Below are 56,593 nucleotides of genomic sequence, written 5' to 3' on the forward strand. Positions count from 1 at the left end.
ATTACCGTAGCCTTCCAGCACGCGGCGGATAAAGCGGCGGAAAATGGCAACCTGACGGCGATTTCGTGGCTCCACGTTTCTTCGTTGTTCCTGCAGGCTATGCGTATCGCTATCCCGGCGGTCATCGTGGCTATCTCCGTCGGAACCAGCGAAGTTCAGGGCATGCTGAATGCGATTCCTGAAGTGGTCACCAGCGGTCTGAACATCGCCGGTGGCATGATCGTGGTCGTTGGTTATGCGATGGTCATCAATATGATGCGCGCAGGCTACCTGATGCCGTTCTTCTACCTTGGCTTCGTCACCGCCGCATTCACTAACTTCAACCTGGTTGCGCTGGGGGTGATTGGCGCGGTAATGGCTATCCTCTACATCCAGCTGAGCCCGAAATACAACCGCGTAGCGGGTGCGCCAGCGCAGGCTGCTGGTAATAACGATCTCGATAACGAACTGGACTAACAGGTGAGCGAAATGGTTGATATGACTAAAAATACCACCGAGAAAAAACTCACTCCGAGTGACATTCGTGGCGTGTTCATTCGTTCTAACCTGTTCCAGGGGTCATGGAACTTCGAACGTATGCAGGCGCTGGGCTTCTGCTTCTCTATGGTACCGGCTATTCGTCGCCTGTACCCGGAGAACAACGATGCGCGTAAGCAGGCAATTAAGCGTCACCTGGAGTTCTTTAACACTCACCCGTACGTCGCAGCGCCTGTTCTGGGCGTAACGCTGGCGATGGAAGAGCAGCGTGCAAACGGCGCCGAGATCGATGATGGTGCCATCAACGGTATCAAAGTCGGTCTGATGGGGCCGCTGGCTGGCGTCGGCGACCCGATCTTCTGGGGTACCGTGCGTCCGGTATTTGCGGCATTGGGTGCCGGTATCGCGATGAGCGGCAGCCTGTTAGGCCCGCTGTTGTTCTTTATTCTGTTCAACGCCGTCCGTCTGCTGACCCGTTACTACGGGGTGGCATACGGTTACAGCAAAGGTGTCGATATCGTTAAGGATATGGGCGGCGGCTTCCTGCAGAAACTGACCGAGGGGGCGTCAATTCTCGGCCTGTTTGTCATGGGGGCGTTGGTTAACAAGTGGACGCATGTGAACATTCCGCTGGTGGTGTCAAAAATCACCGGTTCAGATGGTCAGGTTCACGTCACGACCGTACAGACTATCCTTGACCAGCTGATGCCGGGCCTGGTGCCTCTGCTGCTGACCTTCGCCTGTATGTGGCTGCTGCGTAAGAAAGTTAACGCCCTGTGGATTATCGTCGGCTTCTTCGTCATCGGTATCGTCGGCTACGCTATCGGCCTGCTGGGCCTGTAATAATCCTGTTGTCCGCCGGGGGCTTGCCCCCGGCTTTTTTTTTCACTGGAGGATAGATGACAATCACGGATCTGGTGCTGATTCTGTTTATTGTTGTTCTGCTGGCGTTTGCCATTTATGACCAGTTTATTATGCCCCGTCGCAACGGCCCGTTACTCCTGGCCATCCCCCTGCTCCGCCGCAGCCGCGTTGACGGGATCATCTTCGTCGGCCTGACCGCCATTCTGATTTATAACAATATCATCAGCCACGGCGCGCTAATCACCACCTGGTTATTATCTGCGCTGGCGTTAATGGGTTTGTTTCTGTTCTGGATCCGGACGCCGAAAATCATCTTCAAACCGACTGGTTTTTTCTTCGCCAATATCTGGATTGAATATAAGCGAATTAAAGCGATGAATTTATCGGAAGATGGCGTACTGGTGATGCAATTAGAGCAACGGCGCCTGCTTATTCGTGTACGAAACATCGACGATCTGGAAAAGATTTACAAACTTCTCGTTTCCACTCAGTAAGTTATAAATATAGCCAACGCTATATTTCAGCAATTTCTGGCAGATGGATATATAGCCATGGCTATATTCCTTCTGCGCACTTCACTTATATTTATTAACGAATTATTTACGCATAAATTCAAATGAAAATCGTTATCATTTGGTTATTGAAATAAATAAATCCTGTTATTGTTTTATATTCTAAAAATATGTTAAGGTTGCGCCCGTCGTTGGGGAGTAGCCGGTTTCCTGCCAGCCAGGAAATGTGCGTGTCAACATACTCGTTGCAAAACGTGGCACGTACGGGTTGAAGAAGGTGTTCAATCAGGCGAGACCATAGACACATCACCGCTGTACGCATACCTGAGTCGCGGGCTGCGTATATCTACTGGGGGCTGTGATGTGTCATATGGATTTTCCCCGGTCAGGACGCAATGATGAACATCTCCGCTACGATTCTTCTTGCCTTTGGCATGTCCATGGACGCCTTCGCAGCCTCTATCGGTAAAGGCGCTACCTTACACAAACCTAAGTTCTCCGAAGCGCTGCGCACCGGGTTAATTTTCGGCGCCATCGAAACGCTCACCCCGCTTGTCGGCTGGGGGATGGGGATGCTCGCCAGCCAGTTCGTGCTGGAGTGGAATCACTGGATCGCGTTCGTGCTGCTGGTCTTTCTCGGCGGACGGATGGTCATCGAAGGTTTTCGCACAACCGAAGATGAGGCATGTGAAGCGCCTCGCCGCCACGGTTTCTGGCTGCTGGTCACCACCGCCTTCGCCACCAGTCTCGATGCGATGGCCGTCGGGGTTGGCCTGGCATTCCTGCAGGTAAATATTATCGCCACCGCGCTGGCTATCGGCTGCGCAACGCTGGTGATGTCGACGCTGGGAATAATGGTCGGTCGGTTTATCGGCCCGCTGCTGGGCAAGCGAGCCGAAATTCTTGGTGGTATTGTCCTGATTGGTATCGGCGCCCAGATTCTCTGGAGCCATTTCGCCGGCTAGTTCTCAGGCCTCACGCTGCCAGCAGTGAATCATAAAATCGGTCTGGCAGCGGAAAGTCGCCTGCGCGCGCAGCGTTTCACGCACCGGCGGCTTCGCCCGCCACGCGAATGGGGTCATCTGCAGCAGCGCTTCAGCCTCGGCCCCGGTCAGCTGCATCGGATAGGCCAGCTGCTGCTGCTGGCTTAATGTAAAGCCAGCCATCTGTTCATGATGTTGCTCATGCAGACGCACCTCGTCGTAAATCAACCCTTTCAGCTCCAGCAAATGCCGCGGCCCCGGCGTGGCGGTAATCACCCAGCCGCCGGGTCTGACCACCCGCGCCAGCTCCTGCGCATTACAAGGGGCATAGATCCGGACCACCGCATCCAGGCTGGCGTCGTCGAACGGCAGACGCTGGCTCGATGCGACGCAAAAATTGACCTGCGGATAGCGTCTGGCCGCCGCGCGAATGGCCGACTTTGAGACGTCCAGCCCCCAACAATGAGCGGCGATAGCGGCAAACGCATGGGTGTAGTACCCTTCCCCGCAGCCGATATCAAGCAGGCGCTCAGGGGCGGCGACGGACAGAAAGTCACTGATGGCATCACGCAGAGGTTGATAGTGGCCCGCGTCGAGAAACGCCCGCCGCGCCTGCATCATCTCCGCGCTATCGCCCGGATCGCGAGACCGCTTAAACTGCACCGGCAGTAAATTGACATACCCCTCTTTCGCCAGGTCGAACTGGTGCCGCTGCGGGCAGATATAGCTATTATCGCGGCGGGAAAGCGGCGCGTGGCAAAGTGGGCAACTGTATGACATGACAACTCCGGTGTCGCTGAAAGGGCGAAAGTGTAGCGCTATTCGCCCTTTCAGACCACTGTTACAACGCCGGCGGCGCGGCATCCCCGCTATGCATCACAATCAGATTTTCCGAACCTTGCGGCATACCGTCCGGCATCACATTTTCCAGCCGCAGCACATCTCCCATGATCTGGCTAAAGACCGGTGCGGAAACCGCCCCGCCATAATAGGCGCCATTGCTGGGATCGTTAATCACCACCACCAGCGCAAACTGCGGACGACTGGCGGGCGCCACGCCTGCGGTATACGCCACATATTTATCGATATATTTACCGTCAGGACCGATTTTTTTCGCAGTCCCGGTTTTCACCGCAATGCGATAATCGCGCACCGCCGCTTTGGTTCCCCCGCCGCCCGGCAACGCCACGCTCTCCATCATATGCTCCACTTCATGCACTATCGGTTCTGGCATGACTCGCGTGCCGATGACCGGCGGGTCGATACGGGTAATCGAGAGCGGTCGTTCAATACCGAAGCCGCCGATAGTGGCATAAACATGTGCCAGCTGCAGCGGAGTCACCATCAGACCATATCCGAAGGCAAAGGTCGCGCGGTCCAGCTGGCCCCAATAGCGCCGTTGAGGCATCAGCCCGGCGCTTTCGCCGGTCAGCCCCAGTCCGGTCGGGTCGCCAAAGCCGAACGCTTTATAAGTATCGATCAGGTGTTGGACTGGCATGGCCAGCGACAGATGCGAAACGCCGGTATCGCTGGATTTTTGCAAAATGCCGGTTAATGACAGTTCGGGATAATAGCCAACGTCGCGAATGCGGTGACCATCAAGCACAAAGGGATGGGTATCCACTACGCTGTCCGGCTGCACAATCCCCTGCTGTAGCGCCGTCATCACCACCAGCGGTTTTACCGTCGAGCCCGGCTCAAAGGTGTCACTGATGGCGCGGTTGCGAAAATCATCCAGCCTGGCGTTATCACGGTTATTGGGATTGAAGTCCGGATAGCTGGCCATCGCCAGTATCTCGCCGGTATCTATCTTAATCAGTACCGCCGCCCCGGATTCCGCCTTATTCCAGTTCACGGCGTTATCCAGAGCATCTTCGGTGACCGTCTGCAGACGTTCGTCGATACTCAGCTGAATATTATGCGCAGGCACCGCCGGCATCTCGGTGATATTTTCGATCACGTGTCCATGACGATCTTTACGCACCAGCCGGCGCCCCGGCTTTCCGGTAAGCTGAGCATTAAAGCTTTTCTCAATCCCCTCAATGCCCTGGTTATCGATATTAGTAAACCCCAGCAGGTTAGCCGCCACGTGCCCCGCGGGATAGAATCGGCGCGACTCATCACGCAGGTTGATCCCTGGCAGGTGCAGTTTGTCGATCCATTCGGCCTGTTCCGGGTTAACCTGACGGGCCAGATAGATGAAGCGCATATGCGGATGGCTCTCAACGCGTTTGGCCAGATCGCTCAGATTAAGGTGCAGCGCCTCCGCCATCGCCTGCCAGCGCGGGCCATAGCCAACGCCGCCCTTTTGCATAATGGTTTGCGGGTCAGCCCAGATGGCGCTCACCGGCACGCTGACCGCCAGCGGGCGATTCTCGCGGTCGCTGATGGTTCCACGCTGCACGTCGATGGGTTCTTCGCGCAACGAACGCATATCTTCTTGTTTCACAAGGTTATCTGGAGAAACTATTTGCAGCCAGGCCACCCGCCCCAGCAGTATTCCGAGACACCCGAGAATCGCCACGCACAACAGCCCAAAACGAAGAGGGGTGAAATGAGCAACTGACTTATTTTTGTACTTTAGCACCATAGCTCCAGCCTTATATTGCAACCCTCTGATTTAACAGAAAATCGGCACAACAGGATGCGAAACTATGCGAATAAGGATGTTGTTTTGCAACAAAGCGCGACGGAGGGGGAAAAATGGAAATGTTTTGCAATAAAGACTAAAAAGCCCCGCAGAGGCGAGGCTTTTCTTACAAGATGAGTGGTCTTGAATCAGATAGCAGTAACGTTAACTGCTGCCGGACCTTTCTGGCCGTCCTGAATTTCGAACTCAACGTTCTGGCCTTCAGCCAGAGTTTTGAAGCCATTACCCTGGATAGCGGAGAAGTGTACGAACACATCTTTGCTGCCATCAGCCGGAGTAATGAAACCAAAACCTTTAGACTCGTTGAACCACTTAACTTGACCTTTAATCTTTGCCATTTGCAAAATTCCTTAGACTGTTTTCTTCGCCCACAGGCGCTTACATAGATAAAACTGACACATTACTGCATGAGGCACTAATATAAGGTTCGGCAGAGAAGCGGTATTCAACGACAACGTGTTTACTCAGGACTTCTTTACTGAAAATGCCACACATAAACAGAACTGTACCTCGTTTAACCCGAAAGGTGTTATCACATACAACGTAAATAATGGCAAGCCATTTTTAAACGTGTCTCGATCCTCCGCACAAATTATAAGGTAATCATTTGATCACCTGCACATTTATGCGTCTTTGCCGCCCAGGGTTGCCCTCGCTGCTACCGCAGGATTCGCAATTATAGCAAACCCGATGGTTGCAACTTTTTTACCATAGCTCAACAACTTCGGTTCGTCCAGGTACCCGGCTATTCTAACACCACATTTTCAGCACACAGGGTCAGGGCCGGTGCATAATGATGCGTATAAAAGGTCATATCGATAGTTGAAATTTCGCTTAAATTCTGCGGAGGTAAAGATATAAAATCGTCATCCGCTTCCGTTATAAATATTATTTATAATACAATTTAAACGTGAAGCATTAATGACGATATTTTTTCATCAGACAATTAAAACAGATTGTTATTATTTTATTTGATTAACTAAAAAATCAATGACGTCAATAGCCAGAATTGGGAGCAGGAACACACTCAGGGGGCGAGGAAGTGTAACAAAACGATCGGAAAGGATAAGAAAAAGTTATAGCGACTCCTTAGATCCAGGTGCACACCGACGCGGTGCACACCTGTCAGTCAGCTACCGTTCGGCGACGAGACGGATAAAGTCGTCATCGTCTTTCTCTCCCGCCGAAGTCTTAGTAACCTCTTGTTTCTCAGGCTCATTGGCTTCACAGAGACGGCGCAGCAGCGCATTTTGCCGCTTTTGCTGGTCCAGTAACGCCTGCAGCAGTTCAATCTGCTGATTGGTGCGCGAACTTGCGCGATTAACAAAAAACCATAACAACAAACCGACAAGCAGCAGCACAACGGACAGTGCCAACGATGCCAGATTTAAGATCCCAGGATTCAGTAACTCACTCATTTCACCACCTCAAAGAGAAGGCGTCCATTCTACCACTCGCGCAGCAGAAGGAAATCGGTCGTCATAAAAATGTCTTACCAGGGGATAAACTTATTGATTGTGCAGATGCCGCTGAAAAACTGTACATCTTGATCGCACATTACGTTAAGCATCTGAGTCCACAGCAACAAACAGCCCGCTATGATGACTATCAGCAAAACCCAGCGTACTTTTTTCACTCCATTCTCCGCATCAGTATCAGATGTTTCCAGGATAACATGAGCATCTTAAACCGTGGCTAACTGTAATACGAAAGACAAGTTTAGGAATCATAGACTTGTTTCAATACGTGTAGCTGTCAAAATAAGCGCAGGGATAATGCAAACCATGAGGCAACAATGCGATTAATCATTCGTTCCATTGTAGTACTGGCTATCGTATGGATTGGTATATTATTGAGCGGCTATGGCATTCTTATTGGCAGCAATCAGAATGCTGCGGGACTGGGGCTTCAGTGTAAATATCTGACCGCTCGCGGCACCAGTACCGCACAATACGTTCATTCTGATAGCGGTATTATCGGTGTTACCGACTGCCCGATTTTACGCAAAAGCGAAACCGTTATCGACAAAGGTTGATGCGTAAAAGCGACAGCGGGAAGCGCATTCCCGCTGTCGTTTAACTGACCACAGCGCCATTCGGATCAGAATGGATAGTCGTTATAGCCCATCTGTTCAGAAATCTTACGCGCCGCCGTGTGCAACATCGCCACGTATTCACTCAGACGCTCTTCTGAGAAACGCAGCGTCGGGAAAGAGATACTCAGGCCGGCAATCACCACGCCAAAGCGGTCGAAAACCGGTACGCCGATGCAGCGCAGCCCCTCTTCCTGCTCTTCATTATCTTCACCGTACCCCTGCTGACGCACCTGATCCAGGACGTCAAGCAGCGCTTGCGTACTGGTGATGGTCCGCTCGGTGCTGCGTTTATATTCGACGCCTTCAAGAATCTGCTCAACTTCAGCGCGATCGCGCCACGCCAGCAGCACTTTACCGATAGCGGTACTGTACAACGGGTTGCGGCGACCGATACGCGAGTACATCCGCAGGTTGTACATGGAGTCGATTTTGTGGATATAGACGATGCTGTCTTCATCCAGCGCGCCCAGGTGGATCGTCTCTTTCGTCAGCCGCGAAAGTTCACGCATCTGGATGTCGGCACTGCGGACCAGGTCGACATTCTGTAGCGCACGCGCGCCCAGTTCGAACAGCTTGAGCGTCAGGGAGTATTTCTCAGATTCGCCTTCCTGCGCCACATAGCCCAGCGATTTCATGGTTTGCAAAAAGCGATAAACGGTGCTTTTTGACATCATGACGCGCTGGGACAGTTCGGTAATGCCAATTTCACGCTCTTCACCAAGCGCCTGCAGAATGCCAAAAACCTTCAATACCGAAGAGACAGAATCTGGCTGCTTATCCAAATCTGCAACTGCCATTTATCACCTCATCGTAACTGTTTTATAAAAATCAGAACCGGTTTTTATTATAAATTCGCATCGCGGCCCCCGCAATCGTTCTTCTGCTCATTCGTTACAAATCTGCGACATACAGCCGAATAATCAATGCTAAAATCATTACTCAGAGAATAATTACCATAAAGACATACATTCACCATGGATAAAAACATTGCCGATGGCCTGCCTTTGCCGCAGCGCTACGGCGCAATTCTGACCATCGTTTTAGGGTTGGCCATGGCGGTGCTCGACGGCGCAATTGCCAACGTGGCTCTGCCGACTATCGCCACCGATTTAAACGCCTCGCCGGCGGCGTCAATCTGGATTGTCAACGCCTACCAGATAGCTATCGTGATTGCCCTTCTGCCGCTCTCTTTTCTCGGCGATATGTTTGGCTATCGGCGTATCTATAAAATCGGTCTTGCGCTATTTACTCTGACCTCGCTCGCCTGCGCGCTCTCCCATAGTCTGCAGATGCTGACGCTTGCCCGCGTCGCGCAGGGCCTTGGCGGCGCCGCCCTGATGAGCGTCAACACAGCGCTGATCCGACTTATTTTCCCGCAGCGTTTTCTCGGGCGCGGAATGGGGATTAACTCCTTCGTGGTGGCGGTTTCATCGGCCGCCGGCCCCACCATTGCAGCCGCTATTCTCTCGGTTGCCTCCTGGCAATGGCTCTTTTTTATTAATATTCCGCTCGGGATTGTTTCGCTTATCCTCGCCATGCGTTACCTGCCAGCAAACGTTGGCCGGAGCAAAATCACCCGCTTCGATCTTCCCAGCGCCATAATGAATGCGCTGACGTTTGGCCTGTTGATCACCGCTCTCGGCGGTTTTGCCCAGGGTCAGTCGGGACGATTCGTACTTGCGGAAGTGGCCGCGATGCTGGTTATCGGTTTCTTTTTTGTGCGCCGCCAGCTGCAGATGCCAGTCCCGCTGCTGCCGATTGACCTGCTGCGCATCCCGCTGTTTTCCCTGTCTATCTGCACCTCCATTTGCTCGTTCTGCGCGCAAATGCTGGCGCTGGTTTCCCTGCCCTTCTTCCTGCAGTCGATGATGGGCCGCAGCGAAGTAGAAACCGGCTTGCTGCTGACGCCATGGCCTCTGGCTACCATGGTGATGGCGCCGCTGGCAGGTTATATGATTGAGAAAGTGCACGCGGGATTACTGGGGGCAATCGGCCTGCTGGTGATGGCCTGCGGCCTGTTTGGCCTTGCGCTGTTGCCCTCCACGCCTTCCGATCTGGATATTATCTGGCGCATGGCGCTGTGCGGCGCCGGTTTTGGCCTGTTCCAGTCGCCAAACAACCATACCATTGTCTCTTCCGCACCGGCCCATCGCAGCGGCGGCGCCAGCGGAATGCTCGGGACCGCGCGTCTGCTCGGTCAAAGTACCGGTGCGGCGCTGGTTGCCCTGCTGCTTAACCTGCAGGGCAACAGCGGCACCCACAGCGCACTGCTGTTGGCCGGTGGACTGGCGGTGATTGCCGCAACCGTCAGCGGGCTTCGCGTAACTCAGCCCCGGCCTGGGCAATAGCCGCCCTCCTCAGGCTTCAGCCATAAAAAAATCCGCCGCCCGAGGGCCGCGGATTTTTTTTACCTACTCTGCAACAACGTTACTTCAGGTATTCGCCACTGCGCAGCGCTTCAATACGCTTATCCAGCGGCGGGTGAGTCATGAACAGTTCGCTCATTGACTTCGCCTTACCGTTAATGCAGAACGCCATCATGCTGCTGGCTTCCTGTGGTTCGTAGCTGGTTTTCAGGCGCTGCAGCGCGGCAATCATTTTCTCACGACCAACCAGTCTGGCAGACCCGGCATCGGCGTGGAATTCGCGGTAGCGCGAGAACCACATGGTAATGATGCTGGCCAGGATACCGAACACCAGTTCCAGCACGGTCGCTACGGCAAAGTAAATCAGCGGGTTACCGTTGCTGCTTTCACTATCATCCCGGTTTCCGCCCAGGAAGCCGGCGGCAATCTGCGCGATAACACGCGAGATAAAGATAACGAAGGTGTTCACCACCCCCTGAATCAGCGTCATCGTGACCATGTCACCGTTAGCGATGTGGCTGATTTCGTGGGCGATGACCGCTTCAGCTTCATCGCGGCTCATGTTTTGCAGCAGCCCGGTGCTTACAGCGACCAGAGAAGCATCGCGGCGGGCGCCGGTGGCAAACGCGTTGATATCCGGCGCGTGGTAGATGGCGACCTGCGGCATGCCAATACCCGCCTGCTGCGCCTGCTGCGCGACGGTGTTCATCAGCCAGCGTTCCGTTTCATTGCGCGGCTGCTCAATCACTTCCCCACCCACGGATTTCAGCGCCATCCATTTCGACATCATCAGCGAAACGATCGATCCACCAAAACCAAAAAGCAGCGCCATGATCAGTAACCCGGTCATGCTGCTTGACTGAATTCCCGTCAGGCTTAACACCAGCCCGAAGACCACCATCACTGCCAGGTTGGTCAACAGGAAAAGCGCGATTCGCATCATAATTTTCTTTTAACCTCGATTTAACAAAACGCACTATGCGATTACCCATATCGTATGGGTAGAACGCTAATTTTCAACGATCAGGCCCCGCTAAGTCACGAGAAAAACACAACTTTACATTTTGTCACGACGAACTGACATCCGCGTAAGTTGTTGACATTTTGTATGTATAAGAGAGGACGGCCTGGAGGATGATGGAAAGAAAAACGGGCACAATCATTGTGCCCGTTGGGTGCTTATTTGCTGACCGGCGGTTCTACCGCGGGCATCTCTTTCTCAAGATGCGCAAGGTCTACCGCAATGTGGACCGTCTCATCAAGATACGGATCCGGCTCCTGATAGTCCTTCGGCAGATCGTCCAGTTTCTTCAGCGGCGGTTTACCTTCGCGCTTCAGACGGTCGTTAATCCGCGCCAGGCGCGTCGCGTCGTCTTCTTCGTTCTCTTTCTCACGCTGGGCGTAGTTGAGAGAAACGATATAACGCTTATCTTTCATTGCGTTATAGCGAGCGATGTCCTTCATGATGTACTGGAACTCAGGATCTTTGGCAATCCGCTCATTATGCAGCTTCAGCAGCTGCGGATCGAACGGCTTCAAATCACCGGATTTCACGTAGGTCGCCGCATTGACGCTATCCCACGGCAGCGCGTTATCTTCATACTGCTCGCCGGTTTCGCGATCTTCGCTCCCGGTCGGCATCATGATATCCGGCGTGACACCTTTACGTTGGGTACTGCCGCCGTTAATGCGGTAGAACTTCTGAATGGTGTACTGTACGGAGCCCAGCGCCGGCCAGTCAGGGCGCAGCATCTGATCGTAAATCCGGTTCAGCGAGCGATACTGCTGAACGGTGCCTTTACCAAAGGTCGGCTCGCCAACAATTAAGCCGCGACCGTAGTCCTGCATAGCGGCAGCGAAGATTTCAGAGGCCGAAGCACTGAAACGATCGACCAACACCACCAGCGGGCCTTTATAGTACACCACGCCATCGGTATCGCTGTCTTCACGCACTTTGCCATTGTTGTCACGGACCTGAACCACCGGGCCAGACGGAATAAACAGGCCAGATAGCGAAACGGCTTCGGTCAGCGCCCCACCGCCATTGCTGCGCAGGTCGATAACAATGCTGCTGACGTTCTGTTTCTCCAGCTTCTGCAGCTGCACCTTAACGTCATCCGTCAGGCCAACGTAGAAGCCCGGGATATCCAGCACGCCGACTTTCTCTTTGCCGACGGTTTTCACCGACATCTTCACCGCGCGGTCTTCGAGACGAATGCGCTCTCGGGTCAGCGTGACGATGCGGGTTTTGGCCCCCTTACCGGCAGGCAGAACTTCGAGACGCACCTTGCTGCCCTTCGGCCCTTTGATCAGCGCGACAACGTCATCCAGACGCCAGCCGATGACGTCAACCATGCCTTTACCCGACTGGCCGACGCCGACGATACGATCGCCGACGGCGATCGATTTACTCTTCGCCGCCGGACCACCGGCTACCAGCGAATTGATGACCGTATAGTCGTCATCCATCTGCAGTACCGCGCCGATGCCCTCTAATGACAGGCTCATTTCCGTATTGAACTGTTCGGTATTGCGCGGAGAAAGATAGTTGGTGTGCGGGTCAATCTCGCGAGCGAAAGCGGTCATCACCATTGAGAACACATCTTCGCTGTTGGTCTGCGCCAGACGGCGAATGGCGAATTTGTAGCGACGCGTTAAGGTATCGCGAATTTCTTTGTCATCTTTGCCAGTGAGCTTGAGGCTCAGCTGGTCAAACTTAACCTTGGCATCCCACAGCGCGTTGAGCTCGGCTTCGTCTTTCGGCCAGGGGGCTTTGCTGCGGTCAAGGTTGAAATTGTCGTTGCCGGTAAAGTCCATCGGACGTTCCAGCACCTTCAATGCATACTGATAGCGCTCAAAACGACGCTTCTGCGCCAGGTTATACAGGTCGTAAAAAACGTCCAGCTTTCCGGTGCGCAGCTCATCGCCGATTTGATTCTTCTTCGCCGAGAACTGAGCAATATCACTGGCCAACAGCACGTTGTGGCTGTAGTCCAGCAGATTCAGATAGCGGTCGTAAATTTTTGCCGAGAAGGCGTTGTCGAGATCAAATTGCCGATAGTGAGAACGGGTAAAGCGCGAGGTAACGCGCTCACTCACCGTCGCGTGCTGCGGCTCTTCTTTCAGCACGGGAATTTGATCGACTCGAGTGATATCGTCCACGGCGAACGCATGGCCTGCTATTGCTAGCAGGCCCGCAAGCGCGGTGAGCTTAAAGAATGTGTTCATGCCTGGCCCGGCCTCCGTTTCAGAACACCAGGTGTTCTGCGCGTACAATCATTGACATACCAGAAGTCAGCTGTACACGAACGCCATCTTTGGTGATTTCCAGAACGGTGGCGTCCATTGCGTTGTTGCCTGCTTTCACCTTCAGAGCCTGGCCAACGCTTAACGCGGTCAGATCTGATACAGGGGTATGACGCTCTTCACGCGGTGCTTTTGCAACTGCTGGACGCGGCTTACGCTGTTCGGTGCCTTCTTTGCGACGAACCTGAGGACGTGGCTTACGCTCACGACGAGCACCGTCTTCCTGCTGACCCGCAGCGGCGGCGGCTTCGCGCTTTTTAGCCTGCTGGCTTGCGCGCTGCGCCTGAACGCGAGCTTTTGCTTCTTCGAGCTGCTGACGAGCGTGAGCAACATGCTGCTCTTCCAGTTCGCCGCACGGGTTGCCGTCAAGGTCAACGCGGACTGCGCCTGGCTTAACGCCGTACAGATAGCGCCAGCTCGAAGTATAAAGACGTAAAGCGGCACGAAGTTGGGTTTTGCTGAGATTCATCTCTCCCCCAACACGCTCCACGAGATCCTGAAAAATACCGACTTTCAGGGGGCGAGCTTCACCTTCAGCGCTGAAGCACTGAGGGAAACGTTCGGCCAGAAACGCGATAACTTCTTTACTGCTATTCAACTTAGGTTGATTTTCCATGAAATTTCCTGATTACAACGGACGTAGCCAACAAGCCGCAGGCATGAACAGGCGTCATTATAATGACGCCATCGCTAAATGCTACGTTATCCGTTGATTATCCTGCGACGTGGGCGAATATTTTTTGGTAGTCAGTCGCAGAAATGAGTTTTTCCAGATGTGCGACCAGTTCAGCCAGCCCCTGCTCATCCTCAGCGGTGAAGCGGGAAAAGGCGGTGCTGTCGATATCCAGAACGCCAATAATCTGATTGTTCACCTGCAGCGGAAAGACGATTTCCGAATTGCTGGCGGCATCACATGCGATATGTCCATCGAAGGCATGGACATCTTCCACCCGCTGAACGCGATTTTGCGCAACGGCCGCACCGCAAACGCCTCGCCCAACCGGAATCCGTACGCAGGCCAGTTTGCCCTGGAATGGTCCTAAAACCAGCGTCTCCCCTTCGAGCAAATAGAAACCTGCCCAGTTAACCTCGGTCAGGCGCTCAAACAGCAGCGCGCTGGTATTAGAGATCATCGCCAAAAAACTGGTTTCACCTGCCATTAAAGCCTGAAAATCACGGTTCAAATCCGCGTAAAATTCTGTTTTGTTCATTATCTGGTCACTTAGTTGTCTTACTGCGAAACACGCATTGCCTAATAAAATAAGCATTAAATGCGTTCAGGCTCAAGATGAATTCAATCCTGGGTTAAGATAGTGAGATACATTCATTCCTGTACGTAATAAATGCCACTAAAAACACAACCGATAACACCGGCAAAAAAGATGGTCGTGCATGCGGTCAGCCGTCCGCTACCCCAGGCACATTATCACCGCTGCCCGCAGTGTGACGTTCTTTTTCGTTTGCCGGTGCTTAAGCGTTATCAAAGCGCCTGGTGCCCGCGCTGCAATGCGAAAGTGCGTGATGGCCGCGACTGGTCTCTTTCGCGGCTGGGTAGTATGGCCATCACCATGATGCTCCTGATGCCCTTTGCGTGGACCGAACCCTTACTGCGTCTGCATCTGCTCGGCGTACGTATCGATGCGAACGTGATCCAGGGGATCTGGCAAATGACCGGCCAGGGCGATCCGCTCACTGCCGCGATGGTGCTGTTTTGTGCGATTGGCGCACCGGCGCTGCTGGTCATCTCTATCGCCTATCTCTGGCTGGGGAACGTTCTGGGCATGAATTTACGCCCGGTGCTGCTGATGCTGGAAAAACTGAAAGAGTGGGTGATGCTGGATATCTATCTGGTCGGTATCGGCGTGGCCTCCATCAAGGTACAGGATTACGCCTTCCTGCAGCCGGGCGTCGGGCTTGTGGCCTTTATCTCCCTCACCCTGCTCAGCATTCTGACGATCATTCATATGAACGTGGAAGAGTTGTGGGAGCGATTTTATCCCCAGCGGCCTGCGTTTCGGGCCGACCCGGCGCTACAGGTTTGCACCGGCTGCCATTACACCGGCTTTCGCGACGCTCGCGGGCGCTGCCGACGCTGCCATACGCCGCTCCACCATCGACGACCGCAGAGCCTGCAGCGAAGCTGGGCCGGGCTGATTGCTTCGGTGGTGTTCCTGCTTCCCGCTAACCTGCTGCCGATCTCAATTATTTACGTCAACGGCGCACGTCAGGATGATACGATTCTTTCGGGGATTATGTCGTTGGCCAATAGCAATGTGGCGATTGCCGGCGTCGTGTTTATCGCCAGTATTCTGGTGCCATTTACCAAAGTTATTGTGTTGTTTACGCTGTTAGTGAGCATACAATTCAAGTGCGAACAGGGGTTGCGTACCCGCATCATCCTGCTGCGGCTGATTACCTGGATCGGCCGTTGGTCAATGTTGGATCTTTTTGTTATCTCATTAACCATGTCACTGATTAATCGCGACCAACTCCTCGCTTTCACGATGGGGCCTGCTGCGGTATATTTCGGCGCCGCGGTAATATTAACTATCCTTGCTGTTGAATGGCTGGACAGCCGCTTACTTTGGGACGCACATGAGTCAGGAAACGCCCGCTTCACCGACTGAAGCCAGAATCAAAACCAAACGTCGCATCTCGCCATTCTGGCTGCTGCCGGTAATAGCCCTGTTGATCGCCAGCTGGCTGATCTGGACCAGCTATAACGATCGCGGGACGACCATCACCATCGACTTCCAGTCGGCCAACGGGATTGTCCCGGGGCGCACGCCTATCCGCTATCAAGGGGTCGAGGTGGGCACCGTCGAGAATATCTCGCTGAGCAAAGACCTGAGTAAAATCGAGGTATCCGCCAGCGTCAAAGGCGACATGAAAGACGCTCTGCGCAAAGATACCCAATTCTGGCTGGTGACTCCGAAAGCCTCGCTGGCCGGCGTATCCGGTCTTGATGCGCTAGTTGGCGGTAACTATATCGGTATGATGCCGGGCAAAGGCGAACCGCAGGACCATTTCGTCGCCCTCGATACCCAGCCGAAATACCATATCAACAACGGCGAGCTGATGATTCATCTGCAGGCGCCGGACCTCGGTTCGCTCACCAGCGGATCGCTGGTCTACTTCCGCAAAATTCCGGTGGGCCGGGTTTACGATTTTGCGCTCAATGATAACAATCAGGGCGTCACTATCGATGTGCTGATCGAACGCCGCTTTACGAACCTGGTGAAAAAAGGCAGCCGCTTCTGGAATGTCTCAGGGGTTAAGGCCGATGTCGGCCTCGGCGGCGCGAAGGTCCAGCTGGAAAGCCTCTCCGCGCTGGTTAACGGCGCGATTGCCTTTGACTCCCCTGCGGATTCCCAACCGGCTCAGCAAAACGATGAATACGGGCTGTATGAAGATTTGGCCCACAGCCAGCGCGGGGTCCTGGTCACGCTGGAACTGCCTGACGGCGAAGGCCTGAAAGCCGGCTCCACCCCGCTCATGTATCAGGGGCTGGAAGTCGGGCAGCTGACCAAACTCAATCTCAATCCCGGCAGTAAAGTGACCGGTGAGATGACGGTGGACCCAAGCGTTGTCACCCTGCTCAGAGATAAGACGCTTATTCAGATGAAAAAGCCGAAAATCTCGCTGGATAACCCCAGCCTCAGCGCCCTGCTGACCGGGAATACGTTCGAACTGGTGCCCGGAGAGGGGGAGACGCGGAATCACTTTGTGGTGCTTCCGGCTGACAAATCCCTGCTCGATGAACCGGATGTGGCTACGGTTACGCTCACGGCAGCGGAGAGTTACGGTATTGATGCCGGGCAGCCGCTGGTGCTGCACGGCGTGAAAGTGGGTCAGGTTCTGGAGCGCAAGCTGACCGCGAAAGGCGTCACGTTCCAGGTGGCCATTACCCCTGAATATCGCGACCTGGTGCGCGGCGACAGCAAATTTGTCGTTAACAGCCGCCTTGACGTGAAAGTGGGTTTTGATGGCATCAAAGTGCTTGGCGCCAGCGCCAGCGAGTGGGTCGAAGGCGGTATTCGCATTATCCCTGGCGAGAAAGGGACAATACAAGCCAGCTATCCGCTGTATGCCAATATGGAGAAGGCGGAAGAAAACAGCCTCAGCGAAGTGCCCACCACCACTCTGAGCCTGACGGCAGAGACCCTGCCGGATGTTCAGGAAGGTTCGGTGGTGCTGTACCGTAAGTTTGCCGTCGGCGAGATCATTTCGGTTAAACCCCGGCGCAACGCATTTGATATCGATCTGCATATTAAGCCGGAATATCGCTATCTGTTGACCAACAATAGCGTCTTCTGGGCCGAGGGAGGCGCCAAGGTCCAGCTCGATGGCAATGGTCTGACCGTGCAGGCGTCACCGCTGTCACGGGCCTTGAGGGGCGCTGTCAGCTTTGACGATCTCAGCGGCAGCAGCGCCGGCGCGCGAATTGGCAACAAACGCATTCTCTATGCTTCTGAAACCGCTGCGCGGGCAGTCGGTGGCCAGATTACGCTGCATGCCTTTGATGCCGGTAAAATTTCCGAAGGGATGCCGATTCGCTACCTGGGCATTAATATCGGCCAGATCCAGTCCCTGAATCTGATTACCGCGAAAAACGAAGTCCAGGCGAAAGCCGTGCTCTACCCAGAGTACGTCGACACCTTCGCCCGCAGCGGGACCCGCTTCTCGGTGATCACCCCGCAGATTTCGGCCGCGGGTGTCGAACACCTGGATACCATTTTCCAGCCCTATATCAACGTTGAACCGGGTCGCGGCACGGCACGCCGTGATTTCGAAATTCAGGAAACGACGATTAGCGACTCCCGCTACATTGACGGTCTGAGCATCGTTGTCGAAGTGCCGGAAGCCGGTTCGCTGGATATCGGAACGCCGGTACTGTTCCGCGGACTGGAAGTCGGTACGGTCACCGGGCTGACTCTGGGTTCAATGTCGGATCGCGTAATGGTCAAATTGCGTATCAGCAAACGCTATCAGTATCTGGTGCGTAACAATTCGGTCTTCTGGCTCTCTTCCGGCTATAACCTCGACTTTGGCCTGATTGGCGGCGTGGTGAAAACCGGGACCTTTAACCAGTTCATTCGCGGCGGCATCTCCTTTGCCACGCCGCCAGGCACGCCGCTGGCGCCGAAGGCACAGGATGGTAAACACTTCCTGCTGCTGGAAAGCGAACCGAAAGAGTGGCGTGAATGGGGCACGGCCCTGCCACAGTAAGCAAAACGCTCCGGTGTCCCCCGCCGGAGCGTTTATGATAAACTGCGCACCCTTTTTTCTTGTGGTGCGCACCAGTGGCTCAAAACGCAGTCTATTTTCCTGACCAATTCCTCGCTCAAATGCGTGACGCGATGCCCACGCATCTCTCTTTCGATGCGTTTATCGCTGCCTGCCAGCGCCCGTTACGCCGCAGCCTGCGCGTGAATACGCTGAAAATTTCCGTTGCCGGCTTTCTGCAGCGGGTAGCGCCCTATGGCTGGCAGCTGACGCCGATCCCCTGGTGCGAAGAGGGCTTTTGGATCGAACGCGATGATGAGGACGCCCTGCCGCTGGGCAGCACCGCCGAACATCTCAGCGGCCTGTTTTATATCCAGGAAGCCAGTTCTATGCTGCCGGTTGCGGCGCTGTTTGCCGATGGCGACATGCCACAGCGGGTCATGGATGTCGCCGCTGCACCTGGTTCCAAAACCACGCAGATCGCCGCGCGCATGGGAAATGCGGGCGGGATCCTCGCCAATGAGTTTTCCGCCAGCCGGGTTAAAGTCCTGCATGCCAATATCAGCCGCTGCGGCATCAGCAATGTTGCCTTGACCCACTTCGATGGCCGGGTGTTTGGCGCCGCGCTGCCGGAACGCTTTGACGCTATCCTGCTGGATGCTCCCTGCTCCGGCGAGGGGGTGGTGCGCAAAGATCCCGATGCGTTGAAAAACTGGTCGCCAGAGAGTAACCAGCAGATCGCCGAAACCCAACGGGAGCTCATCGACAGCGCATTTCACGCGCTGCGCCCTGGCGGCACGCTGGTGTACTCAACCTGCACCCTGAACCGGGAAGAGAACCAGGAGGTCGTGCAGTGGCTGTTAGCCCGCTATCCGCAGGCGGTCGAGGTATTACCGCTTGGCGCGCTGTTCCCACAGGCTACGGAGGCCTTAACCGCAGAAGGATTTCTCCACGTCTTTCCGCAGATTTTTGACTGCGAGGGCTTTTTTGTTGCCCGCCTCAAGAAAACCGCGGCGATCGAAGCGCTACCGGCGCCGGGTTACAAAGTCGGTAAATTTCCTTTTGCACCGCTTAAAAGCCGCGAAGCCGCAGCGATTACCGCCGCCGCTGCCGCCGTCGGGCTGCACTGGGATGACAGTCATACGCTCTGGCAGCGTGATAAAGAGATTTGGCTGTTTCCGCAAGCGCTGGAATCATTTATCGGCCAGGTCCGTTTTTCGCGGATTGGCATTCGCCTGGCGGAAACCCATAACAAAGGCTTTCGCTGGCAGCATGAAGCGGTCATTGCCCTCGCCGCACCGGATGCCCCGTTTGAACTGACGCAGGATGAAGCGCAAGAGTGGTATCGTGGCCGCGATGTCTATCCTGCAACGCCGCCGCGGCAGGATGAAGTCATCGTCACGTTCCAGGGAGCAACGCTGGGGCTGGCGAAAAAAGTCGGCTCCCGTTTGAAAAACAGCTACCCGCGTGAGCTGGTGCGCGACGGTAAACTTTTTGCTGGCAAGGCGTGATCGCGCGCAAAAAAAGCGCATTTTTTTACTGGCGGTTTGTCCCCCGTTGTCTACGCTGAAAAATGACGGCCTAACTGGTCGTACCACAATTCAGCAGACCAACGGGGTGAATTTATGAGTAAAACCAGCATTCGAATCGGCGCGTTTGAGATAGACGATGCCGAGCTGCACGGTGAACAGCAGGGAGAGCGAACGTTAAGCATTCCTTGCAAATCCGATCCGGACTTATGCATGCAGCTGGATGGCTGGGATGCGGAAACCAGCGTCCCTGCCATTCTTGATGGCCAACATTCCGTCCTCTACCGTAAGCACTACGATCAACAATCCGATGCCTGGATCATGCGCGTTGCCTGATTCAAAAAGAACCCGTCGCCTGAGACGGGTTATTTATTCCCCCCGTTTATGAGCTACCCTATACTGATTAACAAACCCAAACATGAGGCCAGGATGTTCGCCTTAGTTTTGTTTATTTGTTACCTGGACGGTGGTTGCGAAGATATTGTCGTCGACGTCTACGATAACGAACGACGGTGCCTTGTCGCGATGGACGATCAGCGGATACGCCAGGGCGGCTGTTTTCCGGTTGAGGATTTTATTGATGGTTTCTGGCAGCCCGCCAGCGAATACAGCGATTTTTAAGCCGCTTACTGCAGCTGTACCAGGGTCAGTTCACCGCCGAATACCGCCCCCGTATCAATGTAATGTTGATTATCGCTATCATAACGTTGCTTCAACGGCGTGTGGCCAAACCAAAAGTGGTCCGCTCCACCTATTGCGCCATGCCGACCAGCCAGATGGTCCATCAGGCGCTGTCTGCTCCACAGCACCTGTTGCGCATCTACCGGCTGCTGCCAACGATAGGTCGCCGCCGGGTAGTCGGCGTGGGCCACAATATGGCGCAGCGACCCGGCGCTGAGTTCGACAATCAGCGGCAGCTGACGACAGCGACTCAGGAGTTCGTCAATCTGCTGCCGCTCGCCGCGCATGCTCTCCTGATACCAGTGGCCTCCGTTCATGACCCATAGCGTCAACGCCCCGCTCTCTTGCGCATCCAACGCCATCTGTTCATGGTTACCTCGCACCGCACGGAACCAGCGGCAGTCGAGAAGCGCGAGACATTTCGCACTTTGCGGCCCGCGATCGATCAAATCGCCCACCGAGATGAGAAGATCCTGGTAAGGGTCGAATTTTATATGCCGGAGCTGGTTCATCAATACGGCAAAGCAGCCATGCAGATCGCCAACCAGCCAGATATTGCGCCAGGCCGCCCCCTCAATGCGCTGATACATATTTTGTCCCCCTGATACAATTATAGTTAATTCTCCCGCTGCCACCCCGAAGATACACACCTCAATCAAATATAAACGAAACAGAAATATAGTCCGCCAGGATATTAATCTCGCCTTAGCGAGCCCTTAAAATAGAGGCTAAATAACAACGAGGTATTTTATCGTGACGGACAATAGCCTGCACTCAGCCTTCGCACAACAGCCCCGCACAAATCTTATTGCCGATCTGGTGATGGGCAGACTTATTCCCGCTCCGATTTGGCAAAAGCGTAATTACCGGCTGAAATTTTTATTGCGTACGGCCTTATTTTATACGCCCACTCGCGCAATGCTGGATAATCTTTCCGTGCGTCCTGACTTTAATCAGTTACTTGCCGCGCAGGTCACCCTGCCGGGTAAAGTACACCGCCAGTATCTGACCCGTGGGTTAAACGCCAGCCAGCGCGCCCAGGCGATTATCAGCCACTATCAGTTCATCGACTCATTGCCAGGCGCGCAGCTGGCTGCCGCCATGACCGCCGCCAAAGAGACGCCCCTGCTGGAATTGCAGGGTAAAGATGAAACCCGCTTCACTCTCTCGGCCTCCTCCGCAGGTAAAGCCGAGCGCGAAGGCGAAACCACATTGTGGCTGCGCGATGGTAACCAGACGCTGCTGGCCAGCGCCACATTCAGCGTTGTGCGCCAGCAGGAGCAATGGCAGCTGGTTATCGGCGGACTGCAGGGGCCGCGACGTAATGTGCCGCATGAAGTCATCAAGTTCGCCACCCGCGCCTGCTTTGGTCTGTTTCCTAAACGCCTGCTGCTCGAGTTTATCTGGGCGCTGGCCGCAAGAAGCCACATTCAGGCCATTTATGGCGTAAGCGATAACGGCCACGTTTTCCGCGCGCTGCGCTATCGTCTCAGCAAGGGACGCCATTTCCACGCCAGCTATGATGAGTTCTGGCAGTCCATTGATGGCGTAGCCGATGGCGCCTGGCGCTGGCGCTTGCCGCAACAGATGGAAAGGAAGTCGCTGGAGGACATCGCCAGTAAAAAGCGGGCGGAATACCGTCGCCGCTTCCAACTGCTGGACGACCTGGCCGCGCAGGTCGCACGGCTGACTTCCCAACTCTGAGGGAACGCCTGTCCATAGCAAACAAACGCCGTTTTTAAATCACGGCGTTTGCATCTTATCCTGTGGTTTCGTTACTATCATCACTTCATCGTTTCCTTTCGGGTAGCCATTGAAGTTATGAGTAAAAGTGAAATTGCCCTTCTGGTTATCGTGATAATAATTCTCCTCGGCGCGCTTTGGTTTATTTTCAGCGGGGAGATCTGGAATCTGGTCTGCTACCTTGAATCCCAGCTGTATCCGTCAATCGTCGCGCCTGAATAATACGTTGTTTTTATTCCTCCCCTCCTCTTCCTGACGGCCTTTCATTTCCTGTCAACGAGCAGCCAAATAGATCGCAATAAAATAATATGCCCGCGTATCTTCAGGGTATGGATATCCCGCTGCGATGACGACCCCGACTCCGAACGGGCGGCACGCCATCGCCCTGACGTTGACCCGCAGACCCGGATGTCTCCAGCTCAGATTTTCTGTAAAGAGAATGTTAAGGCGTTTTTTGTTGTGGTATAAGGGAAAAAGACCGTAACGGGAAATGAGGGATCGATTGCGGTCTTATTTTGTAACGAGTTGATAAGCTTCAGATAAAAAGAGACCGAACACGATTCCTGTATTCGGTCCAGGGAAATGGCTCTTGGGAGAGAGCCGTGCGCTAAAAGTTGGCATTAATGCAGGCTAAGTCGCCTTGCCTTATAAGAATAGTTTACCGCGTCAGGTTTTCCAGTCCGCAACAAAAGTGGTCGAATAATTCCTGACAAAATGGCCAGCGCCAACAAAAAACCGCCGCTTCCTGAGAGGAATGCTGGCGGTTTTTTATATGTTAATACAGTAAGATAGGTTCGGGTATCAACAAAGCTTCTGCGCGCGCTCAATAAATGGCGCGAGGCTCATTTTTTGTCCCGGATGCTGCGGATCGTCGACCTGGATCACTGAGATCGGCTGAGCGCTGGTTTTACCCGCTTTCACCTGCTGCTCAGCAACATCATTCAACGGATACTGCACCAGCGTGCTGGGGTTAATGGCAAACAGCGCATTCCCCGGGCGACAGGTCAACATCACCTCTTCGCGATTGAACGCCCAATTATCTTTACCCACTTCGAAGCGGCTAACGGTGATAATCTGCGGTGCTGCCAGCGCGACGCCAGAGCTTGCCAGTAACAACATAGTCAGAAGAGTTTTTTTCATGATTTAGCCAGTTAATTCAGTAAGGTTCCCAGGTTGCAAACAGACTGACGGCCAGCAGCGCCAATGCTCCGAGCGCCATTTCAACCTGCGTGGTGCGCAAAATGAGCTGCTCCGCTCGCGTTCCGCTCACCGACATACGTGGCACCAGAACATACCTGTTCACCAGCGCAATTGCTACCATCCCAGCGACCAGGGCACATTTGATCAATAGCATCTCTCCCCACAACGAATCACGGAATAATCCGCCCTGGATCAGCAGCGCATTCAGCACGCCGCTGGCGATCGCGCCCGCGACCGCCAGATGTCCGTACCGAGAAAAGCGCATCATGGTGCCGATAGCGGCCTGACGCCAGCGCCCGCGCGCCAGGCGCAGGCAGTAGATGAACGGCAGCAGCCCGCCAAACCAGCCGGCGACACAGAACAGATGTACAGCGTGGTTAGTCCGCTGCACCACGCCCCGCACACCCTCGCTCATTGCCGCATGGCCAACGCCCGCCATCAGCAAGATCTGCGCGCACAGCAGCACCAGCAGCAGACGCGCCGGACGACGCGGTTTGAGCCACGCGATCGCCAGCGCAATCCACGCCAGCAGAATCTGCCAGACCCAGACGCTGCCAAAGCGGGTGCCGGCGACGGCTTGCCAGATAGCAGGCTGCCAGAGGTCCGCCCAGCCATTCCCCATCAGACCGCCCTGTACCATCAGCATCAACAGCGCAGAAACCGCGCTAAGCAGCAGCAGATGACGCAGAAGCGGGAAGAAACGCTGCATTAGCAAACGCCGTAGCGTCAGCGGCGCCCACCACGCGCCATACAGCACGCAGCCAAATGCCACCATCAGCGAGAGAAAGTGGACGAAGCGCAGACCGATATAGATTCCCGAGAGCATGCGTTATTTCACGCTAAAGTGGTATTGCCCTTTGGTTTTGTGGCCATCAACGGAGACCACGTGCCAGTCAACGGTATACTCCCCCGCAGACAGCGGCTGCGTCAGCGGAACAATCAGCTGAGCTTTATTGCTGTCGCTGCGCGCCAGCTTGCCGGTCGCAACGGCTTTCTGCTGCGGGCCGGTGAGGGTCACTGCGCTAAAGGCCGTTTCGATACCTTCAGAAAAGCTCAGGGTCAGTGATTCGGGAGAGGCGGTGACCGTCGAATCTGCGGCAGGCGTTTGCTGTTGAAGATGCGCATGGGCTAAGGCCGCGGTGCTGACCAGAAAGCCGGCGAAAAAAGCAGAGGCACGCAACGCGCGCCCGGCGATGGTACGCATAATCGTCATTCCTTTTCGTTATGTATGTAGCACAGAGAATAACCCTGTATAATGGCGTAGTCGAGCGATGCGTCCCGGTCCGACGTCGCGCCCGATCGCTTTTCGGCATCATGAAGGAGAAACCATATGGAAAAAAATCTGGCCAAAATTTCGCAGGACGAGATGGACAAAGTGAACGTCGACCTTGCCGCGGCCGGTGTCGCCTTTAAAGAGCGTTACAATATGCCCGTTGTCGCCGATTTAGTGGAGCGGGAGCAACCGTCACACCTGCGTGACTGGTTCCGTGAACGCCTGATCGCCCATCGACTGGCGTCGGTTTCACTGTCGCGACTACCCTATGAACCCAAAGCGAAATAATTCTCGTCCCTTAAGGGCGTCCCGGTTGGCAAGCGCTGCGCATTCAATTACGCTGGTTTTTTTCGGCCGGAGTGAGCCATGCTACGCGTAATCGATACGGAAACCTGCGGACTGCAGGGGGGCATTGTGGAAATCGCCTCTGTTGATATTGTCGATGGTCAGATAACCAATCCCATGAGTCATCTGGTTCGTCCCGATCGACCTATCAGCCCCCAGGCCATGGCGATTCACCGTATCACCGAAGAGATGGTCGCCGACAAGCCGTGGATTGAAGAGGTTCTGCCGCATTACATCGGCAGCCGGTGGTATGTCGCCCACAACGCCAGTTTCGACCGCCGGGTGTTACCGGAAATGCACGGGGAGTGGATCTGCACCATGAAGCTGGCCCGTCGCCTGTGGCCAGGCATTAAATACAGCAATATGGGACTGTATAAATCGCGTAAGCTCAGTGTCGCAACGCCTGCGGGGCTGCATCAGCACCGCGCGCTGTACGACTGCTATATCACCGCCGCACTGCTTCTCGATATTATGCACGTTTCCGGCTGGCGGCCTGAGGAGATGGCGACCATTACCGGTCGTCCGGCGCTGTTGACCACCTTTACCTTCGGTAAATATCGCGGTAAGGCGGTGGCCGAAATCGCAGAAAACGACCCGGGCTATTTACGCTGGCTGTTCAATAACCTGGATCGGATGAGCCCCGAGCTGCGCTTGACGCTCAAGCACTATCTCGGGGAGTAGCGACGCTAAACGTTTGCCTGGCCGGGTAACGTCCCCTGCGCCAGGCCAATCAGAAAGGCATACTCCAGCGCAACCCCTTCATAGCTTTTAAAGCGTCCCGACTTACCGCCGTGCCCTGAATCCATATCGGTGCACAGCAGTAGCAGGTTATCGTCCGTTTTCAGCTCGCGCAGCTTCGCCACCCATTTTGCCGGTTCCCAGTATTGCACCTGGGAATCGTGCAGGCCGGTAGTCACCAGCAGATGGGGATAGGCTTGCGCCGTGACGCCATCGTAAGGACTGTAGCTCTTCATATAGCGGTAGTACTCTTCGTCCTGCGGATTTCCCCACTCTTCAAATTCCCCGGTCGTCAGCGGAATCGACTCGTCGAGCATTGTGGTCAGGACATCGACAAACGGAACCTGAGCCACTACGCCGTGAAACAGCTCCGGCCGCTCATTAATGGCGACGCCCATTAACATGCCGCCCGCGCTGCCGCCCATGCCGTAGCACAGGCGAGGATTGCCATATCCCTGCGCCAGCAGCGCATCGCAAACATCGAGATAATCGTTAAAGGTATTCTTTTTACACAGGAACTTGCCTTCTTCGTACCACTGCTGCCCTAATTCCCCGCCGCCGCGGACGTGGGCAATCGCAAACACGAAACCCCGATCGAGCAGGCTCAACCGGCTGGCGCTGAAATCGGCATCTTCACTGGCGCCGTACGACCCGTAGGCATAGACCAACAGCGGACTGACACCCTTGCGGAAATGCTCACGCCGATAAACCAGCGAAACAGGAACCTCCACACCATCGCGAGCCTTAATCCACAAATGTTCGCTGCGATAATGACTGGCCTCAAACCCTTTCACTTCCTGTTGCTTCAGTACCCGCCGCTCACCGGTGTCCATATCCAGCTCAAAGAGCGTATCCGGCGTGGTCATGGAGGAGTATCCGTAGCGCAAGCGTGAAGTTTCCGGTTCCGGATTATAGGCAAGCCAGGTCACGTAGGCCGGATCATCAAAGGCGATCCCCACCACTTCCCGGGTCTTGCGGTTGATCTGGCGCAGGCTGGTTAACCCGCGCTGGCGCTCCTCAACCACCAACCAGTCGGTAAACAGGGTGAATCCCTCGAGCATCACATCCTGGCGTGGCGCAATCAGCGTCTCCCACTGCCGTTCGTCGCGCTCATGGGTACGGTAGAGACCGAAGTTTTTCCCCTCGCGGTTAGAGCGAAGATAAAAGGCATGCTGGTAATGATCGAGACTGTACTCGTGATCTTTACGCCGCGGCAGGAAACACACCGGTTCCGCATCCGGCATTTCGGTATTCAGCAGCCGCACTTCACTGGTTGTCGCGCTGGCAAGATAGATAACGGCGAATTGCCGGGAGGTGGTCGTATGGAGGCTGACGTAGAAGGTTTCATCCTTCTCCTCGTAGACCAGCGCATCGGAGTGCGGCGAAGCGCCCACGGTATGCCGCCAGACCTGATAAGGCAGCAGCGTAGTCGGGTGCTTGCGGACATACCACAGCGTTTGCGAATCATTGCTCCAGGCGAATTCCGGCGAAACGTTTTCCAGCACTTCAGGATACCATTCGCCATTTTGCAGATTGCACAAGCGCAGGCCATACTGCCGACGGGAGAGATAATCCTCCGCCAGCGCCATCATCGTGTTATCCGGCGAAATGCCCAGCCCACCGAGAGTATAGAATTCGCTCTGCGCCGCGCGCTGGTTGCTATCGAGCAGCACTTCCCATTCATCCCACTCCTCTTTCAGCACCGACTGACGCTGATAAATAGCGTATTCACAGCCCGGCTCATACACCTGACGATAGCGGTAGCCATTTTTGCTGTAGGGCGCGGAGACTTCGCGCGGCGGGATACGGTCAATAATCTCTTTTAGCACCCGCTCCTGCAGGCTACGTTGAGTCGCCATGACCTGCTGTCCGTACTCATTTTCCTCGCGAAGATAATCAAGCACTTCCGGCCGCGAACGCTCGTCGTCGCGCAGCCAGAAGTAATTATCGATACGGGTATCGCCATGAAGGGTCATGGCGTGGGGAATTCGTTTTGCTTTTGGTGGCATCTTTTGGTCTTCTGCATCCTGTATTTCATACACAAAATCATTCAAGAAGCGGCTTGAAGGATGGCGTGTGTATAAGGGTGGCAAAAGTGGCCCACGTTGCAAGCAAAACCTGCGGATTTAGGTAGAAAGCGCCTGTTTTTGTGCCTGGATATCCTGTTCGATGTCGGCACGCACTTCCGGCGGAAGGCCTAAAGCCTCACCCAGAGCGTTGAGATAGCTACGCTCCATAAAATGGTCGATATCGATCGCCGCACAGCTGATGTAATAGATCTCCAGCGCCTCTTGCTCGTTGGTGAGGCCCTGCGCCAGACGCTGCGGATCGAGAGGCTGGGCCAGAGCGCGATCGATAAGAACGCGCCCCTGCACGGCAATACCAGCCGCGCGCAGCTGCTCATCAATGTTTGCCCGCTCGCTGTCATCAATGTGCCCGTCGCTTTTCGCGGCAAACACCAGCGCCAGAATGAGCCGTTCACTGCGGGCATCGAGCCCGGAGGCTGGCGAGGTTGACGCCCCGGCGGGTTGCACAGAAGAAGCGACAGATTGCGCAGGGGAATTTTCCCGCATTTTCTGCTGGTACTTGTTCCACAGCACGCTTCCCGCCACCGCGCCGCCGCCAACCAGCAGTGCGCTGGTGCCATATTTAGCCAGCAGCTTACGCGATGATTTACTGGCCACCAGCAGCCCCGCCAGGCCGCCCAGCGCCCCGGGCAGAAGGAAGCTTTTACCATCAGACCGCTCGCCTGATGAGGAAGACGGTCCCTGCTGGCCCAGCAGGGACTGGAGTTGATTAAGCCAGTTAGCCATGATTTCCCTCGTTGCTTATTAAGCGATGTCATCAGCCTAAACGACGAGATGTCAGGAAATGTTATGAGCAGCTAAAGATGCGCAAATTCGGCCGGACTCAGGCGGCCTTCACCTTGCGCGATTTTACAGGCGCGGTTGCCGCGGGTTGTTCGCTCGCTCCCTCCGCTGCGGCCTCTGAGGTTTCAGCCGCGGAGCTCTCGTCCTGAGAAGCCTGACCGTTCGTACCGTCTTCCGCTTCCGCTTCCGCTTCCGCTTCCGCTTCCGCTTCCGCTTCCGCTTCCGCTTCCGGGAGTTTTCCTGATCTCAGGATGTGGTGCAATGTCTCTTTACGTTCCGCCAGCCACATTGCCATTTCATCGCGCTGGGTTTCATCCAGCGTCAGCGGGCACTCGACCAGCCAGTCGTTGAGGACCTCGGCAAGATCGAGCATTTTGTCGTAAGCATCGGCCTCTTTTTTGCTGGTAAACGACATCTTTTCCTCACCTTCGCGGATCACCACATATTTAATTTCAACCGCCATTGTGCAGCCCCTTTATACTGTATTTTTATACAGTATAGCAAATTTTCACCCGGGACTCAACCAACAGCCGTAAAGACAGACGCAAACGTTTTCGTTTATAATGCGACGCATGTTTTTTTACTGTGGAAAAGAGTCATGACGTTATTAGGCACAGCGCTGCGTCCGGCAGCGACGCGGGTGATGTTGTTAGGTTCCGGCGAACTGGGTAAAGAAGTCGCCATTGAGTGCCAACGGCTGGGTATTGAGACCATCGCGGTCGACCGCTACCCCGACGCGCCGGCGATGCAAGTGGCGCATCGTTCGCACGTCATCAACATGCTGCACGGTGAAACGCTGCGCGCGCTGATTGCGGAAGAAAAACCCGACTTTATCGTGCCGGAAATTGAAGCCATCGCCACGGATATGCTGGTGGAGCTGGAGCAGGCCGGGCAGAAAGTCGTCCCCACCGCTCGCGCGGCGAAACTGACCATGAATCGCGAAGGTATTCGCCGCCTGGCCGCAGAGGAGCTGCAGCTTCCCACCTCGGCATACCGCTTTGCCGACAGCGAAGAGGCCTTTCGCGAAGCCGTCGCGGAGATTGGCCTTCCCTGCATTGTGAAGCCGGTCATGAGCTCTTCTGGTAAAGGCCAGAGCTTTATTCGTCACTCTGACCAGCTGGCCGAGGCCTGGCGCTACGCGCAACAAGGCGGCCGCGCGGGCGCCGGTCGGGTTATCGTCGAGGGGGTGGTGAATTTCGATTTTGAAATTACCCTGCTTACCGTCAGCGCGGTCGATGGCGTCCATTTCTGTGCGCCGGTCGGCCATCGCCAGGAGGATGGCGATTACCGCGAATCCTGGCAGCCGCAGCAGATGAGCGAGCTGGCGTTGGCCCGCGCCCAGGAGATTGCCAGCAAAGTCGTGCTGGCGCTTGGCGGCTACGGTCTGTTTGGCGTGGAGCTGTTCGTCTGCGGTGATGAGGTGATTTTCAGTGAAGTCTCCCCTCGCCCGCATGACACCGGGATGGTGACGCTGATTTCCCAGGATCTCTCGGAATTTGCGCTGCACGTTCGCGCCTTCCTCGGTCTGCCGGTTGGCGCGATTCGTCAGTATGGCCCGGCGGCCTCCGCGGTCATTCTGCCGCAGCTCACCAGCCAGAACGTCACCTTTAGCAATCTCCAGGGCGCGGTAGGGGCGGGACTGCAGCTACGCCTGTTCGGTAAGCCGGAGATTGACGGTTCTCGTCGACTGGGCGTCACGCTGGCCGTCGCCGATAGCGTCGATGAGGCGGTGGCTCGCGCGAAAGCCGCTGCGTCAGCGGTGCAGGTTCAGGGATAAAAAAAACCCGGTCGCGTCAACGCTACCGGGTCTGGATTTCGCCATTTATCAGGGCGTGAAAATTACTTCGCGCCTTCAACCGCTTCGCGAGCAATTTTGGTAATACGGTCGTAATCGCCCGCTTCCAGCGCATCCGCCGGAACCAGCCAGGAACCGCCGATGCACAGCACGCTGTTCAGTGCCAGGTAGTCGCGGTAGTTCGCCGGTGAGATGCCGCCAGTCGGGCAGAAACGGATATGCGCGAACGGACCGCCAATCGCCTGCAGCGCTTTTACACCACCGTTAGCTTCCGCCGGGAAGAATTTGAACTCTTTCAGGCCATACTGCATGCCCAGCATCAGTTCGGAGACGGTGCTAATCCCCGGGATCAGCGGGATGGACCCTTCTTCAGTCGCCGCTTTCAGCAGGGACTCGGTCAGACCCGGGCTGATAGCGAACTGCGCGCCAGCCTCGGTGACGGCTTTCAGCTGCTCAACGTTTGTTACGGTACCTGCGCCGACAATCGCCTCCGGCACTTCTTGCGCAATCGCGCGGATCGCATCCAGCGCGCATGCGGTACGCAGCGTGACTTCCAGTACGCGTACGCCGCCGGCAACCAGCGCTTTGGCCATCGGCACAGCGTGTTCCAGCTTTTTCACCACGATCACCGGGACAACCGGGCCGTTGGTGAGGATTGCTTCTGCAGTTGTTTTCCAGTTTTTCATTAGAGTTTCTCTCTCGCCAGATCTACAAATTGTATCGTCTTAAAAAGTGATGCAGGTTGCGCCCTGTTCGGCTCCGGAGAGTTTTTCACGCAGCGCTGCGAACATTTCCCGGCCGCTCCCGACGCGCGAACCGCTGAGGTCAGGAACATGCGGCTGGCGTGCAGCCAGCTCAGCGTCATCCACCAGCAGCGTCAGTTCGCCCGTCTGCCCGTTGACGCGGATAATATCGCCATCACGTACTTTTGCCAGCAGCCCACCATCGTACGCTTCAGGCGTAACGTGGATTGCTGACGGGACCTTGCCAGATGCGCCAGAGAGTCGACCATCGGTAACCAGCGCAATTTTGAAACGGCGGTCCAATAATACACCAAGTGGCGGCATAAGTTTATGTAATTCTGGCATGCCGTTCGCTTTTGGCCCCTGATGGCGAACAACCACCACGCAATCCTTGTCCAGCATTCCGGCTTCGAAAGCAGGCAAAACGTCGTGCTGGCTTTCAAACACCACCGCCGGGGCTTCAATTATCTGGTTCTCAACCGGTACGGCCGAGGTTTTCATCACCGCACGCCCGAGGTTGCCGCTCAGCACTTTCGTCCCGCCATGGCGAGAGAATGGCTTGTCGAAAGTCGCAATAACCTGATCGTCTAATGGCGCCGTCGCCCCTTCGCGCCAGTCCAGCTCGCCGTTATTCAGCCACGGTTCCATGGTGTAACGGGAGAGACCAAAACCGGCTACGGTGTTGACATCTTCGTGCAGCAAACCGCCTTTCAGCAGCTCACGAACCAGCACCGGTACGCCGCCCGCGGCCTGGAAGTGGTTAATATCCGCCGGACCGTTCGGGTAAAGGCGCGCCAGCAGCGGCACAACATCGGAGAGATCGGAGAAATCATCCCAGTTAATGATAATGCCCGCCGCGCGAGCCATTGCGACCAGGTGCATCGTATGGTTGGTCGAACCGCCGGTTGCCAGCAACGCAACGATCCCGTTCACCACCACTTTCTCATCAAACATTTTGCCCAGCGGCATCCATTCATTACCGTTACCGGTCATGCGCGTTACCTGGCGTGCGGCGGCGGCGGTCAGCGCCTGGCGCAATTCGGCATCCGGATGCACAAACGACGAGCCCGGGAGCTGCATGCCCATAAATTCCACCACCATCTGGTTGGTGTTCGCCGTGCCGTAAAATGTGCAGGTACCCGGGGCGTGGTAGGAGGCCGCTTCAGACTCCAGCAGCGCCATACGATCGACTTTACCCTCGGCATACAGCTGGCGGATGCGTACTTTTTCTTTATTTGGCAGGCCGCTGGCCATCGGGCCAGACGGCACGAATACTGACGGCAGGTGGCCAAAGGAGAGCGCGGCCATCGTCAGTCCGGGGACAATTTTGTCACATACGCCCAGATACAGCGCGCCGTCGAACATGTTATGCGACAGGCCGATCGCGGCCGACATTGCAATCACTTCGCGGCTCAGAAGGGAGAGTTCCATCCCGTCCTGCCCTTGGGTGACGCCGTCGCACATCGCCGGTACGCCTCCCGCGACCTGGCCTACCGCATTCACCGAATGCAGCGCTTTGCGGATGATATCCGGATAATACTCATAGGGCTGGTGGGCGGACAGCATGTCGTTGTAAGAAGTGATGATGGCGATATTGTTACGCAACATGCTTTTCAGCGAGGCTTTATCGTCCGACTGACAGGCAGCAAAGCCGTGGGCGAGATTACCGCACGCCAGCTGCGCGCGATGGACGGTATCCGTCTTCGCCTGGTTAATCCGTGCGAGGTAGGCGGTGCGGGTATCGCGCGACCGTTCGATAATGCGATTTGTTACCCGTAACATTGTCGAATTCATAAAGGCTCCTGAATTTTTATCTGTCCGGCCACAGCATTTTAGCAACCTCTTAGAAGGTGAAAGGCACCAACACTGCAGCTCAGCGGCAAAATATCTATCCGCAGTGTAATAAAAAAAGCCCCGGGGGTGAATCCTCCCGGGGCTTAAAAGAGCAAAAATTATGCGACTTGCTGCGTCAGATCATGTTACCGGTAAAATAACCCCTCCGGATAACGCGCAAACTATTCAAATTCGTTCCAGGAACGACCGTCGCGGGTGATCATCGCCACAGAGGCGACCGGCCCCCAGGTACCTGCCTGATAGGGCTTCGGCGCATCGCGATCGGCAGCCCAGGCTTCAGTAATGGAGTCAACCCACTTCCACGCCTCTTCGACTTCATCGCGACGCACGAACAGCGCCTGGATACCGCGCATGGTTTCCAGCAGCAGACGTTCATAGGCATCCGCCAGGTGAGTCTGGTTGAAGGTCTCCGAATAGCTCAGATCCAGCTTGGTTATCTGCAGATTGTGTTTGTGGTCAAGACCCGGCACTTTGTTGAGGACCTGAATATCCACGCCCTCATCCGGCTGCAGGCGAATCGTCAGCTTGTTCTGCGGCAGCTCCTGCCAGTTCTCTTTAAACAGGTTCAGCTCCGGGGTTTTAAAATAAACCACCACTTCAGAACATTTGGTCGGCAGGCGTTTACCGGTACGCAGGTAGAACGGCACGCCGGCCCAGCGCCAGTTATCGATATCGACGCGGATAGCCACAAAGGTCTCGGTATTGCTGGATTTGTTCGCCCCCTCTTCTTCGAGGTAGCCCGGGACTTTTTTACCCTGGGCGAAGCCGGCGGTGTACTGGCCGCGGACCGTTTTCTCACGTACGTTGGAGCGGTCGATACGGCGCAGCGACTTCAGCACTTTGACTTTTTCGTCACGAATGCTGTCGGCACTGAGGTCTGACGGCGGCGACATCGCGATCATGCACAGGATCTGCAGCAGATGGTTCTGGATCATGTCGCGCATTTGCCCGGCCTGATCGAAGTAACCCCAGCGGCCTTCGATACCCACTTCTTCCGCGACGGTGATTTCAACGTGGTCGATCGTGCGGCAGTCCCAGTTATTGACAAACAGGGAGTTCGCAAAGCGCAGCGCCAGCAGGTTGAGCACCGTTTCTTTGCCAAGGTAATGGTCGATACGGTAAACCTGGCATTCTTCGAAGAATTCGCCGACCTGATCGTTGATCTCGCGGGAGGTATCCAGAGAGGTGCCCAGCGGTTTTTCCATCACCACGCGCGCAGGTTTGGCGTTCAGTTTCGCCTGGCCGAGGCCTTTGCAAATGGCGCCAAAAGTGCTTGGCGGCATGGCAAAGTAGTTGATGGTGACGCGGTTTTCCTGATCCAGCATTTTGCCCAGACGGGAAAACGCTTTGGTATCGTTCACATCGAGGTTACAAAAATCCAGACGTCCGCTCAGGGTGTCCCACAAACCTTCATCAATCTTTTCCTTCATGAAGGTTTCAAGCGCTTCACGTACGACCCTGGTGTAAGCATCTTTATCCCAGTCAGCACGTCCGACCCCGATAATCCGGGTCTCAGGGTTGATCTGGCCAGCTTTTTCGAGCTGATACAGGGAAGGCAACAATTTACGCCGCGCCAGGTCACCCTTCGCGCCGAAAATGACCAGATCGCATGCCTGGGCCGTTTGCGTTACCGCCATGTCATTCTCCTCAGTTGATAGTCTGGTGCTTATGCCAGGCTATATTTGTAATTTTCTTACACTGCACTGTACTGTGTTTACGAACTTCCCGAAACCCTCAGGCCGCCATTCCCGGCGCTAAACCGCACGCGGAGAAAAGTTTCGGCGACTATTTGGGCAAGCGGCTAAACCTGTTCGTTCTTTCGACCGGTTTTAAGTTAATAAAATACGACTCTGATCATGTAATGAAAAAAAACAACATTTTTTAACGTCATTCCTCCCCGCTTAGCGTAACGGAGGGGTATATTCTTGCTAAAACGCCTGATGATTTCATCCATTAATGAAATCGCTTCCACTGATGAGCGCTCCGTTACCCATGAATATGCTGGAAAAAATCCAGTCCCGGCTGGAACACCTTAGCAAATCCGAACGCAAAGTGGCGGAAGTCATTCTTGCTACGCCTGCTCAGGCGATTCATTCAAGCATTGCGGCCCTGGCGCTGGAAGCTGGCGTCAGTGAACCGACCGTTAACCGTTTTTGTCGGAGCCTGGAAACCCGCGGCTTTCCCGATTTTAAACTTCACCTGGCACAAAGCCTGGCACACGGTACTCTCTATGTTAACCGCAATGTCGATGAAGACGACAGCGTAGAGTCCTATACGGGAAAAATTTTCGAGTCAGCCATGGCCAGTTTAGATCAGGTCCACCACTCTCTCGATATGTCAGCGGTCAATCGCGCCGTCGACCTTCTGACCCAGGCCAAGAAAATTGCCTTCTTTGGCCTCGGTTCTTCGGCAGCCGTCGCTCATGACGCCATGAACAAATTTTTCCGTTTTAACGTTCCGGTTATCTACTCCGACGACATTGTCCTGCAACGCATGAGCTGTATGAATTGCAATGATGATGACGTTGTCGTGATTATCTCACATACTGGCCGGACGAAAAGCCAGGTCGAACTGGCGCAGCTGGCGCGTGAAAACGATGCCATGGTCATCGCCATCACGTCGGCGGGTACCCCGCTGGCGCGAGAGGCAACCTTGTCGATTACGCTTGATGTCCCCGAAGATACGGATATCTATATGCCCATGGTTTCACGTCTTGCCCAACTGACGGTCATAGATGTGCTGGCCACCGGCTTTACCCTCCGTCGAGGAGCGAAATTCAGAGATAACTTGAAGAGGGTCAAGGAAGCATTGAAGGAATCGCGTTTTGATAAAGAGCTGCCTGTACACAGCGACAACCCATAAAACTTGATAATTAGGTAGTGACCCATTACACCTTCGGTTACGTTCCGGCAGAGCGACATTGCTGACCGGCACCGCCGATTCCATGTTCACGCAACACCAAAGTTGTTTTAGTCAACGGAGTATTACATGTCCAGAAGGCTTCGCAGAACCAAAATCGTAACGACCTTAGGCCCGGCAACCGATCGTGATAATAACCTTGAAAAGGTGATCGCCGCAGGCGCTAACGTGGTACGTATGAACTTCTCTCACGGTACCCCGGAAGATCATCAGATTCGTGCAGATAAAGTCCGTCAAATCGCGGCAAAACTGGGCCGTCACGTGGCCATCCTCGGCGATCTGCAAGGCCCGAAAATTCGCGTATCCACCTTCAAAGAAGGCAAAATTTTCCTTAATATCGGCGACAAATTCCTGCTCGATGCAGAGCTGGGTAAAGGCGAAGGCGACAAAGAGAAAGTCGGTATTGATTATAAAGGCCTGCCGGCGGACGTCGTGCCAGGCGATATCCTGCTGCTGGACGATGGCCGCGTACAGCTGAAAGTGATCGAAGTTCAGGGTCTGAAGGTGTTCACCGAAGTCACCGTCGGCGGACCGCTGTCAAACAATAAAGGGATCAACAAACTGGGTGGCGGCCTGTCCGCCGAAGCGCTGACTGAGAAAGACAAGGCTGACATCGTCACCGCGGCGAAAATCGGCGTTGATTACCTGGCCGTCTCCTTCCCACGCTGTGGCGAAGACCTGAACTATGCCCGCCGCCTGGCGCGTGAAGCCGGCTGCGATGCGAAGATCGTCGCGAAAGTCGAGCGTGCGGAAGCGGTTTGCGATCAGGACGCGATGGACGACGTTATTCTGGCCTCCGACGTGGTGATGGTTGCCCGTGGCGACCTTGGCGTGGAAATCGGCGATCCGGAACTGGTGGGTATTCAGAAAGCCCTGATTCGCCGCGCTCGTCAGCTGAACCGTTCGGTCATCACCGCGACTCAGATGATGGAGTCGATGATTACTAACCCGATGCCAACCCGCGCGGAAGTCATGGACGTTGCCAACGCCGTCCTCGATGGTACCGATGCCGTGATGCTCTCTGCGGAAACCGCCGCCGGTCAGTATCCGTCAGAAACCGTGGCCGCGATGGCGCGCGTCTGTCTGGGCGCCGAAAAAATCCCAAGCCTCAATGTCTCCAAACATCGTCTGGATATCCAGTTCGACAACGTTGAAGAGGCGATTGCCATGTCAGCGATGTATGCGGCGAACCACCTGAAAGGTGTCACCGCGATCATCACCATGACCGAGTCCGGTCGTACCGCGCTGATGACTTCACGCATTAGCTCTGGCCTGCCCATTTTCGCCCTCTCCCGCCATGAACGTACGCTGAACCTGACCGCCCTGTATCGCGGCGTGACGCCGGTTCACTTCGACAGCACCAACGACGGCGTTGCTGCGGCGCACGATGCGGTGAATCTGCTGCGTGATAAAGGCTATCTGGTCTCGGGTGACCTCGTTATCGTGACCCAGGGTGACGTGATGAGCACCATCGGCAGCACCAACACCACGCGTATTCTGACCGTCGAGTAATATCGACCTCGTGGTGAACGCCTAACCTGCCAGCATCATGCCGGCAGGTTTTTTTTATCCGCAATCAGACAATCCAGCTCAGCAGCAATGTCGCGGCAATCACCGTTGAGGCGCCGCCGATACGGGTGGCAATCTGTGCAAATGGCATCAGCGACATGCGATTCGATGCCGAGAGTATCGCCACATCCCCGGTACCGCCCAGCCCACTGTGGCAGCTGGTGACAATCGCCGCTTCAACAGGATACATATTCAGCCGGGAAGCGATGAAAAATCCGCTTAACGCCATGGCAATAACGATGGAACCGCAAACCACCACGTAGCCGATGGAGAAGACGGAAACAACGCTCTCCAGCGGGACATACAGCATCCCAAGGCCGATCATCAGCGGCCAGACGAGGGCGGCGGAGACAAATTTGTAGCAGCTATGCGCCCCCAGCTCCATCGCGGCAGGGATAATTTTGCTGTATTTGCACAGAACGGCGGCCAGAATCATCAATACCGGTCCCGGGATGTGCAGCACTTTCTCCAGCAGCCCGCCAACGATGAAAAATGCGCAGATCATTAGCAGCCCGGCCCCCATCAGCTGGAAATCGGTAGGCTGCCCTGCCTGAGACTGCGAGAAAACGTGGTTATCATCATGGCTGCGAATCAACATACCATCACCGGACAGCGCCGGACGGCGGACGCCCAGGCGTGCCAGAAAGCCGGCGCAGATAATGGCGAAGATATTCCCCACCACCGCAGCGGGCGCTAGCTGTGCAACATACACGTCCGGGGTTTGCCCAAGGATCGCCGAATAGGCCAGCGACAGCGGCAGGATCCCTTCCCCAATACCGCCGCCGATAATCGGCACGATAATAAAGAAAAAGGTGTGGTAAAGACTGTAGCCGAATAAGCTGCCCACCAGCAGGCCCGTCGCGATCGCCGCCCCGGTCCCCACCACCAGCGGAACGAACATGCGCACCATACCCTGGATAAGAATGGTTCTGTTCATGCCCAGAATACTGCCGACCACCAGGCAGGCGATGACAAAATAGAGTAAATTGGCCTCTTTCATCAACAGATGCACGGTGCCCAGAGTATGGGGATCAAATACCCCGAAATAGACCAGCACCGACGGCATCATCAAACACAAAATAGCCGGACCGCCGATATCTTTAAGCACCGGCACCATTCGGCCGATTTTGGCCAGAGCGAATCCCAGGGTCATAATGACCGCCAGCCCGCCAATCATGTTCTTTGGCAACAGTCCCGCCATTGATGAGACGGCGACAATCGTTGCGATACCGACAAACAACGTTAAAGGTACGGCGCCGACGTCAACGTTGGATAAGAAACGCGGAGTTTGCCCACTCGAGTGCGTTTGTTCTACCGGATGGTTGAGTGAATTATTTTTCATGTTGCACCTGAATTGTAATAGATGGCGTAGGATCGAGGCGCAATATTAAAATTGCGCAGTAAAATAAAAATAAAAAAACAAAAAAATGAAGAAGTATGCGAATTAAAACCAGATAAACGGTAGCACAGGAGTTTTCGCTAAAAAAGAAAACCACGCCCTTCCTTCACGACTTTGTGACTGAGTTAGAAACTCCCGTTTAAGTAATTTAAATTATTACGGCGTAGCTAAAGTTATCAGTCACGACATTTAATTATCGGCAGTCATGAAAAACAAGGAGTTAATCTCCGCGCCGCTATTTGTAAGTAAAGTTCCCAAGGCGAAATTATTTAAATACCCGCCACTGTGATTTCAATCACCTTTCATTCCATAGGGGATCGTTAGATTAAAAACCACAAGTAACCCTACAGCCTATTTTCAGGATAATTTATGCCTACGCTGCTATTACAATCATTGTTCCCATTAGTTTTTATCATGTTACTCGGTTGGCTCAGCGGTAAGTTAGGCTATACCCGTCGTGAAGATGCCTCGGTGTTAGCCACCGTCGTCATTCGGTTTGCTCTGCCCTTTCATCTTTTTATAGGCGCATTAAATACCAACCCGGATAAAATTAAAAACTTCGCCTTTATGGCGGTATTAGTGATTGGCCTGATGGGGTCTTATTTCCTTACCCTGCTGATCTCGCGCTACGTATTCCGCCATGACATCAAAACCAGCGCGCTCCAGTCCCTGGTGTGCGCATTTCCTGATATGGCCTATTTCGGTGCGCCGGTCCTTGCCGTCCTGATTGGGCCCGAAGGGTTTCTTGGCGTGCTTATCGGCAACTTAATCACCAGCGTCTTCATGATTCCCCTGACGATAATCCTGATTCGGATGGGCGATAAACATGCCGCTGGCGATGGAGAGAAAATTCATGCGGGTAAGCTGATTATGCAAAACCTGCTGAAAGCCATCAGAAACCCTATTGTCTGGATCCCGATCTCGGGGGTGCTGCTGAGCCTTGCTGGCGTACAGCTTCCCCATATGCTCAGCATGCCGATTGAAATGGTCGGGAAAATTGCCGGCGGCCTGTCGCTGTTTGCTCTTGGCCTGCTGTTTTATGGAGAACGCCCGACGGTTAATATTCAGACCTGCACCAACATCAGTATTAAAAATCTGCTTCAGCCCGCCATGATGGCCGCGGCAGGCCTGGCTTTTGGTCTCAGCCATACGCTGATGCAGCAGGTCATTATCATTGGCGCCACCCCTTCAGCCATCGCTGCCGGTATGTTTGCGCTGCGCAGCGATACTTATATTGAGCCGGCCTCATCCTCTATTTTACTCGGCACCGCCATTGGCGTGGTCACCGAAGGCATCATGATTTATTTAATTTCTTAATTACCGTCTCAGGGCAACATTTCTATCAAGTTAAACCTGTTTTTATTTAAACAATGTTCAGGAGTCATCAAATGTTAGTCAAAGAAACATTATATACCCCTTACAATGGCGCAGTGCTGCTGGAAAATCCGCTGTTAAATAAAGGGCTCGCTTTTACCGAGGGGGAAAGAACGGCGTTTAATCTCCAGGGATTACTTCCGCATAATGTTGAAACTATCGAAGAACAGACGGAGCGCGCGTGGAAGCAGTTCAGTGAATTTAAGCGCGATATTTCCCGACATATCTATCTGCGGAATATTCAGGATACCAACGAGACGCTATTTTATCATTTGCTACGCCGTCATATGAAAGAGATGCTGCCGGTGATTTATACGCCAACCGTCGGAGAAGCCTGCGAACACTTCTCCGAAATTTATCGTCGTGGGCGCGGTCTGTTTATTTCCTGGCCTAACCGGCATCACATTGACGAGATGCTGCAGGGCTTCTCCCGCCACGATATTCAGGTGATCGTCGTTACCGATGGCGAGCGTATTCTTGGCCTGGGCGATCAGGGTATCGGCGGGATGGGCATTCCGATTGGTAAACTCTCGTTGTATACCGCCTGCGGCGGCATTCATCCCGCTGCGACGTTGCCAGTGATGCTGGATGTCGGAACCAACAATGCGAAGCACCTCGAAGACCCGCTGTATATGGGCTGGCGTCATCCGCGCATTAACGACGATCAGTATATGGAGTTTATGGATAGGTTTGTCGATGCGGTAAAACGTCGCTGGCCGCATGTCCTGCTGCAATTCGAAGATTTTGCCCAGAAGAATGCCAGCCGCCTGCTTAATCGCTATCGCAACCAGCTGTGCTGTTTCAACGATGATATCCAAGGAACAGCCGCCGTCACGACCGGTACGTTGATTGCCGCCGCCGCGGTGGCAGGCACCCGTATGCGCGACCAGCGGGTTGTGTTCCTCGGCGGCGGTTCCGCCGGCTGCGGTATTGCCGAAAAAATTATTGCGCTGATGGTTGATGATGGTTTATCGGAGAAAGAAGCCCGCAGCCAGGTCTTCATGGTCGATCGCTTTGGTTTACTGACCGATGAGATGCCCAATCTGCTCGATTTTCAGCAAAGCCTCGTGACGCCGCGGGAGGCTATAGCCCACTGGGATGTAACCTCTGCCAACCTGTCGTTGATGGATGTGGTGCGCAATGTGCACCCGACCGTGCTTATTGGCGTATCCGGCCAGCCGGGTCTGTTCAGCGAAGCGATAATCAAAGAGATGCACCGCCACTGCCCACGGCCGATCGTGATGCCGCTCTCTAACCCAACCTCCCGCGCCGAAGCACAGCCGAAAGACTTGCTGGAATGGACTCAGGGTAACGCGCTGATCGCCACCGGCAGCCCGTTCGAACCGGTGTTCTGTCAGGGGGCGACCTACGATATCGCTCAGTGCAACAACGCCTATATTTTCCCAGGACTGGGGTTAGGCATCCTGGCGACCAAGGCGGAGCGCGTCACCGAAGCCATGCTGATAACCTGCAGTAAAACGCTGGCGGCCCACTCGCCGTTAGCCACCACCGGCAAAGGCGGGTTATTACCCCCGGTGGAAGAGATTGAGATGATTTCCCGGGCCATTGCTCTTGATGTCGCTCTGGTGGCCCAGGCCGAAGGCGTCGCCGAAAAACTCAGCGAGGAAGAGCTGATCGCGAATATTGATAAAACCTTCTGGCACGCGCGTTACACCTCCTATAAGCGTTCATCGCTGTAGCGACACGTTCCTTCATTAATCCTGCGGGAAGCATCCAGGCGTCGACTCCCCTGCTTCCCGATAGTCAAAGGAACCGCGCATGTTCAATGTGCTTATTGTGGATGATGATTCGATGGTTGCAGAGCTGAACCGGCTGTTTATCAGCAGGGTCGCCGACTTTCGCTGCTGTGGTATCGCCTCAACGCTGGCGGAAGCTGAGCAGATGCTGAACCATGTACCCGCGATCGATTTGATCCTGCTGGATGTGTACATGCAGCGAGAGAACGGACTGGATCTGCTGCCCATCCTGCGTACGAGCTCCCGCAGTATCGATGCGATCATGATTACTTCCGCCGCCGATGCGGCAACCGTCCAGACGGCGATGCGCTATGGCGTGGTTGATTATTTAATTAAACCGTTTCAGTTCCCGCGTTTTGAAGAGGCGCTGCTGACATGGCGCAAACGACGCGAGCTGCAGCACGCCAAATCCCGCTACGAGCAGTCCGATGTTGACGATTTACTGCGCAGCGGTATTCAGCGCCCGGATAACGCCCGCCGCTTACCTAAGGGATTAACGCCGCAAACGCTGCGCCTGGTGTGCCAATGGATTGATAGCCATCAGGAGAACGCCTTCTCGACAAATGAGATCGCCAACGCGCTGCAAATCTCCAGAGTTTCGTGCCGTAAGTATTTAATCTGGCTGGAAAAGACGGGGATTCTCTTCACCAATAATCACTACGGCCTCACCGGTCGACCGGAATATCGCTACCGGTTGATTAGCGAGCAGACGGCTTTACTCAAACAATACAGCCGATGAACCCGGCAGGTTCATCGGCTCTCTTTTACTACGCCGGTGGAGGCACAGGCTGACGCTATTTCTTTTTCGGGAAGAGTTCTTTGCGCTTATAAGGCTCGATTTCCCCCGGCTTACGCGTCTTCAGCAACTTGAGGATCCAGGTATATTGCTCGGTATGCGGCTTGACGAAAATCTCGACCTCTTCATTCATTCGTCGCGCGATCGTGTGATCATCGGCGTCCAGCAGGTCATCCATCGGCGGACGTACCAGCACCGTCAGACGATGGGTTTTACCATCATAGACCGGAAACAGCGGCACCACGCGCGCGCGGCAGACCTTCATCAGCCGGCCAATCGCCGGTAAGGTGGCTTTATAGGTCGCAAAGAAATCGACGAACTCGCTGTGCTCGGCACCGTGATCCTGGTCGGGCAAATAGTAGCCCCAGTAGCCCTGGCGGACCGACTGGATAAACGGTTTAATGCCATCGTTACGCGCGTGCATGCGCCCACCAAAGCGACGTCTGACGGTATTCCACACGTAGTCAAAGACCGGATTCCCCTGGTTATGGAACATTGCCGCCATTTTCTGACCGCCCGAGGCCATCAACATGGCCGGAATATCCACTCCCCAGGCGTGCGGCACCAGGAAGATCACCTTTTCGTTATTGCGCTGCATCTCTTCGATGATCTCTTTGCCCTGCCAGTCGACGCGGGAAAGAATATGTGCAGGATCCCGCAGACCCAGCTCGGCCATCATGACCATCGCCTGCGGCGCCGACATATACATTTCATCGATAATAGCCTCGCGCTCCTGCTCGCTCTTTTCCGGGAAGCAGTACAGCAGGTTTATCTGCGCACGACGGCGCGAGCTTTTCGCCAGCCGACCCACCGCACGTCCCAGTTTACCGAGGATCGGATCGCGAAAAGAGGGAGGCGTCAGGGCAATGCCGGCAAACGCAAAAACCCCCAGCCAGGCGCCCCAGTAGCGCGGGAGTAAAAAGGATTTTTCAAACTTTGGAATAAACTCAATATTATTTTTTTTCGTTTCCATGCCCAGTCCACAGCCGTACTGCATAAAAAAAGATAATGGGGTAATCCCGTCAAACCGCAAGTTGCAGCCTCAGAAGCCGTAAGACGACTTATTGTGGGTATAGTTTAGCGATACGATGGGGAACCTACAAAAGAAAAAGCCGGCGCGCGACAGGCACCGGCTTGCATTGACATTCTGCTAGTCAAACCGCAGCTGCGGGATGACCTCTTTGACCTGCGCCAGATAATCGGTGCGATCGGAACCGCTCAACCCTTCGGTACGCGGCAGTTTCGCCGTTAATGGGTTCACGGCCTGCTGGTTAATCCACACTTCATAGTGCAGATGCGGACCGGTAGAACGTCCGGTGTTACCCGACAGCGCAATACGATCGCCGCGCTTCACTTTCTGCCCCGGTTTCACCAGCAGTTTACGCAGGTGCATATAGCGGGTGGTATAGGTACGGCCATGGCGTACGGCCACATAGTATCCCGCCGCGCCGCTGCGCTTAGCCACCACCACTTCACCATCGCCGACCGCCAGAACCGGCGTCCCCTGCGGCATCGCAAAATCGACGCCGCGGTGCGGAGCGACGCGCCCGGTCACCGGATTCAGACGACGCGGATTAAAGTTCGAAGAGACGCGGAACTGGCGCGCCGTCGGGAAGCGCATAAAGCCCTTCGCCAGACCGGTACCGTTACGATCGTAGAACTTACCGTCTTCCGCACGAATCGCGTAATAATCCTTGCCCTCTGAACGCAAACGCACGCCCAGCAGCTGGCTCTGTTCCCGTTTCCCGTCAAGCATTTCGCGCGACATCAATACCGAGAACTCATCGCCTTTTTTCAGCTTGCGGAAGTCCATCTGCCACTGCATCGCCCGGATCACCGCGCTCACTTCCGTACTGGTCAGTCCGGCTTCACGAGCGCTGGCAACAAAGCTGGCGCCCACGGTGCCTTTCAGCACGTTGTTGACCCAATCCCCTTTCTGCAGCTCGCTGCTCATTTTAAAGCCGTTCGCGACCCGGTTGTAGGTGCGGGTTTCACGACGCGACATTTCCCACGTCAGACTTTGCAAATCCCCCTCTGCCGTTAAGGTCCATGAGAGCTGCTGACCAATTTTCAGGTTGCGCAACTCTTTGTCGGCGGAGGAGAGCTGGGCGATATCGCCCATATCGATGCCATACTGGTTGAGGATGCTGCTCAGCGTATCGCCAGTGGAGACCACATATTCGTGGCCGCCTGACTCGCTGTCGGCTTTATCATCCAGTTCATCTTGAGGAATGGCTTCTTCTTCCTGCGGCGCCTGGTCGATAGGCTCGGAGGCTTCCGGCAGCAGAGAACGGATTTCGCTTTTTTCCAGCTCAATCGTCCTGACGATAGGGGCGGATTCCGGATGGTAGATATAGGGTCGCCAGACGGCGACCGCTAATGTCAGAACGCTCAACGACCCCAGCATGACGCGGTGAGGTCGTGGCAAATTGTTGAATGCCTGAGTGACAGCGCGGGCTATCTGTTGCACGTATTCACTTCCTCGTTAATCTCCTTTCAGGCAGCTCGAATACTGTTTCGCCAGTTGGTCGAGGAACTGCGGGTAACTTTCTTTACCCAGCTTAATCCCGGTACCAAGAGGGTCCAGAGTCCCCATGCGCACAGAGGTGCCCCTGGCAACAGCTTCTATAACGGCTGGCCTGAACTGTGGCTCAGCAAAAACGCACGTGGCTTTTTGCTCAACCAGCTGTGTTCTGATTTCGTGTAAACGCTGCGCACCGGGCTGTATTTCAGGGTTTACGGTAAAATGCCCCAGTGAGGTCAGACCGTAGTGTTTTTCAAAGTAGCCATAGGCATCATGAAAAACGAAATACCCTTTTCCTTTCAGCGGTGCGAGCTCGTTACTCACCTGCTTATCGGTTGAAGCTAATTTTGCCTCAAATTCTTTCAGGTTAGCGTCAAGTTTGGCTCGACTCTGCGGCATAAGTTCCAATAATTTATCGTGGATTGCAACCGCTGAAAGCCGCGCTATCTCTGGGGATAACCACAGATGCATATTGTAAACACCATGATGGTGATCGCCGTCACTATTTTCACCTGCGGCGTGTTCGTGGCCATGATCGTCATCGTCGTCATCCGCCCCTTTCATGAGCAGCGGTTTCACGCCGGCAAGCTCAGCAATGGTCACCTTTTTATTCGACGCAATGCTTTGCGTTGACTTGTCCATGAATGCTTCCATCTCTGGACCAATCCAGACCACTAAGTCTGCGTTCTGTAAGCGTTTTGCATCGGAAGGACGCAGTGAATAATCATGCTCTGAAGCGCCGTCAGGCAGGAGCACCTGGGTCTCCGTGACTCCATCAGCGATAGCGGAAGCGATAAAGCCTAAGGGTTTCATTGAGGTAACCACGGCGGCATTCGCCGTAGAGGTCTGAGCGAACAAAAAAACGGCGCCAAGTCCAGCGCAAAGAAGCGTATTTTTATGTAACATAATGCGTCTAGTCATCGTAATGAATGAGAAAGATGTGATATTATAACATTCACTCGCTTGTGCAACCCCTAATTTGACATGACAAATCTTGTAACTCTCGAAAACGTCTCGGTCGCCTTCGGCCAACGACGCGTACTGTCTGACATTTCGCTGACGCTAAAGCCCGGCAAAATTTTGACCTTACTCGGCCCTAATGGCGCAGGCAAATCCACGCTCGTGCGGGTGGTTCTTGGACTGGTAGCACCGAGTGACGGTGTTATCAAGCGCGAGAACAATCTGCGGATTGGCTACGTCCCACAAAAACTGCATCTGGATGCCACGATGCCGCTGACCGTCAGCCGGTTCATGCGCTTACGTCCCGGCACCCGTAAGCAGGATATCCTGCCGGCGCTGAAACGTGTCCAGGCCGGGCACCTGATTGAAGCGCCGATGCAAAAACTCTCCGGTGGCGAGACCCAGCGCGTGCTGCTGGCCCGGGCCCTGCTGAACCAGCCGCAGCTGCTGGTGCTGGATGAACCCACGCAGGGCGTCGACGTTAACGGACAGGTTGCCTTGTACGATCTGATAAACCAGCTGCGTCAGGAACTTGATTGCTCGGTGCTGATGGTCTCCCACGATCTGCATCTGGTGATGGCGAAAACCGATGAGGTGCTGTGCCTGAATCAACATATTTGCTGTTCCGGCACCCCGGAAGTGGTCTCCCTGCATCCGCAGTTTATCTCGATGTTTGGCCAGCGCGGGGCGGAACAGCTGGGGATCTATCGCCACCATCATAATCACCGCCATGACCTGCAGGGGCGGATTGTACTGCGTAGGGGAAATGAGCGCTGATGATTGAACTCCTGTTACCCGGCTGGCTGGCCGGTATTATGCTTGCCTGTGCGGCAGGACCGCTCGGGTCGTTCGTGGTCTGGCGCCGGATGTCCTATTTCGGCGATACGTTAGCTCATGCCTCTTTGCTTGGCGTGGCCTTCGGCCTGCTGCTTAACGTGAATCCGTTTTATGCGGTGATCGCCGTGACCTTAATGTTGGCAGGCGGCCTGGTGTGGCTGGAAAAACGCCCGCATCTGGCGCTCGATACCTTACTGGGGATTATGGCGCACAGCGCGCTGTCGCTGGGTCTGGTAGTGGTTAGCCTGATGTCGAATATTCGCGTCGACCTGATGGCCTATCTGTTTGGCGATTTACTGGCGGTAACGCCGGAAGATTTGATCTCTATCGCCATTGGCGTGGTGATTGTGCTGGCGATCCTGCTCTGGCAGTGGCGCAACTTGCTATCGATGACCATCAGCCCCGATCTGGCGTTTGTCGATGGCGTGAAGCTGCAGCGGGTGAAACTGCTGCTGATGCTGGTCACCGCGCTGACCATTGGCGTCGCCATGAAGTTCGTCGGCGCGTTGATTATTACCTCGCTGCTGATCATTCCTGCCGCCACGGCGCGCCGCTTTGCCCGTACGCCGGAGCAGATGGCCGCAGCTGCCGTTGGGGTGGGGATTATCGCGGTGACCGGTGGGCTGACCTTCTCGGCGTTTTACGATACCCCCGCTGGCCCGTCCGTGGTGCTGTGCGCCGCGCTGCTGTTTATCTTCAGCATGATGAAAAAATCGGCCACCTGACCGATGCCCTCTTCCCCGGTCACGCCGAGTCGACCGGGGTCATCCTCCCTGCCGGGACATGGACACAGCTCACCTGCCGGGAGGCAGATTACGGCATTTCCGGCGGCGTGATGCCGAAGTGATTCCAGGCGCGTACCGTCGCCATCCGCCCACGCGGCGTGCGCTGCAAAAAGCCTTGCTGGATCAGATACGGTTCCAGAACATCCTCGATCGTTTCCCGCTCTTCGCCAATCGCCGCCGCCAGGTTATCCAGGCCGACGGGGCCGCCGAAGAATTTATCGATGACCGCCAGCAAAAGTTTGCGGTCCATATAATCGAACCCTTCCGCATCAACATTCAGCATGTCCAGCGCCTGGGCGGCGATGTCCAGCGATATGGTGCCATCGTGGCGTACCTCGGCAAAGTCACGTACCCGGCGCAGCAGACGGTTGGCGATACGCGGCGTACCGCGCGCCCGGCGCGCCACTTCCAGCGCCCCTTCGTCGCTCATTTCCAGGCCCATAAAGCGGGCGCTGCGGCTGACGATATGCTGCAGGTCAGGGACCTGGTAAAACTCCAGCCGCTGTACAATTCCGAAACGGTCACGCAGCGGCGAGGTTAACGACCCCGCGCGCGTCGTGGCGCCAATCAGGGTAAACGGCGGCAGGTCGATTTTGATCGACCGCGCCGCTGGCCCTTCGCCGATCATGATATCCAGCTGGTAATCTTCCATCGCCGGATACAGTACCTCTTCCACCACCGGCGAAAGGCGGTGTATTTCATCAATAAACAGCACGTCGTGGGGTTCGAGATTGGTGAGCATGGCGGCCAGATCGCCCGCCTTCTCGAGCACCGGACCGGAGGTGGTGCGCAGGTTGACGCCCATCTCATTGGCGACGATATTTGCCAGGGTGGTTTTCCCAAGCCCCGGCGGGCCAAAGATCAGCAGGTGATCGAGCGCATCCCCGCGCAGCTTTGCCGCCTGGATAAAAATCTCCATTTGCGAACGCACCTGCGGTTGACCGACATACTCTGCCAGTAATTTGGGGCGGATTGCGCGATCGGCCGACTCTTCAAACCCGGTGCTGTCTGCTGAAACCAGCCTGTCTGCTTCAATCATCCCTTACCTCACAACGCGGCGCGGAGCGCTTCACGAATTAGCATTTCACTGTTAGCATCCGGGCGCGCGATTTTACTCACCATCCGGCTGGCCTCCTGAGGTTTATAGCCCAGCGCCACCAGCGCGGCAACCGCTTCCTGCTCCGCATCGTCATCAGACGGGCCAGCCGGTGAAGTCAGCACCAGATCCGTCGCTGGCGTAAACAGATCGCCGTGCAGACCTTTGAACCGGTCTTTCATTTCAACGATCAGACGCTCAGCGGTTTTCTTACCGATACCCGGCAGTTTCACCAGGGCAGCCAGCTCCTCACGCTCTACGGCATTAACAAACTGCTGCGCCGACATGCCGGAGAGAATCGCCAGCGCCAGCTTTGGCCCGACGCCGTTGGTTTTAATCAGCTCTTTAAACAGGGTGCGTTCCTGCTTGTTATTAAAACCATAGAGCAGCTGCGCATCTTCGCGAACGACAAAATGGGTAAAAACGATGGCCTCGTTACCCACATCCGGCAGTTCATAAAAACAGGTCATTGGCATATGTACTTCATAGCCCACGCCTCCCGTTTCCAGTAATACAAGCGGGGGTTGTTTTTCGAGAACGATGCCTCTGAGTCTGCCTATCACATGGAGCTCCTGCGTTAAGGGCTAAAGTATCTGCGGTATCATAAAAAAAGGCTGGATGAATATCCAGCCTGATTTGAGGTTATCGTAAGCGGCCACGCGCCAGATTGAGCCGCGTCTCGCTGATCTGAGCCGCGTTCTGACTGACGTGGCAGTGGGTAATGGCGATAGCCAGCGCATCCGCCGCGTCCGCCTGGGGGTTGGCGGGAAGTTTAAGCAGCGTGCGCACCATGTGCTGCACCTGGCTTTTTTCCGCGCTGCCGATGCCGACCACGGTTTGCTTAACCTGCCTTGCGGCATACTCAAAGACCGGAAGGTCCTGATTGGTCGCCGCGACAATCGCCACGCCGCGCGCCTGCCCCAGCTTCAGCGCTGAGTCGGCGTTTTTCGCCATAAACACCTGCTCAATGGCGAAATAGTCCGGCTGAAACTGGGTGATAATTTCCGTCACGCCAGCGTAAATCAGCTTCAGGCGCGACGGTAAATCGTCGACTTTGGTCCGAATACAGCCGCTGCCAAGATAGCTCAGCTGTCGCCCGACCTGACGAATCACGCCATAACCGGTAATGCGTGACCCCGGGTCAATGCCGAGAATAATCGCCATCACGCACCTCCGGTAATAACTAATCCCTGAGCCCCTGAATATTTCAGTTCACAGCCAGGCGGCCCTGCCGCGAATCCCCGGGAGCGTAGATTCACTCCCTGACCGGGGTGAGCGGGGAGAGCCAACACCGCTGTGGGCTGAAAGATTACGGGTATCACAGCGTTGCTGCGACCTCATCAGAGATCTCGCCATTATGATACACTTCCTGCACGTCGTCGCAGTCTTCCAGCATATCGATCAGACGCAGCAGTTTGGGCGCTGTTTCCGCATCCATATCCGCTTTGGTTGAAGGAATCATCGATACTTCGGCCACGTCAGCCTTCAGGCCAGCCGCTTCCAGCGCATCGCGCACCGCGCCCATCTCTTCCCACGCGGTGTAGACGTCAATCGCGCCATCGTCATAGGTCACGACGTCTTCCGCACCGGCTTCCAGCGCGGCTTCCATGATGACGTCTTCGTCGCCCGCTTCAAAAGAGATCACCCCTTTTTTGCTGAACAGATAGGCCACGGAACCATCGGTACCGAGGTTGCCGCCGGTTTTGCTGAAAGCGTGACGCACTTCAGCCACGGTACGGTTGCGATTGTCACTCAGACATTCAACCATGACCGCGGTGCCGCCTGGGCCGTAACCTTCATAAATGATGGTTTCCATGTTTGCGTCTTCATCGCCGCCTACGCCACGGGCGATAGCGCGGTTCAGCGTGTCGCGGGTCATGTTGTTGGACAGCGCTTTATCCACTGCCGCACGCAGACGCGGGTTGGAAGCGACATCGCCGCCGCCCAGGCGCGCTGCGGTAACCAGCTCACGAATGATTTTAGTAAAGATCTTACCGCGCTTGGCATCCTGTGCCGCTTTGCGGTGTTTGGTGTTGGCCCATTTACTATGACCTGCCATAAAAAACTCTCCAAAAATGCCTGCTTCCCACAGCCTTTCGACCTGCAAACGGCTGGGAAGACTAGTCGGCGTTAATTACAAATTCTTCAATCGCCTGCCGGTTACTCCACGACTTGGTCAATGCGGCAGCGTCTGCCGCATTGACCCAGCGGTAATCCAGATGTTCCGTGAAGACAATCTGGCGTTCATGAGGGAGCGCAAGACAGAACCAAAACTCCGTATTGCGCTCAACGCCCGGCGCGTAGCGATGACGTAAATGAGAAAATATCTCGAAATCCACCGTGCGCTGACAGTCCATTAAGGTCAGCTGCTCATGAGCAACATCAATCGCGACCTCTTCCTTTACTTCACGCACGGCGGCTTGCGCTGCGGTCTCCCCCGCTTCCAGGCTGCCGGTTACCGACTGCCAGAAGGCGGGATCGTCGCGTCGCTGCAACATCAGCACCCGCTTCGTATCTTCGGCATAAATGACCACCAGAACGGAAACGGGAAGCTTGAATGACATCTTACTTATTCTCCGGAGACTCTTTTGTCTCTTTCGCCACAACCTGAATACCTAACTCGCCCAGGGAAGTCGGGTTAGCAAAGCTCGGCGCTTCGGTCATCAGACAGGCCGCGGCGGTGGTTTTCGGAAAGGCAATAACGTCACGGATATTATCGGTACCGGTCAGCAGCATGGTCAGACGATCAAGACCGAAGGCCAGACCCGCGTGCGGCGGCGTACCGTATTTCAGCGCGTCCAGCAGGAAGCCGAATTTTTCACGCTGTTCCTGTTCGTTGATGCCCAGGATGCCGAATACCGTCTGCTGCATGTCGCCATTGTGGATACGGACGGAACCGCCGCCCACTTCATAACCGTTGATCACCATATCGTAGGCGTTGGCGATCGCGGTTTCCGGCGCGGCTTTCAGCTCTTCCGCGGTCATGTCTTTCGGCGACGTGAACGGGTGGTGCATCGCGGTCAGACCGCCTTCACCATCATCTTCGAACATCGGGAAGTCGATCACCCACAGCGGCGCCCATTTGGTTTCGTCGGTCAGACTCAGGTCTTTACCCAGCTTCAGACGCAGCGCGCCCAGCGCATCGGCAACCACTTTCTTGTTGTCGGCGCCGAAGAAAATCATGTCGCCATCCTGGGCGCCGGTGCGCTCAAGGATCGCCTCAACGATTTCCGCGGTGAGGAATTTCGCTACCGGGCTGTTGATGCCTTCGAGACCTTTCGCACGCTCGTTGACTTTCATGTAAGCCAGACCTTTCGCGCCATAGATCTGCACGAACTTGCCATACTCATCAATTTGTTTACGGGTCAGCGCAGCGCCACCCGGCACGCGCAGCGCAGCGACGCGCCCTTTGGCATCATTGGCCGGGCCGGAGAAGACGGCAAACTCCACGGCCTTCACCAGGTCGGCAATATCGACCAGCTCCATCGGGTTACGCAGATCCGGCTTATCAGAACCGAAGCGGCGCTCGGCTTCCGCAAAGGTCATCACCGGGAATTTGCCCAGGTCGACGCCCTTCACGTCCAGCCACAGTTTGTAAACCAGCTCTTCCATGACTTCACGCACCTGCGGCGCGGTCATAAAGGAGGTTTCCACATCGATCTGGGTGAATTCCGGCTGGCGATCTGCACGCAGGTCTTCGTCACGGAAGCATTTAACTATCTGATAGTAACGGTCAAAACCGGACATCATCAGCAGCTGTTTAAACAGCTGAGGAGACTGCGGCAGCGCGTAGAATTTGCCTTTGTGCACGCGGCTCGGAACCAGATAGTCACGCGCACCTTCCGGGGTCGCTTTGGTCAGCATCGGGGTTTCGATATCGAGGAAACCGTGATCGTCCATAAAGCGGCGCACGAAGCTGGTGATTTTCGCACGAGTTTTCAGGCGCTGAGCCATTTCCGGACGACGCAGGTCCAGGTAACGGTATTTCAGTCGCGCTTCTTCGGTGTTGACGTGATTGGAGTCAAGCGGCAGCGCTTCTGCACGGTTGATGATCGTCAGCGAAGAGGCCAGCACTTCGATGTCGCCGGTGGCCATCTCGCTGTTGACGTTTTTTTCGTCGCGCGCGCGTACGGTACCGGTGATTTGGATGCAAAACTCATTGCGCAGTTCGGAAGCCAGCTTTAACGCCTCCGCACGATCCGGATCGAAAAACACCTGCACGATGCCTTCGCGGTCACGCATATCAATGAAGATAAGGCTACCAAGATCACGACGACGGTTGACCCAACCACACAGAGTCACCTGCTGCCCCACGTGGGACAGACGTAGCTGTCCGCAATATTCTGTACGCATGAGATATCCCTTAACTTAGCCGCAGGCGGATTGTGCCTGCCTCGCAGGCGACGGAGTCGCAGCTTTAGCTGAATGTCACAACTGAATGAAAAAAGGCGGCCATTATAATAGAATTTCCGCCGCACGATAAGCCCGATGCAGTTTGTACGTTGCTTTGCTGTACGCTTATTGCCTGTGCTCACAAAAATTAACAAAAATTGTTACCCATGAGCCGGATCGGCAACGGTATTGTAACGGTCAAACCACAGAAGAAGATACGGGGATACCATGTTAGAACTCAATGCGAAAAAAACTGCGCTCGTTGTCATCGATCTGCAAGAGGGTATTTTGCCCTTCGCCGGCGGGCCGCATCGTGCCGATGACGTGGTAACGCGCGCAGCCCGTCTGGCCGAAAAGTGCCGTCAACAAGGCTCGCCGGTCATCATGGTCCGCGTCGGCTGGTCCGCTGATTTTGCCGAAGCGCTGAAACAGCCGGTTGACGCGCAGGCCGGCGGGCACGCCCTGCCGGACAACTGGTGGGCCTGGCCGCAGGCGCTGGGCAAACAGGACGGCGATATCGAAGTCACCAAACGCCAGTGGGGCGCCTTCTATGGTACTGACCTCGAACTGCAGCTACGCCGTCGCGGTATTGATACCATTATTCTCTGTGGCATCTCCACCAACATCGGCGTTGAATCCACCGCGCGTAATGCCTGGGAGCTGGGCTTCAACCTGGTTATCGTCGAAGACGCCTGCAGCGCCGCCTCAGCCGAGCAGCACCAGGGCAGCATGACCCATATTTTCCCGCGCATCGCCCGCGTGCGCAGCACCGAGGACGTGCTCTCCGCCTTATGATTTATATCGGGCTCCCGCAATGGTCGCACCCGAAGTGGGTGCGTCTGGGCATCACCAGCCTTGAAGAGTATGCTCGCCACTTTAACTGCGTGGAGGGTAATACGACCCTTTACGCCTTGCCGAAGGCGGAAATCGTCGCCCGCTGGTATGAGCAAACCCACGATAATTTTCGCTTCTGCTTTAAATTCCCGGCCACCATTTCGCATCAGGCCGCCCTGCGCCATTGCGACGACTTGAGCCACGAGTTTTTTACTCGTCTGGCGCCGCTGGAAACGCGTATTGGCCAGTACTGGCTGCAGCTGCCCGCCACCTTTGGCCCCGGCGACCTCCCTGCCCTGTGGCACTTTCTCGATACTCTGCCGACCTCATTCACCTATGGCGTCGAAGTGCGGCATCCGGAGTTTTTCGCCAAAGGGGACGCCGAAAAGGCGCTCAATCGCGGGCTGCATCAGCGTAACGTGAATCGCGCCATCCTCGACAGCCGCCCGGTGCATAGCGCCGTCGCGCGAAATCCGGCCATGATCGACGCCCAGCGTAAAAAACCCAAGCTTCCGGTTCATGCCGTGGTCACGGCGGGGAATCCGCTGGTTCGCTTTATCGGCAGCGATGACATGGTCCACAATCACCGGCTGTTTGGCGTCTGGCTGCAGACCTTAGCCAAATGGCGTCAGTCGACAACGCCCTATTTATTTCTCCACACCCCGGACATCGCACAGGCCCCGGAGCTGGTCAGCACGCTTTGGGAAGATTTACGCCGGGTGATGCCAGAGGTCGGGAGCGCACCGTCAATTCCGCAGCAAACCGCGCTTTTCTGATATCCTGCTATGCTAATCGGAGCCATCTCAAAGAGTGAAAGGGAGTTTTTTGTATGGTCAGCGCGCTGTACGCGGTGTTGGGTGCGTTATTGCTAATTAAGTTTTCTTTTGATGTTGTACGTCTGCGCACGCAATACCACGTCGGGTATGGTGACGGAGGGTTTAGCGAACTACAGGTTGCTATCCGCGTGCACGGCAACGCCGTTGAGTATGTCCCCATTGGCATCATCCTGCTGCTGTTTATGGAGATGAATGGCGCGCAGAACTGGATGGTGCACGTCTGCGGTATCTTGCTGATTGCCGGACGACTGATGCACTCCTACGGTTTTCACCACCGGCTTTTCAGCTGGCGTCGCTCCGGAATGAGCGCCACCTGGTGCGCCCTGTTGCTGATGGTGCTCGCGAATCTGTGGTATATGCCCTGGGAGTTGGTTTTCTCCTTACATTAGCGCACAATACGCCGTTTTCGTTTTTTCGGGTTTAACGTTATGTCTCACCGCGATACGCTTTTTTCCGCGCCGATTGCCAGCCTCGGCGACTGGACCTTTGATGAACGGGTTGCTGAAGTCTTCCCGGATATGATCCAGCGCTCCGTGCCCGGCTATTCCAATATCATTTCTATGATCGGCATGCTGGCTGAACGCTTCGTTCAGCCCGATACCCAGGTTTACGACCTCGGCTGCTCGCTTGGAGCGGCAACGCTCTCTATCCGGCGTAACATTGCCCACCCTGGCTGCAAAATTGTCGCGGTGGATAACTCTTCGGCGATGGTCGAACGCTGCCGTCGCCACATCGATGCCTATAAAGCGCCAACGCCGGTCGAGGTTGTGGAAGGCGATATTCGTGATATTACCATCGACAACGCCTCCATGGTGGTGCTGAACTTCACCATTCAGTTTCTGGCCCCCGACGAACGCCAGGCCATTCTGGATAAGGTTTACCAGGGGCTGAATCCCGGTGGCGCGCTGGTGCTGTCCGAAAAATTCAGTTTTGAAGATGCGCATGTTGGCGAACTGCTGTTCAACATGCATCACGACTTTAAGCGTGCCAATGGCTACAGCGAACTGGAAATCAGCCAGAAGCGCAGCATGCTGGAAAACGTCATGTTGACCGATTCGGTCGAAACGCACAAAGCCCGCCTGCATAAAGCCGGGTTTGAACATGCCGAATTGTGGTTCCAGTGCTTTAACTTTGGTTCACTGGTGGCGGTGAAATCAGAGGAAAAAGCATGATCGATTTCAATCATTTTTATCAACGTATTGCCCTCAGCCCGCTATCTCACTGGCTGGAGACACTCCCCGCCCAGGTAGCGGCCTGGCAACGGG

General features: G+C 55.2%; 59 protein-coding genes (2 of these 59 cut by a window edge). 28 read left to right on the forward strand and 31 right to left on the reverse strand.

Going from position 1 to position 56,593, the window contains the following annotated elements; translation table 11 throughout:
- The 4 genes from BV390_RS00510 to mntP all read left to right on the forward strand — a co-directional run.
- On the forward strand, positions 1-456 hold the 3' portion of the coding sequence (locus BV390_RS00510) for a PTS mannose/fructose/sorbose transporter subunit IIC (protein ID WP_004863908.1). The gene continues 345 nt to the left of window position 1, outside the view; the window shows 456 of its 801 coding nt (coding positions 346-801); the start codon falls outside the window, past its left edge; its stop codon occupies positions 454-456.
- Positions 457-468: 12 nt separating this feature from the next.
- Entirely contained in the window at positions 469-1,320 is an 852-nt protein-coding gene (locus BV390_RS00515; protein ID WP_004863911.1) for a PTS mannose transporter subunit IID, read from the forward strand.
- A gap of 56 nt (positions 1,321-1,376) precedes the next feature.
- Positions 1,377-1,835 carry a DUF986 family protein gene (locus BV390_RS00520; RefSeq protein WP_032686997.1) on the forward strand — a complete coding sequence of 153 codons (459 nt, stop codon included), beginning with the start codon at positions 1,377-1,379 and terminating at the stop codon, positions 1,833-1,835.
- Between the two features lie 416 nt (positions 1,836-2,251).
- On the forward strand, positions 2,252-2,818 hold the full coding sequence (gene mntP, locus BV390_RS00530) for a manganese efflux pump MntP (protein WP_032686995.1): 567 nt from the start codon (positions 2,252-2,254) through the stop codon (positions 2,816-2,818).
- A gap of 3 nt (positions 2,819-2,821) precedes the next feature.
- Here mntP and rlmA read toward each other — a convergent pair whose 3' ends face one another.
- The 6 genes from rlmA to mgrB form a co-directional block, all read right to left on the reverse strand.
- The gene (gene rlmA, locus BV390_RS00535) at positions 2,822-3,616 is read right to left on the reverse strand and encodes a 23S rRNA (guanine(745)-N(1))-methyltransferase (RefSeq protein ID WP_032699385.1); all 795 of its coding nucleotides are present in this window, start codon (positions 3,614-3,616) and stop codon (positions 2,822-2,824) included.
- 61 nt (positions 3,617-3,677) lie between these two features.
- Positions 3,678-5,426 carry a peptidoglycan glycosyltransferase FtsI gene (gene ftsI, locus BV390_RS00540; RefSeq protein WP_046852211.1) on the reverse strand — a complete coding sequence of 583 codons (1,749 nt, stop codon included), beginning with the start codon at positions 5,424-5,426 and terminating at the stop codon, positions 3,678-3,680.
- A gap of 188 nt (positions 5,427-5,614) precedes the next feature.
- The gene (gene cspE, locus BV390_RS00545; RefSeq protein ID WP_001062678.1) at positions 5,615-5,824 is read right to left on the reverse strand and encodes a transcription antiterminator/RNA stability regulator CspE; all 210 of its coding nucleotides are present in this window, start codon (positions 5,822-5,824) and stop codon (positions 5,615-5,617) included.
- A gap of 40 nt (positions 5,825-5,864) precedes the next feature.
- Entirely contained in the window at positions 5,865-5,981 is a 117-nt protein-coding gene (locus BV390_RS00550) for a DUF2627 domain-containing protein (RefSeq protein WP_049267871.1), read from the reverse strand.
- Positions 5,982-6,619: 638 nt separating this feature from the next.
- Entirely contained in the window at positions 6,620-6,904 is a 285-nt protein-coding gene (locus BV390_RS00555; RefSeq protein ID WP_032686992.1) for a YebO family protein, read from the reverse strand.
- A gap of 74 nt (positions 6,905-6,978) precedes the next feature.
- Positions 6,979-7,122 (reverse strand): PhoP/PhoQ regulatory lipoprotein MgrB, encoded by a 144-nt coding sequence (mgrB, locus tag BV390_RS00560; RefSeq protein ID WP_015584020.1) that lies wholly within the window; start codon positions 7,120-7,122, stop codon positions 6,979-6,981.
- 159 nt (positions 7,123-7,281) lie between these two features.
- Between mgrB and BV390_RS00565 the strand changes: the two genes are divergently transcribed.
- Positions 7,282-7,521 (forward strand): YobH family protein, encoded by a 240-nt coding sequence (locus BV390_RS00565; protein WP_032686991.1) that lies wholly within the window; start codon positions 7,282-7,284, stop codon positions 7,519-7,521.
- A gap of 65 nt (positions 7,522-7,586) precedes the next feature.
- On the opposite strand, the gene kdgR is transcribed toward BV390_RS00565, so the two are convergent.
- Positions 7,587-8,378 carry a DNA-binding transcriptional regulator KdgR gene (gene kdgR, locus BV390_RS00570; RefSeq protein ID WP_032686990.1) on the reverse strand — a complete coding sequence of 264 codons (792 nt, stop codon included), beginning with the start codon at positions 8,376-8,378 and terminating at the stop codon, positions 7,587-7,589.
- Between the two features lie 177 nt (positions 8,379-8,555).
- Here kdgR and BV390_RS00575 point away from each other — a divergent pair, with 177 nt between their 5' ends.
- On the forward strand, positions 8,556-9,929 hold the full coding sequence (locus BV390_RS00575) for an MFS transporter (RefSeq protein WP_032686989.1): 1,374 nt from the start codon (positions 8,556-8,558) through the stop codon (positions 9,927-9,929).
- A gap of 79 nt (positions 9,930-10,008) precedes the next feature.
- Here BV390_RS00575 and htpX read toward each other — a convergent pair whose 3' ends face one another.
- The 4 genes from htpX to BV390_RS00595 all read right to left on the reverse strand — a co-directional run bounded on the left by htpX (position 10,009) and on the right by BV390_RS00595 (position 14,464).
- Positions 10,009-10,890: a protease HtpX gene (gene htpX / locus BV390_RS00580; RefSeq protein WP_004863936.1), complete on the reverse strand. Its 882-nt coding sequence runs from the start codon at positions 10,888-10,890 to the stop codon at positions 10,009-10,011.
- 236 nt (positions 10,891-11,126) lie between these two features.
- Positions 11,127-13,175: a carboxy terminal-processing peptidase gene (gene prc, locus BV390_RS00585; RefSeq protein WP_032686988.1), complete on the reverse strand. Its 2,049-nt coding sequence runs from the start codon at positions 13,173-13,175 to the stop codon at positions 11,127-11,129.
- A 19-nt stretch (positions 13,176-13,194) separates the two neighbouring features.
- Complete coding sequence (gene proQ, locus BV390_RS00590; protein WP_004863942.1) at positions 13,195-13,869, reverse strand: RNA chaperone ProQ; 675 nt, start codon at positions 13,867-13,869, stop codon at positions 13,195-13,197.
- 97 nt (positions 13,870-13,966) lie between these two features.
- Positions 13,967-14,464 (reverse strand): GAF domain-containing protein, encoded by a 498-nt coding sequence (locus BV390_RS00595; RefSeq protein ID WP_064367730.1) that lies wholly within the window; start codon positions 14,462-14,464, stop codon positions 13,967-13,969.
- Positions 14,465-14,596: 132 nt separating this feature from the next.
- Between BV390_RS00595 and yebS the strand changes: the two genes are divergently transcribed.
- The 5 genes from yebS to BV390_RS00620 all read left to right on the forward strand — a co-directional run bounded on the left by yebS (position 14,597) and on the right by BV390_RS00620 (position 20,629).
- A complete protein-coding gene (gene yebS, locus BV390_RS00600) occupies positions 14,597-15,880 on the forward strand; it encodes a membrane integrity lipid transport subunit YebS (RefSeq protein ID WP_015584017.1) in 1,284 nt (427 codons plus the stop codon).
- Positions 15,849-18,482, forward strand: coding sequence for a PqiB family protein (locus tag BV390_RS00605; protein WP_032686986.1), 2,634 nt, complete (start codon positions 15,849-15,851; stop codon positions 18,480-18,482). The genes yebS and BV390_RS00605 overlap by 32 nt, the downstream gene beginning before the upstream one ends.
- 74 nt (positions 18,483-18,556) lie before the next feature.
- Positions 18,557-19,990, forward strand: a complete 1,434-nt coding sequence (gene rsmF, locus BV390_RS00610; RefSeq protein WP_085396355.1) for a 16S rRNA (cytosine(1407)-C(5))-methyltransferase RsmF — start codon at positions 18,557-18,559, stop codon at positions 19,988-19,990.
- Positions 19,991-20,104: 114 nt separating this feature from the next.
- A complete protein-coding gene (locus tag BV390_RS00615) occupies positions 20,105-20,344 on the forward strand; it encodes a YebV family protein (RefSeq protein ID WP_004863958.1) in 240 nt (79 codons plus the stop codon).
- Between the two features lie 93 nt (positions 20,345-20,437).
- Positions 20,438-20,629, forward strand: a complete 192-nt coding sequence (locus BV390_RS00620; RefSeq protein WP_032686984.1) for a YdfD/YebW family protein — start codon at positions 20,438-20,440, stop codon at positions 20,627-20,629.
- Between the two features lie 5 nt (positions 20,630-20,634).
- On the opposite strand, the gene pphA is transcribed toward BV390_RS00620, so the two are convergent.
- A complete protein-coding gene (gene pphA / locus BV390_RS00625) occupies positions 20,635-21,279 on the reverse strand; it encodes a protein-serine/threonine phosphatase (RefSeq protein WP_032686983.1) in 645 nt (214 codons plus the stop codon).
- A gap of 142 nt (positions 21,280-21,421) precedes the next feature.
- On the opposite strand from pphA, the gene BV390_RS00630 reads away from it, so the two are divergent.
- Together BV390_RS00630 and BV390_RS31035 are read left to right on the forward strand one after the other, a co-directional pair.
- Positions 21,422-22,393 carry a VirK/YbjX family protein gene (locus BV390_RS00630; protein ID WP_206098725.1) on the forward strand — a complete coding sequence of 324 codons (972 nt, stop codon included), beginning with the start codon at positions 21,422-21,424 and terminating at the stop codon, positions 22,391-22,393.
- A gap of 117 nt (positions 22,394-22,510) precedes the next feature.
- On the forward strand, positions 22,511-22,654 hold the full coding sequence (locus BV390_RS31035; protein WP_142131748.1) for an Ecr family regulatory small membrane protein: 144 nt from the start codon (positions 22,511-22,513) through the stop codon (positions 22,652-22,654).
- Between the two features lie 579 nt (positions 22,655-23,233).
- On the opposite strand, the gene BV390_RS00635 is transcribed toward BV390_RS31035, so the two are convergent.
- From BV390_RS00635 to yobA, 3 genes are read right to left on the reverse strand one after another with little or no spacing between them, the layout of a single operon-like run.
- Complete coding sequence (locus BV390_RS00635; RefSeq protein WP_099001803.1) at positions 23,234-23,575, reverse strand: YebY family protein; 342 nt, start codon at positions 23,573-23,575, stop codon at positions 23,234-23,236.
- Between the two features lie 13 nt (positions 23,576-23,588).
- The gene (gene copD / locus BV390_RS00640) at positions 23,589-24,458 is read right to left on the reverse strand and encodes a copper homeostasis membrane protein CopD (RefSeq protein WP_032686939.1); all 870 of its coding nucleotides are present in this window, start codon (positions 24,456-24,458) and stop codon (positions 23,589-23,591) included.
- A gap of 3 nt (positions 24,459-24,461) precedes the next feature.
- Positions 24,462-24,836 (reverse strand): CopC domain-containing protein YobA, encoded by a 375-nt coding sequence (yobA, locus tag BV390_RS00645; protein WP_032695279.1) that lies wholly within the window; start codon positions 24,834-24,836, stop codon positions 24,462-24,464.
- Positions 24,837-24,962: 126 nt separating this feature from the next.
- On the opposite strand from yobA, the gene BV390_RS00650 reads away from it, so the two are divergent.
- The gene (locus BV390_RS00650) at positions 24,963-25,193 is read left to right on the forward strand and encodes a DNA polymerase III subunit theta (protein ID WP_004863978.1); all 231 of its coding nucleotides are present in this window, start codon (positions 24,963-24,965) and stop codon (positions 25,191-25,193) included.
- A 78-nt stretch (positions 25,194-25,271) separates the two neighbouring features.
- A complete protein-coding gene (exoX, locus tag BV390_RS00655) occupies positions 25,272-25,931 on the forward strand; it encodes an exodeoxyribonuclease X (protein WP_032686937.1) in 660 nt (219 codons plus the stop codon).
- Between the two features lie 5 nt (positions 25,932-25,936).
- Here the strand turns inward: exoX and ptrB are convergent, their stop codons facing one another.
- From ptrB to BV390_RS00670, 3 genes are all read right to left on the reverse strand, one after another.
- On the reverse strand, positions 25,937-27,997 hold the full coding sequence (ptrB, locus tag BV390_RS00660; RefSeq protein ID WP_085396357.1) for an oligopeptidase B: 2,061 nt from the start codon (positions 27,995-27,997) through the stop codon (positions 25,937-25,939).
- A 117-nt stretch (positions 27,998-28,114) separates the two neighbouring features.
- A complete protein-coding gene (locus BV390_RS00665) occupies positions 28,115-28,801 on the reverse strand; it encodes a tellurite resistance TerB family protein (protein WP_085396358.1) in 687 nt (228 codons plus the stop codon).
- Positions 28,802-28,898: 97 nt separating this feature from the next.
- Positions 28,899-29,321: a YebG family protein gene (locus BV390_RS00670; RefSeq protein WP_085396359.1), complete on the reverse strand. Its 423-nt coding sequence runs from the start codon at positions 29,319-29,321 to the stop codon at positions 28,899-28,901.
- A gap of 135 nt (positions 29,322-29,456) precedes the next feature.
- Here BV390_RS00670 and purT point away from each other — a divergent pair, with 135 nt between their 5' ends.
- On the forward strand, positions 29,457-30,635 hold the full coding sequence (purT, locus tag BV390_RS00675) for a formate-dependent phosphoribosylglycinamide formyltransferase (protein ID WP_085396360.1): 1,179 nt from the start codon (positions 29,457-29,459) through the stop codon (positions 30,633-30,635).
- 62 nt (positions 30,636-30,697) lie between these two features.
- Here the strand turns inward: purT and BV390_RS00680 are convergent, their stop codons facing one another.
- From BV390_RS00680 to zwf, 3 genes are all read right to left on the reverse strand, one after another.
- On the reverse strand, positions 30,698-31,339 hold the full coding sequence (locus tag BV390_RS00680) for a bifunctional 4-hydroxy-2-oxoglutarate aldolase/2-dehydro-3-deoxy-phosphogluconate aldolase (protein ID WP_032695282.1): 642 nt from the start codon (positions 31,337-31,339) through the stop codon (positions 30,698-30,700).
- Between the two features lie 39 nt (positions 31,340-31,378).
- Positions 31,379-33,190, reverse strand: a complete 1,812-nt coding sequence (gene edd / locus BV390_RS00685) for a phosphogluconate dehydratase (RefSeq protein ID WP_032686931.1) — start codon at positions 33,188-33,190, stop codon at positions 31,379-31,381.
- A gap of 221 nt (positions 33,191-33,411) precedes the next feature.
- Positions 33,412-34,887 carry a glucose-6-phosphate dehydrogenase gene (gene zwf, locus BV390_RS00690; RefSeq protein WP_032686930.1) on the reverse strand — a complete coding sequence of 492 codons (1,476 nt, stop codon included), beginning with the start codon at positions 34,885-34,887 and terminating at the stop codon, positions 33,412-33,414.
- 319 nt (positions 34,888-35,206) lie between these two features.
- On the opposite strand from zwf, the gene BV390_RS00700 reads away from it, so the two are divergent.
- On the forward strand, positions 35,207-36,112 hold the full coding sequence (locus BV390_RS00700) for a MurR/RpiR family transcriptional regulator (protein WP_160873290.1): 906 nt from the start codon (positions 35,207-35,209) through the stop codon (positions 36,110-36,112).
- A 126-nt stretch (positions 36,113-36,238) separates the two neighbouring features.
- Positions 36,239-37,681: a pyruvate kinase gene (pyk, locus tag BV390_RS00705; protein ID WP_032686929.1), complete on the forward strand. Its 1,443-nt coding sequence runs from the start codon at positions 36,239-36,241 to the stop codon at positions 37,679-37,681.
- A gap of 64 nt (positions 37,682-37,745) precedes the next feature.
- Here the strand turns inward: pyk and BV390_RS00710 are convergent, their stop codons facing one another.
- Positions 37,746-39,080, reverse strand: coding sequence for a 2-hydroxycarboxylate transporter family protein (locus BV390_RS00710; protein ID WP_032699373.1), 1,335 nt, complete (start codon positions 39,078-39,080; stop codon positions 37,746-37,748).
- A gap of 426 nt (positions 39,081-39,506) precedes the next feature.
- Between BV390_RS00710 and BV390_RS00715 the strand changes: the two genes are divergently transcribed.
- From BV390_RS00715 to dcuR, 3 genes are all read left to right on the forward strand, one after another.
- The gene (locus BV390_RS00715; protein WP_085396361.1) at positions 39,507-40,454 is read left to right on the forward strand and encodes an AEC family transporter; all 948 of its coding nucleotides are present in this window, start codon (positions 39,507-39,509) and stop codon (positions 40,452-40,454) included.
- 71 nt (positions 40,455-40,525) lie between these two features.
- Complete coding sequence (locus BV390_RS00720; protein ID WP_032686926.1) at positions 40,526-42,211, forward strand: NAD-dependent malic enzyme; 1,686 nt, start codon at positions 40,526-40,528, stop codon at positions 42,209-42,211.
- Positions 42,212-42,290: 79 nt separating this feature from the next.
- On the forward strand, positions 42,291-43,007 hold the full coding sequence (gene dcuR / locus BV390_RS00725; RefSeq protein WP_085396362.1) for a two-component system response regulator DcuR: 717 nt from the start codon (positions 42,291-42,293) through the stop codon (positions 43,005-43,007).
- A gap of 55 nt (positions 43,008-43,062) precedes the next feature.
- Here dcuR and lpxM read toward each other — a convergent pair whose 3' ends face one another.
- The 3 genes from lpxM to znuA form a co-directional block, all read right to left on the reverse strand.
- Entirely contained in the window at positions 43,063-44,037 is a 975-nt protein-coding gene (lpxM, locus tag BV390_RS00730; protein WP_032695586.1) for a lauroyl-Kdo(2)-lipid IV(A) myristoyltransferase, read from the reverse strand.
- Between the two features lie 177 nt (positions 44,038-44,214).
- On the reverse strand, positions 44,215-45,534 hold the full coding sequence (gene mepM / locus BV390_RS00735; RefSeq protein ID WP_032699367.1) for a murein DD-endopeptidase MepM: 1,320 nt from the start codon (positions 45,532-45,534) through the stop codon (positions 44,215-44,217).
- Positions 45,535-45,549: 15 nt separating this feature from the next.
- The gene (gene znuA / locus BV390_RS00740) at positions 45,550-46,494 is read right to left on the reverse strand and encodes a zinc ABC transporter substrate-binding protein ZnuA (protein WP_032686922.1); all 945 of its coding nucleotides are present in this window, start codon (positions 46,492-46,494) and stop codon (positions 45,550-45,552) included.
- A 78-nt stretch (positions 46,495-46,572) separates the two neighbouring features.
- Between znuA and znuC the strand changes: the two genes are divergently transcribed.
- Both znuC and znuB read left to right on the forward strand, forming a co-directional pair.
- A complete protein-coding gene (gene znuC, locus BV390_RS00745; protein WP_032686921.1) occupies positions 46,573-47,325 on the forward strand; it encodes a zinc ABC transporter ATP-binding protein ZnuC in 753 nt (250 codons plus the stop codon).
- A complete protein-coding gene (gene znuB, locus BV390_RS00750) occupies positions 47,325-48,110 on the forward strand; it encodes a zinc ABC transporter permease subunit ZnuB (protein WP_032686920.1) in 786 nt (261 codons plus the stop codon). The genes znuC and znuB overlap by 1 nt, the downstream gene beginning before the upstream one ends.
- 88 nt (positions 48,111-48,198) lie before the next feature.
- Here znuB and ruvB read toward each other — a convergent pair whose 3' ends face one another.
- The 6 genes from ruvB to aspS form a co-directional block, all read right to left on the reverse strand.
- Positions 48,199-49,209, reverse strand: a complete 1,011-nt coding sequence (gene ruvB / locus BV390_RS00755; RefSeq protein ID WP_032686919.1) for a Holliday junction branch migration DNA helicase RuvB — start codon at positions 49,207-49,209, stop codon at positions 48,199-48,201.
- Between the two features lie 8 nt (positions 49,210-49,217).
- Positions 49,218-49,829, reverse strand: a complete 612-nt coding sequence (gene ruvA / locus BV390_RS00760) for a Holliday junction branch migration protein RuvA (RefSeq protein WP_004864039.1) — start codon at positions 49,827-49,829, stop codon at positions 49,218-49,220.
- Positions 49,830-49,908: 79 nt separating this feature from the next.
- A complete protein-coding gene (gene ruvC / locus BV390_RS00765; protein ID WP_004864044.1) occupies positions 49,909-50,430 on the reverse strand; it encodes a crossover junction endodeoxyribonuclease RuvC in 522 nt (173 codons plus the stop codon).
- A 154-nt stretch (positions 50,431-50,584) separates the two neighbouring features.
- Complete coding sequence (locus tag BV390_RS00770) at positions 50,585-51,325, reverse strand: YebC/PmpR family DNA-binding transcriptional regulator (RefSeq protein ID WP_085396482.1); 741 nt, start codon at positions 51,323-51,325, stop codon at positions 50,585-50,587.
- Between the two features lie 61 nt (positions 51,326-51,386).
- On the reverse strand, positions 51,387-51,830 hold the full coding sequence (nudB, locus tag BV390_RS00775; protein WP_032686918.1) for a dihydroneopterin triphosphate diphosphatase: 444 nt from the start codon (positions 51,828-51,830) through the stop codon (positions 51,387-51,389).
- A gap of 1 nt (position 51,831) precedes the next feature.
- Positions 51,832-53,619, reverse strand: coding sequence for an aspartate--tRNA ligase (gene aspS / locus BV390_RS00780; protein WP_085396363.1), 1,788 nt, complete (start codon positions 53,617-53,619; stop codon positions 51,832-51,834).
- Positions 53,620-53,886: 267 nt separating this feature from the next.
- On the opposite strand from aspS, the gene BV390_RS00785 reads away from it, so the two are divergent.
- The 5 genes in view from BV390_RS00785 to cmoB are tightly spaced (at most 53 nt apart) and all read left to right on the forward strand, a layout consistent with a single transcriptional unit that may run on beyond the window.
- Positions 53,887-54,453 carry a hydrolase gene (locus BV390_RS00785; RefSeq protein WP_032699338.1) on the forward strand — a complete coding sequence of 189 codons (567 nt, stop codon included), beginning with the start codon at positions 53,887-53,889 and terminating at the stop codon, positions 54,451-54,453.
- Entirely contained in the window at positions 54,450-55,268 is an 819-nt protein-coding gene (locus BV390_RS00790; protein ID WP_032699337.1) for a DUF72 domain-containing protein, read from the forward strand. The genes BV390_RS00785 and BV390_RS00790 overlap by 4 nt, the downstream gene beginning before the upstream one ends.
- Before the next feature lie 53 nt (positions 55,269-55,321).
- Positions 55,322-55,717, forward strand: coding sequence for an MAPEG family protein (locus BV390_RS00795; RefSeq protein WP_004864064.1), 396 nt, complete (start codon positions 55,322-55,324; stop codon positions 55,715-55,717).
- A 39-nt stretch (positions 55,718-55,756) separates the two neighbouring features.
- Positions 55,757-56,500 (forward strand): carboxy-S-adenosyl-L-methionine synthase CmoA, encoded by a 744-nt coding sequence (cmoA, locus tag BV390_RS00800; protein ID WP_004864067.1) that lies wholly within the window; start codon positions 55,757-55,759, stop codon positions 56,498-56,500.
- Positions 56,497-56,593, forward strand: partial view of a tRNA 5-methoxyuridine(34)/uridine 5-oxyacetic acid(34) synthase CmoB gene (gene cmoB / locus BV390_RS00805; protein ID WP_032686914.1) — the 5' end (the start) only. It continues 917 nt past the right edge of the window; only the first 97 of its 1,014 coding nucleotides appear in the window; the start codon lies at positions 56,497-56,499; its stop codon lies beyond the right edge, outside the window. The genes cmoA and cmoB overlap by 4 nt, the downstream gene beginning before the upstream one ends.

It is taken from the genome of Klebsiella sp. YJ (assembly GCF_002108615.1).
Taxonomy (GTDB): Bacteria; Pseudomonadota; Gammaproteobacteria; order Enterobacterales; family Enterobacteriaceae; genus Klebsiella; species Klebsiella planticola.

Bases quoted from the DNA above. Each gene is read 5' to 3' on its own strand.
- BV390_RS00515 (WP_004863911.1), top strand. From the start codon at position 469: ATGGTTGATATGACTAAAAATACCACCGAGAAAAAACTCACTCCGAGT.
- BV390_RS00520 (WP_032686997.1), top strand. From the start codon at position 1,377: ATGACAATCACGGATCTGGTGCTGATTCTGTTTATTGTTGTTCTGCTG.
- mntP (WP_032686995.1), top strand. From the start codon at position 2,252: ATGAACATCTCCGCTACGATTCTTCTTGCCTTTGGCATGTCCATGGAC.
- rlmA (WP_032699385.1), bottom strand. From the start codon at position 3,616: ATGTCATACAGTTGCCCACTTTGCCACGCGCCGCTTTCCCGCCGCGAT.
- ftsI (WP_046852211.1), bottom strand. From the start codon at position 5,426: ATGGTGCTAAAGTACAAAAATAAGTCAGTTGCTCATTTCACCCCTCTT.
- cspE (WP_001062678.1), bottom strand. From the start codon at position 5,824: ATGGCAAAGATTAAAGGTCAAGTTAAGTGGTTCAACGAGTCTAAAGGT.
- BV390_RS00550 (WP_049267871.1), bottom strand. From the start codon at position 5,981: ATGTGTGGCATTTTCAGTAAAGAAGTCCTGAGTAAACACGTTGTCGTT.
- BV390_RS00555 (WP_032686992.1), bottom strand. From the start codon at position 6,904: ATGAGTGAGTTACTGAATCCTGGGATCTTAAATCTGGCATCGTTGGCA.
- BV390_RS00565 (WP_032686991.1), top strand. From the start codon at position 7,282: ATGCGATTAATCATTCGTTCCATTGTAGTACTGGCTATCGTATGGATT.
- kdgR (WP_032686990.1), bottom strand. From the start codon at position 8,378: ATGGCAGTTGCAGATTTGGATAAGCAGCCAGATTCTGTCTCTTCGGTA.
- BV390_RS00575 (WP_032686989.1), top strand. From the start codon at position 8,556: ATGGATAAAAACATTGCCGATGGCCTGCCTTTGCCGCAGCGCTACGGC.
- htpX (WP_004863936.1), bottom strand. From the start codon at position 10,890: ATGATGCGAATCGCGCTTTTCCTGTTGACCAACCTGGCAGTGATGGTG.
- prc (WP_032686988.1), bottom strand. From the start codon at position 13,175: ATGAACACATTCTTTAAGCTCACCGCGCTTGCGGGCCTGCTAGCAATA.
- proQ (WP_004863942.1), bottom strand. From the start codon at position 13,869: ATGGAAAATCAACCTAAGTTGAATAGCAGTAAAGAAGTTATCGCGTTT.
- BV390_RS00595 (WP_064367730.1), bottom strand. From the start codon at position 14,464: ATGAACAAAACAGAATTTTACGCGGATTTGAACCGTGATTTTCAGGCT.
- yebS (WP_015584017.1), top strand. From the start codon at position 14,597: ATGCCACTAAAAACACAACCGATAACACCGGCAAAAAAGATGGTCGTG.
- BV390_RS00605 (WP_032686986.1), top strand. From the start codon at position 15,849: ATGAGTCAGGAAACGCCCGCTTCACCGACTGAAGCCAGAATCAAAACC.
- BV390_RS00615 (WP_004863958.1), top strand. From the start codon at position 20,105: ATGAGTAAAACCAGCATTCGAATCGGCGCGTTTGAGATAGACGATGCC.
- BV390_RS00620 (WP_032686984.1), top strand. From the start codon at position 20,438: ATGTTCGCCTTAGTTTTGTTTATTTGTTACCTGGACGGTGGTTGCGAA.
- pphA (WP_032686983.1), bottom strand. From the start codon at position 21,279: ATGTATCAGCGCATTGAGGGGGCGGCCTGGCGCAATATCTGGCTGGTT.
- BV390_RS31035 (WP_142131748.1), top strand. From the start codon at position 22,511: ATGAGTAAAAGTGAAATTGCCCTTCTGGTTATCGTGATAATAATTCTC.
- copD (WP_032686939.1), bottom strand. From the start codon at position 24,458: ATGCTCTCGGGAATCTATATCGGTCTGCGCTTCGTCCACTTTCTCTCG.
- yobA (WP_032695279.1), bottom strand. From the start codon at position 24,836: ATGCGTACCATCGCCGGGCGCGCGTTGCGTGCCTCTGCTTTTTTCGCC.
- BV390_RS00650 (WP_004863978.1), top strand. From the start codon at position 24,963: ATGGAAAAAAATCTGGCCAAAATTTCGCAGGACGAGATGGACAAAGTG.
- exoX (WP_032686937.1), top strand. From the start codon at position 25,272: ATGCTACGCGTAATCGATACGGAAACCTGCGGACTGCAGGGGGGCATT.
- ptrB (WP_085396357.1), bottom strand. From the start codon at position 27,997: ATGCCACCAAAAGCAAAACGAATTCCCCACGCCATGACCCTTCATGGC.
- BV390_RS00665 (WP_085396358.1), bottom strand. From the start codon at position 28,801: ATGGCTAACTGGCTTAATCAACTCCAGTCCCTGCTGGGCCAGCAGGGA.
- BV390_RS00670 (WP_085396359.1), bottom strand. From the start codon at position 29,321: ATGGCGGTTGAAATTAAATATGTGGTGATCCGCGAAGGTGAGGAAAAG.
- purT (WP_085396360.1), top strand. From the start codon at position 29,457: ATGACGTTATTAGGCACAGCGCTGCGTCCGGCAGCGACGCGGGTGATG.
- BV390_RS00680 (WP_032695282.1), bottom strand. From the start codon at position 31,339: ATGAAAAACTGGAAAACAACTGCAGAAGCAATCCTCACCAACGGCCCG.
- edd (WP_032686931.1), bottom strand. From the start codon at position 33,190: ATGAATTCGACAATGTTACGGGTAACAAATCGCATTATCGAACGGTCG.
- zwf (WP_032686930.1), bottom strand. From the start codon at position 34,887: ATGGCGGTAACGCAAACGGCCCAGGCATGCGATCTGGTCATTTTCGGC.
- BV390_RS00700 (WP_160873290.1), top strand. From the start codon at position 35,207: ATGAAATCGCTTCCACTGATGAGCGCTCCGTTACCCATGAATATGCTG.
- pyk (WP_032686929.1), top strand. From the start codon at position 36,239: ATGTCCAGAAGGCTTCGCAGAACCAAAATCGTAACGACCTTAGGCCCG.
- BV390_RS00710 (WP_032699373.1), bottom strand. From the start codon at position 39,080: ATGAAAAATAATTCACTCAACCATCCGGTAGAACAAACGCACTCGAGT.
- BV390_RS00715 (WP_085396361.1), top strand. From the start codon at position 39,507: ATGCCTACGCTGCTATTACAATCATTGTTCCCATTAGTTTTTATCATG.
- BV390_RS00720 (WP_032686926.1), top strand. From the start codon at position 40,526: ATGTTAGTCAAAGAAACATTATATACCCCTTACAATGGCGCAGTGCTG.
- dcuR (WP_085396362.1), top strand. From the start codon at position 42,291: ATGTTCAATGTGCTTATTGTGGATGATGATTCGATGGTTGCAGAGCTG.
- lpxM (WP_032695586.1), bottom strand. From the start codon at position 44,037: ATGGAAACGAAAAAAAATAATATTGAGTTTATTCCAAAGTTTGAAAAA.
- znuA (WP_032686922.1), bottom strand. From the start codon at position 46,494: ATGTTACATAAAAATACGCTTCTTTGCGCTGGACTTGGCGCCGTTTTT.
- znuC (WP_032686921.1), top strand. From the start codon at position 46,573: ATGACAAATCTTGTAACTCTCGAAAACGTCTCGGTCGCCTTCGGCCAA.
- znuB (WP_032686920.1), top strand. From the start codon at position 47,325: ATGATTGAACTCCTGTTACCCGGCTGGCTGGCCGGTATTATGCTTGCC.
- ruvB (WP_032686919.1), bottom strand. From the start codon at position 49,209: ATGATTGAAGCAGACAGGCTGGTTTCAGCAGACAGCACCGGGTTTGAA.
- ruvC (WP_004864044.1), bottom strand. From the start codon at position 50,430: ATGGCGATTATTCTCGGCATTGACCCGGGGTCACGCATTACCGGTTAT.
- BV390_RS00770 (WP_085396482.1), bottom strand. From the start codon at position 51,325: ATGGCAGGTCATAGTAAATGGGCCAACACCAAACACCGCAAAGCGGCA.
- nudB (WP_032686918.1), bottom strand. From the start codon at position 51,830: ATGTCATTCAAGCTTCCCGTTTCCGTTCTGGTGGTCATTTATGCCGAA.
- aspS (WP_085396363.1), bottom strand. From the start codon at position 53,619: ATGCGTACAGAATATTGCGGACAGCTACGTCTGTCCCACGTGGGGCAG.
- BV390_RS00785 (WP_032699338.1), top strand. From the start codon at position 53,887: ATGTTAGAACTCAATGCGAAAAAAACTGCGCTCGTTGTCATCGATCTG.
- BV390_RS00790 (WP_032699337.1), top strand. From the start codon at position 54,450: ATGATTTATATCGGGCTCCCGCAATGGTCGCACCCGAAGTGGGTGCGT.
- BV390_RS00795 (WP_004864064.1), top strand. From the start codon at position 55,322: ATGGTCAGCGCGCTGTACGCGGTGTTGGGTGCGTTATTGCTAATTAAG.
- cmoA (WP_004864067.1), top strand. From the start codon at position 55,757: ATGTCTCACCGCGATACGCTTTTTTCCGCGCCGATTGCCAGCCTCGGC.